The organism is Streptomyces sp. NPDC088732 (assembly GCF_044751205.1).
Lineage (GTDB): Bacteria > Actinomycetota > Actinomycetes > Streptomycetales > Streptomycetaceae > Actinacidiphila.
In genome coordinates this window covers 114,473-168,875 of the sequence record NZ_JBIVLI010000011.1, presented here as the reverse complement: position 1 = coordinate 168,875, position 54,403 = coordinate 114,473, and the positions used below count along the sequence as shown (strand labels likewise).

General features: G+C 74.0%; 54 protein-coding genes, 2 tRNA genes and 1 pseudogene (2 of these 57 cut by a window edge). 23 read left to right on the top strand and 34 right to left on the bottom strand.

All coding sequences use genetic code 11. The annotated features are described in order from the left end of the window. The 4 genes from ACIP9H_RS20240 to ACIP9H_RS20225 form a co-directional block, all read left to right on the top strand. Window positions 1-1,112: the 3' portion of an AMP-binding protein gene (locus ACIP9H_RS20240; RefSeq protein WP_401959988.1), read on the top strand. Its footprint begins 544 nt before the window's first position; the window shows 1,112 of its 1,656 coding nt (coding positions 545-1,656); its start codon lies beyond the left edge, outside the window; it ends in the stop codon at window positions 1,110-1,112. A gap of 54 nt (window positions 1,113-1,166) precedes the next feature. Continuing rightward, entirely contained in the window at window positions 1,167-1,772 is a 606-nt protein-coding gene (locus tag ACIP9H_RS20235) for a TetR/AcrR family transcriptional regulator (protein WP_360906264.1), read from the top strand. 22 nt (window positions 1,773-1,794) lie between these two features. Continuing rightward, a complete protein-coding gene (locus ACIP9H_RS20230) occupies window positions 1,795-2,781 on the top strand; it encodes an NADPH:quinone oxidoreductase family protein (protein WP_401589238.1) in 987 nt (328 codons plus the stop codon). Window positions 2,782-2,861: 80 nt separating this feature from the next. Continuing rightward, window positions 2,862-4,112: a glycosyltransferase 87 family protein gene (locus ACIP9H_RS20225; protein WP_401589235.1), complete on the top strand. Its 1,251-nt coding sequence runs from the start codon at window positions 2,862-2,864 to the stop codon at window positions 4,110-4,112. Window positions 4,113-4,593: 481 nt separating this feature from the next. On the opposite strand, the gene ACIP9H_RS20220 is transcribed toward ACIP9H_RS20225, so the two are convergent. The 3 genes from ACIP9H_RS20220 to ACIP9H_RS20210 all read right to left on the bottom strand — a co-directional run bounded on the left by ACIP9H_RS20220 (window position 4,594) and on the right by ACIP9H_RS20210 (window position 7,818). Further along, on the bottom strand, window positions 4,594-5,403 hold the full coding sequence (locus ACIP9H_RS20220) for an SDR family oxidoreductase (RefSeq protein WP_401959984.1): 810 nt from the start codon (window positions 5,401-5,403) through the stop codon (window positions 4,594-4,596). A gap of 160 nt (window positions 5,404-5,563) precedes the next feature. Then, window positions 5,564-6,790, bottom strand: coding sequence for an acyl-CoA dehydrogenase family protein (locus ACIP9H_RS20215; protein ID WP_401959981.1), 1,227 nt, complete (start codon window positions 6,788-6,790; stop codon window positions 5,564-5,566). Between the two features lie 2 nt (window positions 6,791-6,792). Next, window positions 6,793-7,818, bottom strand: coding sequence for a phosphotransferase family protein (locus ACIP9H_RS20210; protein ID WP_401589226.1), 1,026 nt, complete (start codon window positions 7,816-7,818; stop codon window positions 6,793-6,795). Between the two features lie 286 nt (window positions 7,819-8,104). Here ACIP9H_RS20210 and ACIP9H_RS20205 point away from each other — a divergent pair, with 286 nt between their 5' ends. After that, window positions 8,105-9,403, top strand: coding sequence for a glucarate dehydratase family protein (locus ACIP9H_RS20205; protein ID WP_401589223.1), 1,299 nt, complete (start codon window positions 8,105-8,107; stop codon window positions 9,401-9,403). A 9-nt stretch (window positions 9,404-9,412) separates the two neighbouring features. On the opposite strand, the gene ACIP9H_RS20200 is transcribed toward ACIP9H_RS20205, so the two are convergent. After that, complete coding sequence (locus tag ACIP9H_RS20200; RefSeq protein WP_401589220.1) at window positions 9,413-10,354, bottom strand: MBL fold metallo-hydrolase; 942 nt, start codon at window positions 10,352-10,354, stop codon at window positions 9,413-9,415. Window positions 10,355-10,473: 119 nt separating this feature from the next. After that, window positions 10,474-10,986 carry a gluconokinase gene (locus tag ACIP9H_RS20195; protein ID WP_401589218.1) on the bottom strand — a complete coding sequence of 171 codons (513 nt, stop codon included), beginning with the start codon at window positions 10,984-10,986 and terminating at the stop codon, window positions 10,474-10,476. 113 nt (window positions 10,987-11,099) lie between these two features. Between ACIP9H_RS20195 and ACIP9H_RS20190 the strand changes: the two genes are divergently transcribed. Beyond that, entirely contained in the window at window positions 11,100-11,807 is a 708-nt protein-coding gene (locus ACIP9H_RS20190) for a FadR/GntR family transcriptional regulator (RefSeq protein ID WP_401589215.1), read from the top strand. Between the two features lie 22 nt (window positions 11,808-11,829). Here the strand turns inward: ACIP9H_RS20190 and ACIP9H_RS20185 are convergent, their stop codons facing one another. Further along, window positions 11,830-12,363: an AAA family ATPase gene (locus ACIP9H_RS20185; protein WP_401959977.1), complete on the bottom strand. Its 534-nt coding sequence runs from the start codon at window positions 12,361-12,363 to the stop codon at window positions 11,830-11,832. A 202-nt stretch (window positions 12,364-12,565) separates the two neighbouring features. Between ACIP9H_RS20185 and ACIP9H_RS20180 the strand changes: the two genes are divergently transcribed. Beyond that, window positions 12,566-13,510 (top strand): hypothetical protein, encoded by a 945-nt coding sequence (locus ACIP9H_RS20180; protein WP_401589210.1) that lies wholly within the window; start codon window positions 12,566-12,568, stop codon window positions 13,508-13,510. On the opposite strand, the gene ACIP9H_RS20175 is transcribed toward ACIP9H_RS20180, so the two are convergent. The 3 genes from ACIP9H_RS20175 to ACIP9H_RS20165 form a co-directional block, all read right to left on the bottom strand. Then, on the bottom strand, window positions 13,456-13,947 hold the full coding sequence (locus ACIP9H_RS20175; protein WP_401589208.1) for a MarR family winged helix-turn-helix transcriptional regulator: 492 nt from the start codon (window positions 13,945-13,947) through the stop codon (window positions 13,456-13,458). The genes ACIP9H_RS20180 and ACIP9H_RS20175 overlap by 55 nt on opposite strands. Before the next feature lie 69 nt (window positions 13,948-14,016). Continuing rightward, window positions 14,017-14,340 carry a DUF202 domain-containing protein gene (locus ACIP9H_RS20170; protein WP_401589205.1) on the bottom strand — a complete coding sequence of 108 codons (324 nt, stop codon included), beginning with the start codon at window positions 14,338-14,340 and terminating at the stop codon, window positions 14,017-14,019. Beyond that, a complete protein-coding gene (locus ACIP9H_RS20165) occupies window positions 14,340-14,744 on the bottom strand; it encodes a YidH family protein (protein WP_401589203.1) in 405 nt (134 codons plus the stop codon). The genes ACIP9H_RS20170 and ACIP9H_RS20165 overlap by 1 nt, the downstream gene beginning before the upstream one ends. A gap of 129 nt (window positions 14,745-14,873) precedes the next feature. On the opposite strand from ACIP9H_RS20165, the gene ACIP9H_RS20160 reads away from it, so the two are divergent. The 4 genes and pseudogenes from ACIP9H_RS20160 to ACIP9H_RS20145 all read left to right on the top strand — a co-directional run bounded on the left by ACIP9H_RS20160 (window position 14,874) and on the right by ACIP9H_RS20145 (window position 19,820). Further along, window positions 14,874-15,449, top strand: coding sequence for an NUDIX hydrolase (locus ACIP9H_RS20160; RefSeq protein WP_401959973.1), 576 nt, complete (start codon window positions 14,874-14,876; stop codon window positions 15,447-15,449). A 184-nt stretch (window positions 15,450-15,633) separates the two neighbouring features. Continuing rightward, window positions 15,634-16,995 carry an NAD(P)/FAD-dependent oxidoreductase gene (locus tag ACIP9H_RS20155; RefSeq protein ID WP_401589197.1) on the top strand — a complete coding sequence of 454 codons (1,362 nt, stop codon included), beginning with the start codon at window positions 15,634-15,636 and terminating at the stop codon, window positions 16,993-16,995. Window positions 16,996-17,073: 78 nt separating this feature from the next. Then, window positions 17,074-18,834, top strand: a complete 1,761-nt coding sequence (locus ACIP9H_RS20150) for an acyclic terpene utilization AtuA family protein (RefSeq protein WP_401959971.1) — start codon at window positions 17,074-17,076, stop codon at window positions 18,832-18,834. 7 nt (window positions 18,835-18,841) lie between these two features. After that, window positions 18,842-19,820: pseudogene (locus ACIP9H_RS20145) on the top strand (pirin family protein). Window positions 19,821-20,153: 333 nt separating this feature from the next. Here ACIP9H_RS20145 and ACIP9H_RS20140 read toward each other — a convergent pair. The 3 genes from ACIP9H_RS20140 to fahA all read right to left on the bottom strand — a co-directional run bounded on the left by ACIP9H_RS20140 (window position 20,154) and on the right by fahA (window position 24,411). Beyond that, window positions 20,154-21,632, bottom strand: a complete 1,479-nt coding sequence (locus tag ACIP9H_RS20140) for a pyridoxal phosphate-dependent decarboxylase family protein (RefSeq protein ID WP_401589192.1) — start codon at window positions 21,630-21,632, stop codon at window positions 20,154-20,156. Next, window positions 21,622-23,043: an MFS transporter gene (locus tag ACIP9H_RS20135; RefSeq protein WP_401959969.1), complete on the bottom strand. Its 1,422-nt coding sequence runs from the start codon at window positions 23,041-23,043 to the stop codon at window positions 21,622-21,624. Before ACIP9H_RS20135 ends, ACIP9H_RS20140 begins: the two co-directional genes overlap by 11 nt. A 114-nt stretch (window positions 23,044-23,157) precedes the next feature. Then, a complete protein-coding gene (gene fahA / locus ACIP9H_RS20130; protein ID WP_401589187.1) occupies window positions 23,158-24,411 on the bottom strand; it encodes a fumarylacetoacetase in 1,254 nt (417 codons plus the stop codon). Window positions 24,412-24,610: 199 nt separating this feature from the next. On the opposite strand from fahA, the gene ACIP9H_RS20125 reads away from it, so the two are divergent. Further along, the gene (locus tag ACIP9H_RS20125; protein ID WP_401589486.1) at window positions 24,611-25,882 is read left to right on the top strand and encodes a chloride channel protein; all 1,272 of its coding nucleotides are present in this window, start codon (window positions 24,611-24,613) and stop codon (window positions 25,880-25,882) included. A gap of 143 nt (window positions 25,883-26,025) precedes the next feature. Here the strand turns inward: ACIP9H_RS20125 and ACIP9H_RS20120 are convergent, their stop codons facing one another. The 6 genes from ACIP9H_RS20120 to ACIP9H_RS20095 form a co-directional block, all read right to left on the bottom strand. Then, window positions 26,026-26,238, bottom strand: coding sequence for a hypothetical protein (locus ACIP9H_RS20120; protein ID WP_401589185.1), 213 nt, complete (start codon window positions 26,236-26,238; stop codon window positions 26,026-26,028). Window positions 26,239-26,358: 120 nt separating this feature from the next. Continuing rightward, window positions 26,359-26,610, bottom strand: coding sequence for a hypothetical protein (locus ACIP9H_RS20115; RefSeq protein ID WP_401589183.1), 252 nt, complete (start codon window positions 26,608-26,610; stop codon window positions 26,359-26,361). 167 nt (window positions 26,611-26,777) lie between these two features. After that, on the bottom strand, window positions 26,778-28,205 hold the full coding sequence (locus ACIP9H_RS20110) for a DUF2252 domain-containing protein (protein ID WP_401589180.1): 1,428 nt from the start codon (window positions 28,203-28,205) through the stop codon (window positions 26,778-26,780). 17 nt (window positions 28,206-28,222) lie between these two features. Continuing rightward, entirely contained in the window at window positions 28,223-28,576 is a 354-nt protein-coding gene (locus ACIP9H_RS20105) for a hypothetical protein (RefSeq protein WP_401589178.1), read from the bottom strand. A 107-nt stretch (window positions 28,577-28,683) separates the two neighbouring features. Further along, complete coding sequence (locus ACIP9H_RS20100) at window positions 28,684-29,088, bottom strand: hypothetical protein (RefSeq protein WP_401589176.1); 405 nt, start codon at window positions 29,086-29,088, stop codon at window positions 28,684-28,686. Between the two features lie 154 nt (window positions 29,089-29,242). Then, window positions 29,243-29,330: transfer RNA gene (locus ACIP9H_RS20095), tRNA-Leu, on the bottom strand. Window positions 29,331-29,492: 162 nt separating this feature from the next. Between ACIP9H_RS20095 and ACIP9H_RS20090 the strand changes: the two genes are divergently transcribed. From ACIP9H_RS20090 to ACIP9H_RS20075, 4 genes are all read left to right on the top strand, one after another. Then, on the top strand, window positions 29,493-30,851 hold the full coding sequence (locus tag ACIP9H_RS20090; protein WP_401959966.1) for a M20/M25/M40 family metallo-hydrolase: 1,359 nt from the start codon (window positions 29,493-29,495) through the stop codon (window positions 30,849-30,851). 141 nt (window positions 30,852-30,992) lie between these two features. Next, complete coding sequence (locus ACIP9H_RS20085; protein WP_401589170.1) at window positions 30,993-31,226, top strand: chaplin; 234 nt, start codon at window positions 30,993-30,995, stop codon at window positions 31,224-31,226. Window positions 31,227-31,401: 175 nt separating this feature from the next. Then, window positions 31,402-31,746, top strand: coding sequence for a chaplin (locus ACIP9H_RS20080; protein WP_401589167.1), 345 nt, complete (start codon window positions 31,402-31,404; stop codon window positions 31,744-31,746). Between the two features lie 179 nt (window positions 31,747-31,925). Further along, window positions 31,926-32,801 (top strand): chaplin, encoded by an 876-nt coding sequence (locus tag ACIP9H_RS20075; RefSeq protein ID WP_401589165.1) that lies wholly within the window; start codon window positions 31,926-31,928, stop codon window positions 32,799-32,801. Between the two features lie 81 nt (window positions 32,802-32,882). Here the strand turns inward: ACIP9H_RS20075 and ACIP9H_RS20070 are convergent, their stop codons facing one another. Then, a complete protein-coding gene (locus ACIP9H_RS20070) occupies window positions 32,883-33,071 on the bottom strand; it encodes a DUF5703 family protein (RefSeq protein WP_319661956.1) in 189 nt (62 codons plus the stop codon). Between the two features lie 47 nt (window positions 33,072-33,118). Here ACIP9H_RS20070 and ACIP9H_RS20065 point away from each other — a divergent pair, with 47 nt between their 5' ends. Then, complete coding sequence (locus ACIP9H_RS20065; RefSeq protein ID WP_401589161.1) at window positions 33,119-33,736, top strand: hypothetical protein; 618 nt, start codon at window positions 33,119-33,121, stop codon at window positions 33,734-33,736. Window positions 33,737-33,781: 45 nt separating this feature from the next. Here ACIP9H_RS20065 and ACIP9H_RS20060 read toward each other — a convergent pair whose 3' ends face one another. Both ACIP9H_RS20060 and ACIP9H_RS20055 read right to left on the bottom strand, forming a co-directional pair. Next, on the bottom strand, window positions 33,782-35,866 hold the full coding sequence (locus ACIP9H_RS20060; protein WP_401589158.1) for a helix-hairpin-helix domain-containing protein: 2,085 nt from the start codon (window positions 35,864-35,866) through the stop codon (window positions 33,782-33,784). 40 nt (window positions 35,867-35,906) lie between these two features. Continuing rightward, complete coding sequence (locus ACIP9H_RS20055; RefSeq protein ID WP_360906295.1) at window positions 35,907-36,887, bottom strand: aldo/keto reductase; 981 nt, start codon at window positions 36,885-36,887, stop codon at window positions 35,907-35,909. A 126-nt stretch (window positions 36,888-37,013) separates the two neighbouring features. Here ACIP9H_RS20055 and ACIP9H_RS20050 point away from each other — a divergent pair, with 126 nt between their 5' ends. Beyond that, window positions 37,014-38,066, top strand: a complete 1,053-nt coding sequence (locus tag ACIP9H_RS20050) for an LLM class F420-dependent oxidoreductase (RefSeq protein ID WP_401589155.1) — start codon at window positions 37,014-37,016, stop codon at window positions 38,064-38,066. Between the two features lie 37 nt (window positions 38,067-38,103). Here the strand turns inward: ACIP9H_RS20050 and ACIP9H_RS20045 are convergent, their stop codons facing one another. Continuing rightward, window positions 38,104-38,709: a hypothetical protein gene (locus ACIP9H_RS20045; protein ID WP_401589153.1), complete on the bottom strand. Its 606-nt coding sequence runs from the start codon at window positions 38,707-38,709 to the stop codon at window positions 38,104-38,106. A 304-nt stretch (window positions 38,710-39,013) separates the two neighbouring features. Between ACIP9H_RS20045 and ACIP9H_RS20040 the strand changes: the two genes are divergently transcribed. Continuing rightward, on the top strand, window positions 39,014-39,802 hold the full coding sequence (locus ACIP9H_RS20040) for a ferritin-like domain-containing protein (RefSeq protein ID WP_401589150.1): 789 nt from the start codon (window positions 39,014-39,016) through the stop codon (window positions 39,800-39,802). Between the two features lie 40 nt (window positions 39,803-39,842). Here ACIP9H_RS20040 and ACIP9H_RS20035 read toward each other — a convergent pair whose 3' ends face one another. Beyond that, entirely contained in the window at window positions 39,843-40,844 is a 1,002-nt protein-coding gene (locus tag ACIP9H_RS20035) for a magnesium and cobalt transport protein CorA (protein WP_401589148.1), read from the bottom strand. A gap of 64 nt (window positions 40,845-40,908) precedes the next feature. On the opposite strand from ACIP9H_RS20035, the gene ACIP9H_RS20030 reads away from it, so the two are divergent. From ACIP9H_RS20030 to mshC, 4 genes are all read left to right on the top strand, one after another. Further along, entirely contained in the window at window positions 40,909-41,607 is a 699-nt protein-coding gene (locus tag ACIP9H_RS20030) for a histidine phosphatase family protein (protein WP_360906300.1), read from the top strand. A gap of 58 nt (window positions 41,608-41,665) precedes the next feature. Next, a complete protein-coding gene (locus tag ACIP9H_RS20025) occupies window positions 41,666-42,262 on the top strand; it encodes a DUF3090 domain-containing protein (RefSeq protein WP_401589145.1) in 597 nt (198 codons plus the stop codon). Further along, window positions 42,220-43,080: an SCO1664 family protein gene (locus tag ACIP9H_RS20020; protein ID WP_401589142.1), complete on the top strand. Its 861-nt coding sequence runs from the start codon at window positions 42,220-42,222 to the stop codon at window positions 43,078-43,080. Before ACIP9H_RS20025 ends, ACIP9H_RS20020 begins: the two co-directional genes overlap by 43 nt. Before the next feature lie 246 nt (window positions 43,081-43,326). Next, window positions 43,327-44,556 (top strand): cysteine--1-D-myo-inosityl 2-amino-2-deoxy-alpha-D-glucopyranoside ligase, encoded by a 1,230-nt coding sequence (mshC, locus tag ACIP9H_RS20015; protein WP_401589140.1) that lies wholly within the window; start codon window positions 43,327-43,329, stop codon window positions 44,554-44,556. A gap of 94 nt (window positions 44,557-44,650) precedes the next feature. On the opposite strand, the gene ACIP9H_RS20010 is transcribed toward mshC, so the two are convergent. The 11 genes from ACIP9H_RS20010 to glpK all read right to left on the bottom strand — a co-directional run. Then, on the bottom strand, window positions 44,651-45,688 hold the full coding sequence (locus ACIP9H_RS20010) for a PAC2 family protein (protein ID WP_401589138.1): 1,038 nt from the start codon (window positions 45,686-45,688) through the stop codon (window positions 44,651-44,653). Between the two features lie 83 nt (window positions 45,689-45,771). Beyond that, complete coding sequence (locus ACIP9H_RS20005; protein WP_401589135.1) at window positions 45,772-46,947, bottom strand: hypothetical protein; 1,176 nt, start codon at window positions 46,945-46,947, stop codon at window positions 45,772-45,774. A 78-nt stretch (window positions 46,948-47,025) separates the two neighbouring features. Continuing rightward, complete coding sequence (locus ACIP9H_RS20000; RefSeq protein ID WP_401589133.1) at window positions 47,026-47,697, bottom strand: FadR/GntR family transcriptional regulator; 672 nt, start codon at window positions 47,695-47,697, stop codon at window positions 47,026-47,028. A gap of 432 nt (window positions 47,698-48,129) precedes the next feature. After that, window positions 48,130-48,203: transfer RNA gene (locus ACIP9H_RS19995), tRNA-Pro, on the bottom strand. 66 nt (window positions 48,204-48,269) lie between these two features. After that, entirely contained in the window at window positions 48,270-49,019 is a 750-nt protein-coding gene (locus ACIP9H_RS19990; RefSeq protein ID WP_401589130.1) for a ferredoxin reductase, read from the bottom strand. Then, window positions 49,012-49,623, bottom strand: a complete 612-nt coding sequence (locus tag ACIP9H_RS19985) for a sulfite oxidase-like oxidoreductase (protein WP_401589484.1) — start codon at window positions 49,621-49,623, stop codon at window positions 49,012-49,014. The genes ACIP9H_RS19990 and ACIP9H_RS19985 overlap by 8 nt, the downstream gene beginning before the upstream one ends. An 8-nt stretch (window positions 49,624-49,631) precedes the next feature. Continuing rightward, on the bottom strand, window positions 49,632-50,951 hold the full coding sequence (locus tag ACIP9H_RS19980) for an amidohydrolase (RefSeq protein ID WP_401589127.1): 1,320 nt from the start codon (window positions 50,949-50,951) through the stop codon (window positions 49,632-49,634). Then, the gene (locus ACIP9H_RS19975; protein ID WP_401589124.1) at window positions 50,948-51,715 is read right to left on the bottom strand and encodes a nucleoside phosphorylase; all 768 of its coding nucleotides are present in this window, start codon (window positions 51,713-51,715) and stop codon (window positions 50,948-50,950) included. Before ACIP9H_RS19975 ends, ACIP9H_RS19980 begins: the two co-directional genes overlap by 4 nt. Before the next feature lie 78 nt (window positions 51,716-51,793). After that, the gene (locus ACIP9H_RS19970) at window positions 51,794-52,177 is read right to left on the bottom strand and encodes a GntR family transcriptional regulator (RefSeq protein ID WP_401589122.1); all 384 of its coding nucleotides are present in this window, start codon (window positions 52,175-52,177) and stop codon (window positions 51,794-51,796) included. Between the two features lie 163 nt (window positions 52,178-52,340). After that, window positions 52,341-53,951: an FAD-dependent oxidoreductase gene (locus tag ACIP9H_RS19965; protein ID WP_401589119.1), complete on the bottom strand. Its 1,611-nt coding sequence runs from the start codon at window positions 53,949-53,951 to the stop codon at window positions 52,341-52,343. A gap of 7 nt (window positions 53,952-53,958) precedes the next feature. Beyond that, window positions 53,959-54,403, bottom strand: partial view of a glycerol kinase GlpK gene (gene glpK, locus ACIP9H_RS19960; protein WP_401589116.1) — the final stretch only. Its footprint extends 1,082 nt past the window's final position; only the last 445 of its 1,527 coding nucleotides appear in the window; its start codon lies beyond the right edge, outside the window; the stop codon is at window positions 53,959-53,961.

Here is a 54,403-nt window from a genome sequence, read left to right as displayed (position 1 = left end):
CCGCCCACGCCGGCACCGTCGGACCCGCCCTGCCCGATCCCGGGCTCACCGGCGAGGACGTCGCGCTGATCAGCTACACCTCGGGCACCAGCGGCGTGCCCAAGGGCGCGATGAACACGCACGGCAACATCAGCTTCAACGCCGACCGGCAGCGCGCCCACAGCGTGCTGCCCGACGGTGCGACGATCTTCGCGCTGGCACCGCTGTTCCACATCACCGGCATGGTCTGCCAGCTCGCCGCCGGCATCGCCGCGGGCGCGACGGTCGCCCTCGCGTACCGCTTCGAGGCGGGCGTCGTCCTCGACGCGCTCCGCGAGCACCGGCCCGCCTACATGGTCGGGCCGTCCACCGCCTACATGGCGCTGATGGCCCACCCGGACGCCGTGCCCGAGGACTTCGCCTCCTTCCAGCTGCTGTACTCCGGCGGCGCGCCGCTGCCGCCGGCCCTGGTGGAGGCCTTCCGGGCGCGCTTCGGCCACTACCTGCGCAACGGCTACGGCCTCACCGAGTGCACCGCCCCGGCCACCAGCACCCCGCCCGGCCTGGAGGCGCCGGTCGACCCGGTCTCCGGCACGCTCTCGGTCGGCGTCCCCGGTCCCGACACCCTCGTGCGGATCGTCGACGACCAGGGCGCGGACGTGCCGTTCGGCGAGCACGGCGAGATCGCGGTGCGCGGCCCGATGGTCGTCCCCGGCTACTGGCGGCTCCCCGAGGCCTCCGCCGCGGCCCTGCCCGGCGGCGAACTGCGTACCGGCGACATCGGCTTCATGGACGAGGACGGCTGGGTCTACGTCGTCGACCGCAAGAAGGACATGATCAACGCCTCCGGCTTCAAGGTGTGGCCGCGCGAGGTCGAGGACGCGCTCTACACGCACCCCGCGGTGCGCGAGGCCGCCGTCGTGGGCGTCCCCGACACCTACCGCGGCGAGTCGGTGAAGGCGTACGTCAGCCTGCGCCCGGACGTCGCCGCCTCGGCGGAGGAGCTGATCGCCCACTGCAAGGACCGCCTCGCGGCCTACAAGTACCCCCGCGCCGTCGAAATCCTCCCCGAGCTGCCCAAGACCGCCACGGGCAAGATCCTGCGCCGGGAGTTGCGGGCACGCGCGGACTGACGACATACCGCTCGGTACGCTGTCCCGCGCACCGGAACGGAGAAAGGGCAGGCCATGGCACGGAGTACGACACCACCCAAGGCGGCCGCCACCGCTGTCCCGCAGCGGCTGCTCGCCGAGGCCACCCGGCTCTTCGCCGAGCGCGGCTACGACCGGACGTCCGTGCAGGAGATCGTCGAGGCCGCCGGGGTGACCAAGGGCGCGCTCTACCACTACTTCGGCAGCAAGGACGACCTCCTGCACGAGATCTACGGCCGGGTGCTGCGGCTGCAGATGGAGCGCCTGGAGTCGATCGCCGACCGGGACGAGCCGGTGCAGCGGCGCCTGGTCGAGGCCGCCGCCGACGTCGTCGTCACCAGCATCCAGAACCTCGACGACACCAAGATCTTCTTCCGGTCCATCCACCAGCTGAGCCCGGAGAAGCAGAAGGCGGTGCGCGCCGACCGCCGCCGCTACCACGAGAAGTTCCGCGCCCTGGTGGAGGAGGGACAGCGCGAGGGGGTGTTCCGGGCGGAGGCCCGGCCCGACCTCGTCGTCGACTTCTTCTTCGGCGCGGTGCACCACCTCGGCACCTGGTACCGCGAGGACGGACCGCTGTCCGCCGACCAGGTCGCCGCCGATTTCGCCGACATGCTGCTGCACTCCGTGCGGCAGCCCTGAACAGGAGCCGGGAGCCGACCGCATGAAGGCATGGCGAGTGCACGAGAACGGGGAGCCGCGCGAGGCGATGCGCCTCGAGGACGTCCCCGACCCGCAGCCCGGCCCCGGCCAGCTGCTGCTCACGGTGCGCGCGGCCGCCGTCAACTTCCCCGACGCGCTGCTGTGCCGCGGCCACTACCAGGTGCGCCCGCCGCTGCCGTTCACCCCCGGCGTCGAGTTCTGCGGCGAGATAGCCGCCGTCGGCGAGGGCGTGGAAGGACACCGCCCCGGCGACCGTGTCATCACCCCCGCCGCGCTGCCCGGCGGAGCCTTCGCCGAGCGGGCCGTCGTCCCCGCGGCCGGCGTGCTGCCCGCGCCGGAGGCGCTGGACGACGCGGAGGCCGCCGCCCTCCACATCGGCTACCAGACCGGCTGGTTCGGCCTGCACCGGCGCGCCGCGCTCCGGGCCGGCGAGACCCTGCTCGTGCACGCCGCGGCGGGCGGGGTGGGCAGCGCCGCCGTCCAGCTCGGCAAGGCCGCGGGAGCCACCGTGATCGGTGTCGTCGGCGGCCCGGAGAAGGCCAAGACCGCCCGGGAACTCGGCGCCGACGTCGTCGTCGACCGGCACAGCGAGGACTTCGTGGCCGTCGTCAAGGAGGCCACCGGCGGCCGCGGCGCCGACGTGGTGTACGACCCGGTCGGCGGCGACGCGTACACCCGCTCCACCAAGTGCATCGCCTTCGAGGGCCGCATCGTCGTCGTCGGCTTCACCAGCGGCACCATCCCCAGCCCCGGGCTCAACCACGCCCTGGTGAAGAACTACTCTGTCGTCGGCCTCCATTGGGGCCTGTACAACACCCACGACCCGGCCGCCGTCCGGTGCTGCCACGAGGAACTGACCCGGCTGGCCGCCGAGGGCGCGATCAGACCCCTGGTGAGCGAGCGCGTCCCGCTGACCGGCGCCGCCGACGCCGTCCAGCGCGTCGCGGACGGGACGACCACGGGACGACTGGTGGTCGTCAACAACTGATTACCGCCGAGCAACCTCTGCGCCGTTTCCATCGTCTCTTCTCCAGAGGCCGGACCGCCGAACAGGGGAGAAACGAAACGATGCGGTGGTGCCTTGACGCACGCGGGCAGTGGACGGCCTGGGCGGTGACCCGGCTGCTGCTCGTGGGGGCGTCGCTGCGCCTCGGCCCGTTCAGCGGCCTCGGAGACCTCGACCCGTCGGTCTCGCAGGTCTACACGGGGTGGTACGCGGTGCTGCGCACCGGAGTCTTCCCCGTCGCCGACGTCACCTGGCAGTACCCGCCCGGCGCCGCGCTCCCGCTGCTCGCCCCGAGCCTGGTGCCAGTGCTGGACTACGGCCACGCGTTCATCGTGTGCTGCGCCCTGTGCGACGCCGCCGTGACCGCCGTGCTGCTCCGCAAGGGACCGGGCACGGCGGCCGCATGGCTGTGGATCGGCGGCCTGCCCCTGCTGATCACCCTGCCCTGGAGCCGCTTCGACGTCTTCGTGACCGCCATGGCCATGGGCGCGCTGATAGCCGCGGGCACCCGGCGCCGCTGGGCCGACCTCGCCTTCGGCGTGCTCGTCGGGCTCGGCGCCATGGTCAAGGCCTGGCCGCTGCTGCTGCTCAGCGGCTTGCGGGCCGGCCCGCGCGCCCGCACCGCGCTGCTCACGGCGGCCGCCACCGCCGCGGCCGTCGCGCTCGGCTTCGCCGTCGCCATGCCCGGGGCCTTCGACTTCCTGGCCGCGCAGCGCGAACGCGGCATCGAGGTCGAGGCGACGGCGGCGCTGCCGTTCCACATCGCGCGGCACTTCGGCTGGTCGGGCCAGTGGACGCTGCGCGACGGCTCCATGGAGTTCGTCGGCCCGTGGATCCGCGAGGCGGTCTGGGTCAGCGAGGCCTGCTCGGTCCTCGCCTTCTGCTGGCTGCTGTGGTGGTGGCGGCGGGCCGACCGCAGGGCGCCCTGGGTGCTGCCCGACGCCGCGCTGACGGCGGTCCTGCTCTTCGTCGTCACCAGCCGCGTCCTGAGCCCGCAGTACCTGATCTGGCTGATCGGGCTGGCCTCCGTCTGCCTGCTGCACCGCGGGACCTCGCAGCGTCCGGTCGCGGTCCTCCTGGTCGCCGCGACCGTGCTGACCACCCTGGACTTCCCGCTGCTCTTCCGCGACCTGCTCGACGGCTCCGTCCTGGCGATCGCGGTGCTGACGGCGCGCAACCTGCTGCTGGTGGCCGCCACCGTGCTCTCCGCGACCCGCCTGCTGCGCGCCACCCGCCGCGCCGGCCCCGGCGCCGGAGAGGTCCGCCTGATCCCGGAGGCCGAGACGGTCGGCGCGGGCAGCCGAGCCGCGTAGCCCGGCCCGGCCTCACCGCAGGCGCGGCGGGTCCCTGTGTGTGGGGGAGGAGGACGCCGAACACGGTCGGGCGCGGGTGCCCGGGCCGCGTGGCCCGGCTGCCCCGCCGGGGGCTCGGCGTCCAGTCCCCGACGGTGTGCCGTCCGCACTCCGCGCGAGCGCGTTCCAACTTGCCGACCCGCGGCCGCCACGGCCGCCCGGAACCCGGGGCCCGGCCCGCTCGGGACAGGAACGCCTCGGTCGGCCCACCCCCGACGCGGTGGCGGGAGAGCATGGCCGGCGAGCGGACAGCCCGACGCCCACCACGATCTCGCCGCCGGACGTGGGCTGCCGCTCCACCTCCGCGGCCGGGATCCCGAGTGCCCGGCACACGGCCCCGGCCGAAGCCGTACGTTCGCCGGTCCCCACCGGGGGACCGGCGAACGCGTCGACCGGGGTGCGTCCGGCCGTCGGCGGCGGACCGCCGGGGGAACCCCGGACCTCACTGCCCGGGGATGATCGGCCCGAGCCACAGCCCGCCGCAGACGTCGATGCGCTGGCCGGTGACGTACGCGCCGTCGGGGCCGGCCAGGAAGGCCACCGTGCGGGCCACGTCCTCGGGTTCGCCGAGCCGGCCGAGCGCGGTGATGGCGGCGAGCTGGGCGGCGGCCTCCGGGACGGCGGTGTGCCCCGCGGTCATGTCGGTGCGGATCACGCCGGGCGCGACGGTGTTCACGGTGATGCCGCGGCCGCCCAGTTCGTTCGCCAGCGACGGGGTCATGCTCTCCAGCGCCGCCTTGGCCATGGTGTACGCGATCTGCGTGGAGACCGCGACGCGGGTGGCGGTGGAGGCGATGGTGACGATGCGGCCGCCGTCGTTGAGCAGGGGGATCGCCCGCCGGGTCACCAGGAACGGGGTGCGGACGTTGATCGTGAAGAGGCGGTCGAACTCCTCCTCGGTGACGGCGGCGATCGGGCTGGTGGACGCGATGCCCGCGTTGCCGACCAGGATGTCGAGCCCGCGCTCGCCCAGCCCCGCGGCCAGTTGGCCGAAGAGGCGGTCCGCCGCGTCGGCGGCGGCGAAGTCGGCGCCGACCGGGAACGCCCGGCCCCCGGCCTCGTTGATCAGGGCCACCGTCTCGTCGGCGGCCTCCTTGCCGCTGCCGTAGTGGACGGCGACCAGGGCGCCCTCGGCGGCCAGGCGGCGTGCCACGGCGCGGCCGATGCCGCGCGAACCACCGGTCACCAGCGCCGTCCTGCCGCTCAGCGCGGTGGATGCGATGGACGCGGTGGGTGCGATGGATGCGGTCATATCGGGCTCCTCGGTCCGCGGTGCCGGGCCCCTGCGGCCCGTCCGTGAGAACACCGTCGCGCTCCGCGCTGACCGGCCGCGCACCGGCGGCGCACCGCTCCCGCACAAGGGGGCGCCCCCGGGTACGGGACCCGGGGGCGCCCTGCCGTGGGCGTGCCGCTCAGCCCTCCTGGGGGGCGTACCGCTTGAGTTCGCGCCGCGCGAGCGACCGCTTGTGCACCTCGTCGGGCCCGTCGGCCAGGCGCAGCGTGCGGGCCGCCGCGTACAGTTCGGCCAGCGGGAAGTCCTGGCTGACGCCGCCCGCGCCGTGCACCTGGATGGCGCGGTCGAGGATCAGGCCCACCTTCGCCGGGGTGGCGATCTTGATGGACTGGATCTCGGTGTGCGCCCCGCGGTTGCCGACGGTGTCCATCAGCCAGGCGGTCTTGAGCACCAGGAGCCGCAGTTGCTCGATCTCCACGCGGGCTTCGGCGATCCACTCCTGGACGACGCCCTGCGCGGCCAGCGGCTTGCCGAACGCGACGCGCCCGGTGGCCCGCCGGCACATCAGCTCCACCGCGCGCTCGGCCATGCCGATCAGCCGCATGCAGTGGTGGATCCGGCCCGGTCCGAGCCGCGCCTGCGCGATGGCGAAGCCGCCGCCCTCCTCGCCGACCAGGTTCTCCGCGGGCACCCGCACGTCGTGGAAGACCACCTCGGCATGGCCGCCGTGGTCCCCGTCGTCGTAGCCGAACACCCGCATGCCGCGCCGTACTTCGAGGCCGGGCGTGTCGCGCGGCACGAGGATCATGCTCTGCTGGCGGTGCCGGTCGGCGGTGGGATCGGTCTTGCCCATGACGATGAAGATCGCGCAGAGCGGGTTCATCGCGCCGGAGATGTACCACTTGCGGCCGTTGATGACGTAGTCGGCGCCGTCGCGCACGATCCGGGTCTCGATGTTCGTCGCGTCCGAGGAGGCCACGTCCGGCTCGGTCATCGCGAAGGCCGAGCGGATCTCCCCGGCGAGCAGCGGTTCCAGCCAGGTCTTGCGCTGCTCCTCGGTGCCGAACTCGCTGAGCACCTCCATGTTCCCGGTGTCCGGCGCGGCGCAGTTGAGGGCGGGCGGGGCCAGGTGCGGGCTGCGGCCGGTGATCTCGGCCAGCGGCGCGTACTGGAGGTTGGTCAGTCCCGCGCCGCGCTCACCGGGCAGGAAGAGGTTCCACAGGCCCAGCTCCCGCGCCTTCGCCTTGAGTTCCCCGACGACCGGCGGCGCCGACCAGACCGCGTCGCCCTCGGCCTCCTCGCGCTGGCGGCGGAAGACCGGCTCGGCCGGGTACACGTGCTCGTCCATGAAGGCGAGCAGCCGCTCGCGCAGTTCCTCGGTCCTGGCGTCGTACGCGAAGTCCATGGTCAGCCTTCCTGAAGGGTGCGCAGGCCGTTGTCGATGAAGGCCGGGACGATGGCGCCGATCCGGTCGAAGCCGGCGCCGACGGTCCGGCCGAGGGTGTAGCGGTAGTGGATGCCCTCCAGGATCACGGCGAGCTTGAAGTACGCGAAGGCCGTGTACCAGGCCACCGAGGACACGTCGCGCCCCGATCCGGCGGCGTAGCGCTCCAGCAGCTCGGCGGCGGAGGGGTGGCCCGGGGCGCCGCCGGTGACGGACACCGGCGTGCCGGGGGTGGGGCGCAGCTCGCCGTACATCAGCAGCAGGCCGAGGTCGGTGAGCGGGTCGCCGAGGGTGGACATCTCCCAGTCGAGGACGGCCCTGACGGTGTCGTCGGAGCCGACCAGCACGTTGTCGAGCCGGTAGTCGCCGTGGACGACCGCGGGCGGCCCGGAGGCGGGCAGCCGCGCGCCCAGGGCGGCCGCGAGCTCGTCGATGCGGGGCAGGTCGCGGCTGCGCGAGGCGTCGAGCTGCTTGCCCCAGCGGCGCAGCTGGCGCTCCAGGAATCCGTCGGGGCGGCCGAAGTCCCCGAGCCCGGCCGCACCGGGGTCGACGGCGTGCAGGGCGACGAGGGTGTCCACCAGGGCGAGCACGATGGCGCGGGTGCGGTCGGGGCCGAGCGCGGTGAGCTGCTTCTCGGTGCGGTACGGCGTGCCCTCCACGAAGTCCATGACGTAGAAGGGCGCCCCCAGGACCTCCGGGTCCTCGCAGAGGATCACGGTGCCTGGGACGGGCACGGGGGTGTCGCGCAGGGCGCTGATCACGCGGTGCTCGCGGCCCATGTCGTGCGCGGTCGCCAGCACATGGCCCAGCGGGGGCCGCCGGACCACCCAGCGCGCGGTGCCGTCGCTGACGGCGTACGTCAGGTTGGACCGCCCGCCCTCGATCAGCTCGCCGTCGAGCGGGCCGCGCAGCAGGCCGGGCCGCTGCGCGTCCAGGTACCGCCGCAGCCGGTCCAGGTCGAGCCCCGGTGGGTTCTCCGTACCGCTCATCATGCTCCTCGCCACTGCCGTCCCTGTCCCCGACATCATGCCGACCAGTCGGTATGTCGTCCAGTCCGCCGCCGGAACCGGCGGGCGCGCGCCTGGGCGCCCGCACGCGGTGCCGCCGCGGTGCCCGCAGCCATGATCCCGCCCGCCGTGCCCGGCCGCCCCGCGGGCCCGCCCCGCGAACCGTGTCCGGACCTGTGCGTTCTTGACGACTTTGGGGAGGGGACCTAGGGTCCGATTCTGGTAGACGCATCTCAAACATGTATGTGAACGACGAGGGTGGGCGTTGATGACACACCGCAGGGACCTGACGATCACGGACGTAAGACTCACCCCTGTCCTGGTCTCCGACCCGCCGATCCTCAACACCCAAGGCGTTCACCAGCCGTTCACGCCCCGGTTGATCATCGAGGTCACCACCGAGAGCGGCGTCACCGGCATCGGCGAGACCTACGGCGACGCCCGCTACCTGGAGCCCGCCCGCCAGCTCGCCGACGCGCTGCCCGGATGCGAGGTCAGCGACCTGAACAACCTGTCGCCGCTCGCCGGACTGGTGTGCGCGCCGCCCCAGGACACCTCGGACGCCGTGGACGCCGGCGGACTGCGCGGCGTGCTGACCGCCGACAAGGTGCTGCTGTCGGTGGTGTCCGGCTTCGAGGTGGCCTGCCTGGACGCACTCGGCAAGGTGCTCGGGCTCCCCGTGCACGCGCTGCTCGGCGGCAAGGTGCGCGACACCGTCGACTACAGCGCCTACCTCTTCTACCGCTGGGCCGAGCACCCGGACGGGCAGGGCCTCAAGGACGACTGGGGCGCGGCGCTCGACCCGGCCGGCATCGTGGCGCAGGCCCGGCGCTTCGTCCGCGAGTACGGCTTCACGTCGTTCAAGCTCAAGGGCGGCGTCTTCCCGCCCGACGAGGAGATCGCCGCGATCCGGGCGCTGGCCGCGGCCTTCCCCGGCATGCCGCTGCGCCTGGACCCCAACGGCGCGTGGTCGGTGGAGACCTCGCTGCGCGTCGCCGACGAGCTCGGGGACGTCCTGGAGTACCTGGAGGACCCCACCTCCACCACCGCCCGCATGGCCGAGGTCGCCGCCGGCACCGATCTGCCGCTGGCCACCAACATGTGCGTCACCACCTTCGGGGAGATCCCCGACGCCTTCGCCCAGGACGCCGTCCAGGTCGTGCTCTCCGACCACCACTACTGGGGCGGGCTGCGCAACACCCGTGAACTCGCCGCGATCTGCCGCACGTTCGGGGTGGGCGTGTCGATGCACTCCAACACCCACCTCGGCATCAGCCTCGCCGCGATGACGCATGTCGCGGCCACGGTGCCCAATCTGCACCACGCCTGCGACTCGCACTACCCGTGGCAGACCGAAGACGTCATCACCCTGCGCCACGAGTTCCGCGGCGGCCGGCTGGCCGTGTCCGACGCCCCCGGCCTCGGCGTGGAACTCGACCGGACGGCCCTGGAGACCCTGCACCGCCGCTGGCTCGACGACGACGGCGGCCTGCGCGACCGCGACGACGCCAAGGCCATGCGCCGTGCCGAGCCCGGCTGGGTCACCCCCGCCATTCCGCGCTGGTGAGCCAGGGCCTCAGGCCAGGCACTCCGGGACCCGGCCGCCGTTCAGCACCGCCATGTCGGTGATGATCCGCACCAGGTCCAGCGGCGAGCCGGGCGGCAGCCCGTCCAGCTCCGCGTACGCGCGGTGCAGATTGGCGACCAGCCGCTCCGGCTCGCGCAACGACGCGAACTCGCCGGGATCGGCGGCCCGCGCGACCTCCAGCGGTTCCCGGCCGGCCTTGTGGCCGTCCGCCGCGAGCTCCGTCACGAAGCGCAGATAGCCCTCGGTCGTGTCGTACACCGACGGGTCGCAGACCTGCCCGTGGCCCGGCACGACGATCTCGGCGTCCAGCGACCGCAGCAGTTCGAGCCCGCGCAGCGAGCCCGCGAGCGAGCCCATCGGGACGAAGGGCGCCCCGCCGTTGAAGACCAGGTCGCCGGTGAAGACCACCCGCGGGCCGGGCAGCCACACCACGGTGTCGCCGAGCGTGTGGGCGACCCCGGGGTGCAGCAGCCGTACCTCCTCGTCGCCGACGTGCAGGGTCAGCTCGTCGTCGTAGGTGACCGTGGCGGGGGTGACGGGCACCTCGCCGTAGTCCACGTCCGGCCAGATGGCGTGCAGCTGGAGCCCGGCGGCCAGCTGCTCCTTGACGCACGCCGTGTGGCCGACGATCCGGGCGCCCGGGGTGAAGACGCTGTTGCCGTAGGTGTGGTCGCCGTGGTGGTGGGTGTTGACCACGTGGTCGGGCTGCGGCACACCCGCCGCGGTCAGCGCGTCGCGGAGCAGCAGGGCGCGCCGCTCGGTGGCGGCGGTGTCCACCAGCAGCGTCGTGCGGCCGTCGCTGATGAACCCGGCGTTGTTCAGGCACCACCCGCCGTCCGGCTGGACGTAGGCGTGCACGCCCGGCGCGAGCCGGGAGGTGTACGGGGCGTCGGTCTGCGACGGCGACGACGACGGTGACGGAGATGACATGGTTGTGCCCTTTCCTGGTGGTCCGCGAGGAACCTAACAGGGGAGGGCGCAGGCCGGACGGGGTGGGGCCGCCCCCGGCGGAGCGGCTGCGGGACCAGCGGCAGCAGCGGGGGAACGGCTCAGTGGGGGAGGGCCGCCAGGGCGCGCTCGCTGATCTGCCGCGGGCCGCCGTCGATCGCCACGACCGCCCCGGCCTCGTCGGGTTCGAGCGGTTCCAGCGCCTCGAACTGCGAGCGCAGCAGCCCGGCCGGCATGAAGTGCTGCATCCGCGCGGCCAGGCGGGCGGCGATCAGCTCCTCGGAGCCGTCGAGGTGGAGGAAGAACAGGCCGGGCGTATCCCGGCGGAGCCGGTCACGGTAGCGGCGGCGCAGGGCGGAGCAGCTGACGACGCCGCCGTGGCCGCCGCGCCCGGTGATCCAGGCCGCTATGGCGTCCAGCCAGGGGGCGCGGTCCTCGTCGTCCAGCGGATGCCCGGCCGACATCTTGGCGATGTTGGCCGGCGGGTGGAAGTCGTCGGCCTCGGCGTACGGGACGCCGAGCCGCTCGGCGAGCAGCCCGCCGACGGTGGACTTGCCCGATCCGGAGACCCCCATGACCACCACCAGGGGGAGACGCGGGCCGTCCTCGGTCATCACTGCTACCTCCTCGTGCGGGTGACGGCCTTCAGGAAACGCCATAGGTACTACTTATTCAAGAGGCCGACATAAAATCGTCATACGAATCGATGCCGCATAGGCTGTCGGCCATGGATCGGCAGGGAGAGAACGGCGGCCTGCACGCCCGGGTCCTGGCGGAACTCGGCCCCGCCATCGCGTCCGGCGTCCACCCGCCCGGCACCGTGCTGCGCATCGACGCGCTCGAGCGCGACTTCGGCGTCTCCCGCACCGTCGTGCGCGAGGCGGTCAGGGTGCTGGAGGCCATGCACCTGGTCGAGTCCCGGCGCCGGGTCGGCATCACGGTGCGCCCCACCGAGGAGTGGAACGTCTTCGACCCCGCCGTCATCCGCTGGCGCCTGGCGGGTGCCGACCGGCCCCGCCAGTTGCGCTCGCTGACCACGCTGCGCACCGCCGTGGAGCCGGTCGCCGCCGGGCTCGCGGCAGCCGCCGCCGACCCGGCCCAGTGCCGCGAACTCACCGTCCTCGCCGCCGAGATGGCCGCGGCCGGCCGCGCGGCCGACCTGGACGCGTACCTCGTCCACGACATCGCGTTCCACCGCACGATGCTCCGGGCCTCGGGCAACGAGATGTTCGCCCGGCTCGGCGACGTGGTCGCCGAGGTCCTGACCGGCCGCACCGAGCACCACCTGATGTTCAGCGCCCCCGACCCCGAGGCGGTCACCCTCCACGTGCGGGTCGCCGAGGCCGTCCGCTCCCGGGACGCCGGGGCCGCCGAGCGGCTGATGCGGGAGATCTGCGTGGGCGCCCTGCGCGAACTGGACATCCTCGCGCCCTGAAGCCACCCCGCCGCCGCAGGGCTCAGCCCGTGGGCCCGGCATGGCGCAGGATCGTGTCGACCGTCTGCTCCGGGGTCTGCTCGCCGGTGTCCAGCCACAGGCCGATCCGGGGCGTGCCCGAGCGCAGCGCGCGGTCCAGCCGGGCGGGGGTGACGACGTCGTCGTAGACCCGCTTGGCACGTGCGGCCTCCCGCGCGGCGACCGCGCCCGGAGGCGGGACGAGGACGACGACGTGCAGCGGCCTGGTGCGCAGCAGCGCGATCGTGCGCGGCAGTTCGTCGCCGAGAATCACGTCCTGGAGCACGGGCGTGAAGCCGGCGGCGGCGTAGGCGTCGGCGCTCGCGGCGGCCAGGGAGTGCCGCAGCCGCAGTTGCCGCAGCGTCTCCTCGCCGGGGCCCTCGTCGTCGTGGTCCGCGGGGACCGGTTCCGCGCGGCCGCCCACGATCATCCGCCGGAACGCGCCCCCGCGGATGTGCGCCGACCTCGGCAGCCGCTCGGCCAGTGCCTGCGCCACGGTGGACTTGCCCGACGCCGGGATGCCGGTGATCAAGAACATGCCCCGCACCGCCGCCGCCCCCGGCAGCCGGCCGGCCACCCGTCGCTCATGTGATGACGGATCGTCATCAGGCTTTCCTCCCCAGGACATTGAAGTGTCGGGAGTGAATCTACGGTCGTGTGCGCCGGCAGCGGAATCCCCGGTACCGGACGAAGGGAAAACCGGATGACCGGCCGGGACGGGACATGGTCGACTGGCCGGCATGACCTCACCGCCGGGCGCGCGTCCCGCACCGCCGCAGCCCTACCGCTGGACGCTGTCGCGGGCCCGCGACGGACGCCGCCCGGACCGCCTGGGCGCGCTGACCGACGGGGCCGAGCCGCCCCGGCTGTGGTTCCTGCCCCAGCTCACGGACTGCGCCGGCAAGGTGCTGGCCCGCTCCGGCGGGGCCGACCTGTGCTTCGTCGGGCGCTCCCTGGACAGCATGTACGACCTGCTCAGCGGCGCCTTCGAGGGCTCCTCCTGGGACGGGCGGCTGCTGCGCCTCCCGCTGTCGCTGCGGCTGTCCCGGGCCGGTTGGGGCCCGGCGCACACCCGCCGGCTGCGCGAGCACCTGGCGGCCGCCGGACTCGCCCCGTACGACCTGGCCCGCCGCACACGGCCGGTGGCGCTGGTCGACGTCGTGCACGGGGGCACGACGTACGACGTGCTGCACGGCGCGCTCGCCGCCTGGGCGGCCGCGAGCCGCGAGCCCTGGCCGGTGATCCGCCGCAAGCTGCGCTTCGTCGGCGTGACGATCCGCGAGCGGACCAGCCCGAAGACCTGGCGCTGGCAGCAGCACAGCGAAGGCGGCTGGGCCCGCGCCCTGCCCGCCGGGCACGCCGCGAGCGTGTCACTGGACGGCTGGGTCTGGGACTACCTCGGCAACGACCAGGACAAGCTGCAGCCCTGCTTCCCACCGCGGCGGTGGTTCGACGAGTGGGCCGCCGAGCCCTGGCACCGCCCGGGACTGCCGGCGGCGCTGGCCGAGTCGCTCGCGCTCGTCGAGGCGGGCCGCGGCCGTGCGGTGCGCGAGCGCCTGGTCCGCGTCATCGGCGCGGAGCCAGGCTTCGCCGACCGCGAAGTGCGGGCGCTGGTCGCGCCGCTGCGCCGTCAGCCGCGGGCGCGGTCCTCCATGACGGGGCGCAGCCGCTCCAGCAGGCCGTAGAGCGCCTCCCGCTCCCCGGCGTCGAGGACGTCGAGGGCCCCGTGGGTGGCCTGCATCTCGTCGCGCACCCGGCGCATCGTCTCGCGGCCCAGATCGGTGGCGACCACGTTCTTCACCCGGCGGTCGGCCGGGCTCACCTCGCGGCGCACGAACCCGTGGGCCTCGAGGCGGTCGACGATGCCGGTGATGTTGGACGCGTCGCACACCAGCCGCTCGGCGAGACCGCGCATCGGGACCGGGCCGTGCAACTGGGAGAGCACCTTCGCCTGCATGGACGTCAGCCCGTGCCGTGCCGCCGCCGCGGCGAAGTCCTGCCACTGGGCGGTGCCGATGACCGCGAGCAGTTCCAGCAGCTGGATCTTGGAGGGCGGATGCGCAGTCGGCGCAGTCGGCGCGGTCGGCGAATTCGGGGCGGTCGGGGCGTTCCGGGCGCTCATGCGGCGAGTCTACTCAGGTACTTGACATTGTGAACCATTTGCTTGATGTGCCCAAGCTTCCGCGCCACCTCACAGGAACAGCGTCGCCGACCCGAAGAGGGCCAGGGCCACGACGCACAGCACGGCCCCGGCCGCCCACGGCCCGGTCAGCACCGGCGGCCGGGCGTCGTCCAGCACGGCGATCCGGCGCTGCGCGACCGCCGTGAAGGCCAGCCACACCAGCGCGCACAGCGCCAACCCGCCGATCACGACCGCCGAGACGCCGTGCAGCAGCGCCTGGCGCCCGGCCAGCAGCGCCGCCACGGCGAAGGAGAGGGTCGTCCGCCGCCACGCCAGCCGGGTCCGTTCCGGCTGCAGCCCGGGATCGCGCTCCGGGGTGTCGCCGGCGTCCATCAGCCGGCCCGCCCCAGCACGGCGGTGAGCAGCAGCGCCACCGCCATCGCGGCGACCACCACCGCCAGCAGCGCCGGGAACCGCGAGACCGGCAGGTCGTCCCCGCGCCGCATCGCCCGCTCGCAGCGCACCCAGTGGTTGACCGCGCGCACCGCGCACATCGCCCCGCCCACGACCAGCACGACAGCCAGCGTCACCCGGACGGGACGCTGCAGGTTCCGCAGGAACTGGTCCACGGCGAAGCCGCCGCCCACCAGCGCCAGGGCCGTGCGCAGCCAGGCCAGGAACGTCCGCTCGTTCGCCAGCGAGAAGCGGTAGTCGGGCGTCGTGCCCTCCGCTCGCACCCGCTCCGGGGCGAACCACAGGCCGATCGCCCGCGCGGTGTTCCGGACAGCGTCGATCACACCGCTCACCCTACCCACGCCGGGACAACCGCCGGCGTCCACGGGCTTCCGCCCGGGCGAGGGGTGCGTGACGCCCGCGGTCGTGGCACCGTACGGGGATCAGCGGGGACGGCACGGCGGAGGCGCTCCATGGGCGACACGGACGACACGGGCGACACCGGCAGCAGGGACACCCCGCCGCGCCCGGCGGACGAACTGCTGGACATCGTGGACGAGCGGGACCACGTGGTCGGCCGGGCCACCCGCGGCGAGGCGACCGCCCGCGGACTGCGCCACCGCTGCGTGTTCATCCTGGCCCGGGACGCCGAGGAGCGGATCTTCGTGCACCGCAGGACGGCGCAGAAGCTGGTGTTCCCCTCCCTGTACGACATGTTCGTCGGCGGTGTCGTCGGCGCGGGCGAGGCGTACGACGACGCCGCCCTGCGCGAGGCCGAGGAGGAACTCGGCGTCAGCGGGCTGCCGCGCCCGACCCCGTTGTTCGGCTTCCTCTACGAGGGGACCGGCGCGGCCGCCGGCCACACCTGGTGGTCGCGGGTCTACGAGGTGCGCTGCGACCTGCCGGTCGCCCCGCAGGTGGAGGAGGTGGCCTGGCACGCCTTCCTCACCGAGGGAGAGCTGGAGGACCGGCTGCCCCGCCTCGCGTGGGTCCCCGACGGCCTGGAGGCCTACCACCGGCTGCTCGCGTGGCGCCGCACCGCGGGCTGACCACCGCGCCGGGCGGGTGCCGCCGGGCTCTTCTGGTCCACCGGTCGCGGCCGGTAGCGTGCCGCTGGCCCGCCCCGGTGTTCCGTTCGCGCCGCGACGGGGCCTGTGCGAGCGTGGCCGAAGGCGTATCCGCACACGCCGCGGGTAGGGAATCGGGCCCGAACGGTCCCACGGGAGGCGAGTGATGAACCGACCCAGGATCCTGGTCGTCGGCGGTGGCTTCGCGGGCATGGAGTGCGCGCACCGTCTGGAGCGCCGGCTGTCGCCGGACGAGGCCGACATCAGCCTGGTGACGCCCTGGAGCCACCAGCTCTATCTGCCCCTGCTGCCGCACGTCGCCGCGGGCGTCCTCACCCCGCAGGCGGTCGCGGTCCCGCTGCGCCGCATGCTGCACCGGACCGCCGTGATCCCCGGGCGGGCGATCGGCGTGGACCCGGCGGCCAAGGCGGTGGTCATCAAGAAGATCACCGACGAGGAGCTCGTGGAGGAGTACGACTACCTCGTCCTGGCCCCCGGCAGCGTCACCCGCACCTTCGACATCCCCGGCCTCACCGAGTACGGCCGGGGCATGAAGACCCTCGCCGAGGCGGCGTACATCCGCGACCACGTCATCGCCCAGCTGGACCTGGCCTCCGCCACCACCGACCGGGCCGAGCGCGAGTCGCGGCTCCAGTTCGTGGTGGTCGGCGGCGGCTACGCCGGCACCGAGACCGCCGCCGTCCTGCAGCGGCTCACCACCGCCGCCGCCAAGCGCTACCCGCGCCTGGACCCGACGCTCATCAAGTGGCACCTGATCGACATCGCCCCCCGGCTGATGCCCGAGCTCGGTGAGAAGCTCGGCCTGAAGGCGCTCCAGATCATGCGCGAGCGCGGGGTCGACGTGTCGCTGGGCGTGTCCGTCGCCGAGGTCACCCCCGACACCGTCACCTTCACCGACGGCCGCAAGCTGCCCTGCCGCACCCTGATCTGGACCGCGGGCGTCGTCTCCAGCCCGCTGGTGACGACGCTCGGCACGGAGACCGTCAAGGGCCGGCTCGTCACCGACGCCGAGATGCGCATCCCCGGCGCCGACGGGGTGTTCGCGCTCGGCGACTCCGCGGCGGTGCCGGACCTCGTGACCGGCGGCGGCGCCGTGTGCCCGCCCACCGCCCAGCACGCCATGCGGCAGGGCAAGGCCGTCGCCGAGAACGTGGTCGCGTCCCTGCGCGGCCGCCCGCTGGAGGAGTACCGGCACAAGGACCTGGGGCTGGTCGTCGACCTCGGCGGCATCGAGGCGGTCTCCAAGCCGCTGGGCGTGCCGCTCAGCGGGCTGCCCGCGCAGGTCGTGGCCCGCGGCTACCACCTCGGCGCGCTGCGCACCTTCCCGGCCCGCTTCCGGGCCGCGGCGGGCTGGTTCCTCAACGCCGTCGCCGGCGACGACTTCGTGCGCACCGGCTTCCAGGCGCGCAGGCCGGCCGCCCTGAAGGACTTCGAGGTCACCGACATCTACCTCTCGCCGGAGGAGATCCGCCGCCACGTGGACTCCCTGCGCGCGACGGCCGCCTGACCCCGGCGGCCCCGCCCCAACACCACCGCGTCACCGCGTCACCACATCTGAAGACAGACACCGCCGACGGCGAGGGACATGACCCAGCGACGAGACACCCTGCGGATCGCCAACTGCTCCGGCTTCTACGGGGACCGCCTCGCGGCCGCCCGCGAGATGGTCGAGGGCGGCCCCATCGACGTGCTGACCGGCGACTACCTCGCCGAGCTCACGATGCTGCTGCTGTGGAAGGCCCGGCAGCGGGACCCGGCGGGCGGGTACGCGGTCTCGTTCCTCGCCCAGATGGGGGACGTCCTCGGCACCTGCCTGGAGCGCGGCATCAAGGTCGTCGTCAACGCGGGCGGCCTCAACCCGGCCGGCCTGACCGCCAAGCTCGGCGAACTGGCCGCCCTCGCCGGGCTGAGCCCGTCGGTGGCGTACGTCGAGGGCGACGACCTCATCGGGCGCCTGCCCGAACTCCAGGCGCAGGGACACCGGTTCGCGCACCTCGCCACCGGCCGCAGTCTCGCCGACGCCGGCGTGCGGCCCGTCACCGCCAACGCCTACCTCGGCGCGTGGGGCATCACGCAGGCGCTGCGCGCCGGCGCCGACGTGGTGATCTGCGGACGCGTCACGGACGCCTCGCTGGTGGTCGGCCCCGCGGCCTGGGCCTTCGACTGGGCGCACGACGACTGGGACCGCCTGGCGGGGGCCGTCACCGCGGGGCACATCATCGAGTGCGGCGCCCAGGCGACCGGCGGCAACTACTCCTTCTTCACCGAGATCGAGCGCCCCGTGCACCCCGGCTTCCCCATCGCCGAGATGCGCCCCGACGGCTCCGCCGTCATCACCAAGCACGAGGGCACCGCCGGCGCCGTCACCGTCGAGACGGTCACCGCCCAGCTGCTGTACGAGATCGACCGCCCCGCCTACCTCAACCCGGACGTCGTCACCCGCTTCGACACCGTCGCCCTCGAACAACTCGGCCCCGACCGGGTCCTGGTGAGCGGCGCCCGCGGCGAGCCCGCTCCCGACACCCTCAAGGTGTGCGTCAACCACCACGGCGGCTACCGCAACACGGCGACCTTCGTGCTGACCGGTCCCGACATCGAGGCCAAGGCCCGGTTCGCGGAGGCGTCCCTGCTGGACGCCACCGGCGGGCCCGAGCGGTTCGGCACGTACGACGTCCACCTGGAGCCGACCGCGTCCGGCGCCCGGCTCACCCTCACCGTCAAGGACGCCGACAGGGACAAGGCCGGCCGCGCCCTGTTCTCCGCCGTGGTCGGCACCGGCCTGTCGACCGCACCCGGCCTGCACATGGAGCACTTCTCGCCCAAGGCCACCGAGTACGGCGTGCACTGGCCCGCCCTGGTCCCGGCCGAGGCGGTCCGGCACGAGGTGGTGCTCCACGACGGCACGCGCGTGCCCGTGCCGCGCCCGCCGTCGTCCGATGCCGCGCCGGTACCCGTCGCCGTTCCCGGGCCTGCCGTCACCGCGCCGGGCGGGCCCACCGTACGCGCCCCCCTGGGCCTGCTCGTCGGGGCGCGCTCCGGTGACAAGGGCGGCGACGCCAACGTCGGTCTGTGGGCCCGCAGCGACGCCGCGTACGCCTGGCTGCGGGACTGGCTCGACGTCGAACGGCTCCGCGCGCTCGTGCCGGAGGCCGCCGGGCTCCGCGTGAGCCGCTGGGAGCTGGCCAATCTCCGCGCGCTCAACTTCGTCGTCCACGGCCTGCTCGGGGAGGGCGTCGCCGCGTCCACCCGTCCCGACCCGCAGGCCAAGGGGCTGGGGGAGCACCTGCGCGCCCTGGAGGCCGACATCCCCGCCGCGCTGCTCCCGGCGCCCCGCCGGGAGGAGTGATCACCCCATGAGCAATCTCGACACGCGCCCCCTGCCCACCGCCTGCGGCGGACGCCAGGACATCTCCGCCGCCCCCGTGCGCGACCTGCTCACCGGCCGTGTCGTCCCCCTCGGCGAGAGCACCGAGGTGCGCCGGCTGCTGCCGAACCTGGGCCGCCGCATGGTCGGCGCCTGGTGCTTCGTCGACCACTACGGTCCCGACGACATCGCCGGGGCGAGCCGGGCATGCAGGTGCCGCCGCACCCGCACATCGGCCTGCAGACGGTCAGCCGGCTGCACGAGGGCGAGGTGCTGCACCGCGACAGCCTGGGCAGTCTGTGCACCGTACGGCCGCGCGAACTCGGCCTGATGACCTCCGGCCGCGCGATCGCGCACTCCGAGGAGTCCCCGCAGGCGAGCACGCCCGCCTGCTGCACGGCGCGCAGTTGTGGGGGGCGCTCCCCGACGCGCAGCGGCACCGCGAGCCGTCCTTCGAGCACCACGCCGACCTCCCGCTCGTCACCGGCGGGCGCGGCGGGCTGCGCGCCACCGTCCTGCTGGGCGGGCTCGACACCGCCGTCTCGCCCGGCTCCGTCTTCACGCCCCTGGTCGGCGCGGACCTGGCCCTCACCGAGGGCACGGACGTCGCGCTGCCGCTGGAGCGCGACTTCGAGTACGCGGTGCTGGCGACGGCCGGCCGCATCGACATCGAAGGGGTGCCCGTCGAACCGGGCTCGATGCTCTGTCTGGGCTGCGGCCGCGCCGAGTTGCCGCTGCGCGCGGACAGCGACGGCTCGGTGATGCTGCTGGGCGGCGAGCCGTTCGAGGAGCGGCTCGTCATGTGGTGGAACTTCGTGGCCCGTTCGGGCGAGGAGATCGCCCGGGCCCGTGACGAGTGGAACACCGGCACCGCCGCCTTCGGCACGGTCCACGGCTACGCCGGCGACCGGCTCCTGGCACCGCGACTGCCCGACACCCCGCTCAGGCCCCGGGGCCGCGAACGCTGACCACTGGGGGCTCGTCGGCCGCGCCTCCCGTCGTACGCGGCGGAAGTCGGCGCCGCCGCCACCCGTGACACGGCGCCCGCGCCGACGCCCGGTCGGTCCACCGGGGTGACCACCGCGCACCCGTCGAGCACCGCCCGCCCGTGGACATCGTCGGCCGCCGCTCCCAGCACGATGCGCACCGGTCGGCAACCGCCCTCGCTCAGGGCTCCCGCGGGCAGGCTCCGCCCAGGGGCGGCCGGGCGGCCCCTGGCCGGCGGCGTCACCGTCGAACGGGTTCCGACCGGGCCGCTGCGACCGACGGACCCGGTACGCGTCCGCTCCCCCTCGGGGGCCTCACACCCGGAAGACCGAGCCGACGAACTCCGTCAGCAGCCGCTCCTTGAGCCGGCCCGGCAGGGCGTCGAGCAGCATCAGTACCGGCGCCATACGGCGCGGCAGGCCCGTTCCGCCGCCGAGGCCCGCGAAGGCCAGGACCCCCGCGATCTCCTCCGGCCCCAGGGCGTCCGGGTCGAGTCCGGCCGCGAACTGCGCGAGCGCCGGGTCCACGGTCACCGGGGCCAGGGCCCGCGCCGCCTTCAGGGCCGCGTCCAGGTCGGCGAGCAGGGCGTCGACCTGCCCGGCCGACGCGGGGGTCAGGGTGAGGTGCAGATTCGGCGGGAGCCCGTCGAAGGACAGCTGGGGCTGGAGGTACCAGCCGCGGTCGCGCATCTCGTCGGCCAGGTGCAGCAGCAGGCTCAGGTCGGGCGTGCCGTCCGCCCCGAGCAGGGTGAACGCGACCAGTGCGGCCCGCGGTTCGCCCAGCACCCGTACGCCCTCCACGGCGCGCAGCCCCGGCAGCAGCCGGTCGGCCGCCTCGGCGGTCCGCTCGGCGAGCTCCCGGTAGCCGTCCTCGCCGATGTGCCGCTGCACGGCCCACGCCTGCGCCAGCAGGCCGGCCGACTTGGTGCCCTGCACCGTCGGGTTGACCACGGGGTAGCCCGGCCAGCCCGCGTGCGCGAAGTACTGGTGGCGGCGCAGCTCCGCGTCCCGGTACAGCACCACGGAGGCGCCCTTGTCGGCGTAGCCGTACTTGTGGAGGTCCACCGACAGCGAGGTCACCCCGGGCACCGACAGGTCGAACGGCGGCACGTCCCGTCCCGCCCGCCGCAGATGGGGCAGCAGCCAGCCGCCGATGCAGGCGTCCACGTGGCAGAGCACCCCGTGTTCGGCCGCCGCGGCGGCGATCTCCGGCACCGGGTCGACCACCCCGTGCGCGTACGAGGGCGCCGAGGCGACGACGAGTGCGGTGCGGCCGGTGACCGCGGCGGCCATGGCGGCAGCGTCGGCCCGCAGGGTCTCCCGGTCCACGGGAACGGTCACCGTCTCCAGGCCCAGGTAGGAGGCGGCCTTGTGGAACGCGGCGTGCGCGGTCGAGGGCAGCAGGAGCTGGGGCTCCGTCACCTGGCGCACGGCGCGGGCGTGGTCGCGGGCGGTCTTCACCGCCAGCAGGATCGACTCGGTGCCCCCGCTGGTGAAGCTGCCCTGCGCACCGGGTGCGCCCAGCAGTGCCACGGCCGCGCCGACGACGTCGTTCTCCAGCCGGGCCACGCTGGGGAAGACGGTCATGTCCAGGCCGTTGACGGTGGCGAACTCCGCGTACGCGGCCGCGGCGAGCCCGTCGACCCCGGCCAGCCCGGAGTCGTAGACATAGGCGAACGTGCGCCCGCCGCGGGTCGGGGCGTCCTGGGCGCGCAGGGCCCGCAGCGCGGACAGCACCTCACCGGCGGGCCGGCCGGACGGGAGCGCGGGGGAGGGAACGGGCTCAGTGGGCATGGTCGTTCGTGTCCTCTGACAGCTCGGCGGAACGGTCGGATTCGGGCGCGGCCACCGCCGGGGCGTCCTCGCGGTAGCCGCGCAGGAGCCGCAGGCTCGCCGCGGCGAGCAGGGCGGGCAGCAGGCTCATGCCCCACGTGATGCCGGTCAGGGCGGCGGCGGGCTGGTCGACGTGGTGCGCGGCGTCCGAGGAACGGAACCCGGTCACCGCCAGGACCAGGGCGAAGACCCCGGCCCCCAGGGCGAGCGCCAGGGTCTCGGCGGCGGTCCACAGGCCCGTGAAGGTCGCCGCCCGGCGCCGCCCGGTCCGTACCGCGTCGGCGGCAAGGGTGTCGGCGAGCATCGTCAGCGGAAGCAACTGGAGCCCCGCGTAGGCGATCCCCACGGCCGCCACCGCCGGATAACCCAGCGCCGGGCCCGCCAACGGGGTCAGCGCGAGCAGCGCCGCCGCGCCGGCGAACAGCGCCGAGGCGCACGCTTGCGCGTACTTCGGGCCGCGCGCCCGGGCCAGCCGGTTCCACAGCGGCATCACCAGCACCAACGGGCCGATCATGCAGGCGAACAGCGGGGTGACGGCGCCCGCCGCGCCGAGGGTGTACGTGGCGAAGTACTGCACCCCCGCCAGCATGGTCCCGACGGCGAGCGCCTGCAGCGCCCACATGCCCACCAGGAAGCCGAACGCCGGGTTCTCCCGGGCGACCGCCAACTGCGCCCGCAGGGACGGCTCCGCGGTGCTGCGGGCGACCGAAGGGGCCTGCCGCGTGAAGTGCCAGGCGCCGAGCGTCCCGGCCAGGAGGAGCAGCGCCACCACGACCCCCATCAGCCGGTAGCTCCCGGGGGTGTCGCCCCTCTCGTGCGCGATCGCGGGGGCCAGAGCGCCCGACAGCAGGATCGCCACGCCCAGGAACCCCACCCGCCAGCCCAGCACGCGGGCCCGTTCACCGGTGTCCTCGGTCATCTCGGCGGGCATGGTCACGTACGGCACCTGGAAGACCGCGTAGGCGGTCGCGGCCAGCAGGAAGAACACCGCCACGTACCCGGCCGCGGCCGCGCCCCGCAGCGGCGGTGCCGCGAAGACCAGCGCGAACAGCGGCGGCAGGGTCAGCGCCCCGGCCAGCAGGAACGGCCGCCGTGAACCCCCTTGCAGCCGGCTGCGGTCGGCGGCCGCCCCCACCAGCGGGTTGATCAGCACGTCCCACGCCTTGGGCAGGAAGACCGCCGCGCCCGCCACCGCCGCCGGCACGGCCAGCACGTTCGTCAGGTAGTACAGCAGGATCAGCCCCGGTACCGTGCCGAACGCGCCCGTGCCCAGGGAGCCGAGGCCGTAGCCGATCCGCACCGCGCGCGGCAGCGGCGCGGCGGGCGCGCGACCGGTGTCCCCCAAGGGGGCGGAGGGCGGTGTCTCGGGCATGGGTTCCCTGCGGGGCCGGGGTGCGGACGGCGGAGCGACAGGGTCAGGAGATCACAGCGGCCCGGCGCACCGACAGATCCCGGAACGGCCCGATTCCCGCCCGCCGCCGCGTCCTTACCGCGCCGCCGGAGCGGCCGCCACCCGGCCCGTCACCTCGCCGAAGCCGATCCGTGTGCCGTCCGGCCCGGGAGCGGTCGCCGTGATTACGACCTCGTCGCCGTCCTCCAGGAAGCTCCGCCGCGTCCCGTCGGCGAGCACCAGCGGCTCCTCGCCGTTCCACGACAGCTCGATCAGCGCGCCGCGCTGCGCCCGCTCGGGCCCGCTGACCGTGCCCGAGGCGAACAGGTCCCCGGCCCGCAGGGAGGCGCCGTTCACCGTCATGTGGGCGAGCATCTGCGCGTACGTCCAGTACATCGTGGCGAACGGCGGCCGCGAGACCACCTCCCCGCGCAGCCGCACCTCCAGCGCGATGTCCAGGCCGCGCGGCGGAGCGGAGCCGTCCTGGTCGTCGAGGTAGGGCAGCAGCGCCGCGTCACGGGCCGGCGGGGCGACACGCGCTGCGGCCAGGGCGTCGAGGGGGACGACCCAGGGCGAGACGGAGGTCGCGAAGGACTTGCCGAGGAACGGGCCGAGCGGCACGTACTCCCACGCCTGGATGTCGCGCGCGGACCAGTCGTTGACCAGGCAGACGCCGAAGACGTGCTCCTCCGCGTCGGCGAGCGGCACGGGCGAGCCCTGCGCGGTCGGGCCCCCGACGACGAAGCCGATCTCGGCCTCCACGTCCAGCCGCCGCGTCGGACCGAAGTCCGGCACCGCCTCGCCCGGCGCCCGCCGCTGGCCGCTCGGCCGCACGACGGGCGTGCCGGAGACCACCACGGTGCCGCTGCGGCCGTGGTAACCGATCGGCAGGTGTTTCCAGTTGGGCGGCAGCGCCGCACCGTCGGGCCGGAAGATCCGGCCGACGTTGGTCGCGTGGTGCTCCGAGGCGTAGAAGTCGACGTAGTCCGCCACCTCGAACGGCAGATGCAGCGTCACCTCCGGCCGCGGCAGAAGGTGCGGCTCGACCGCCGGGCGGTGGGCCGGATCGGTCAGCCACGCGGTGAGCAGCGCACGCACCGCCGTCCACGCGGGCCGACCCGCCGCCAGCAGCGCGTTGAGCGACGGCGCCGCCAGGAGCGCCGCCACGCCGTCTCCGGCCCGCGCGGCCTGCCCGGCCGTCACCGCCCCGGCGTCGAGCACGTGGTCGCCGATCGCCACACCGATCCGCCGCTCGCCCGGCCGGTCCCCGGTGGTGAACACCCCGTACGGCAGGTTGTGCACGCCGAAGAGGGAGTCGTCCGGCACGGCGACCCAGGTGGGGGCGGCCATGGCACCTCCATACGCGTCAGCGCCGCGCCTCCTCGCGCGGTCGGCCCACCCTAGCGCCCAGCGTGCCTGAGGCCGCCGGACGGCTCGCGTCGGTAATGTCACGAAAGCCGCATTCAACGCAAACAGCGCACCGCCACGAGAGGGGAAGGCGATCTCCGGGACCGCGAACCAGCCGCAGGAAGCCGACCAGTTGCGGACCCTGCTGCGTCAGCCGCAGTACCGCAGGGCGCTGTTGTCCTCCGCCGTGCTCGGCATCCCCGTGTCCTTCCTCGCCTTCTGGTTCCTCGTCGCCCTCCACGAACTGCAGAAGCTGGTCTGGCAGGACTGGCCGCGGCAGCTCGGCCACGCCCAGCCGCCGTGGTGGTGGCCGATCCCGCTGCTGGCGGTGGCCGGCCTGGTCGTCGGCCTGGTCGTCACGCGTATCCCGGGCGGCGGCGGCCACATCCCCGCGTCCGGCCTGCACTCGGGCGGCGCCACCGCGGCGGCGGTGCCCGGGGTCGTCGTGGCCGCCGTGGCGAGCCTGCCGCTGGGCGCCGTCCTCGGCCCCGAGGCACCGCTGATCGCCTTCGGCGGCGGCATCGCGCTGGTCTTCCGCAACCTGGTCCGCGCGTCCCCCACCCCGACCGGAACCGTGCTGCTGGGCGCCGCCGGGTCCGCCGCGGCGATCGCGACGATCTTCGGCAACCCGCTCGTGGCGGCCGTCCTGCTGATGGAGGTCGCGGGCGTCGGCGGACCGCAGCTGTTCGCCGTCATGCTGCCCGCCCTGCTCGCCGCCGGCGTCGGCGACATCGTCTTCACCGGGTTCGGACGCTGGACCGGCCTCAAGACCGGCAGCCTGGACATCGGACTGCCCCGGCCGCCCGCGCTGGACGTCGGCGACGTCGTCTGGGGCGTCCTCATGGGCCTGGTCGTGGGGATCGCCGTCCACTGGATCGTCGTCGGAGGCCGGCACGCGGCGGTCTTCGTCTCCCGCAGCCCCCTGCGCAACACCGTCGCCTGCGCGGTGGCCGCGGGCGTCTGCGTCGCCGCCTACGCCCTGCTGACCGGCCGTTCACCCGCCGAGGCCGCGCTGTCCGGGCAGAGCACGCTGCCGCAGCTCGCCTCCGACCCCCACGCGTGGCCCGTCACCGCCCTGGTCGCCGTACTGGTCCTCAAGTCCCTCGCGTACGCCCTCTGCTTGGGCAGCCTGCGCGGTGGCCCCATCTTCCCCTCCCTCTTCCTCGGCGGTGCCTGCGGCGCACTCCTGGCCCCCCTGCCGGGCTTCGGCCTCGTGCCCGCCATGGCCGCGGGAATGGCGGCCTCCTGCGCCGCGGCGATGCGGCTGCCCGTCAGCACGGTCGTCCTCGTCGTCCTGCTCCTGGGCAACGCCGAGTCCGTGCCGGTGGTCGTACTGGCCGCCGTCGTCGCCTTCGTCACCACCGAACTGCTCCCGCAGGGCCCGGACATCCCGGCCTTCGGCCGCGTGGACTGAGGGGCCCGGCACGCCGCGCCGTCGCCGTCGCCTTCGGCATCACCGAGTTGCGACCCCGGGGGCCAGGATGTCCGGGCGTGCGCCAGCGTCGACCGAGGGGCCCGCGGGCGGTTCCGGCGGTCCGGCCGGAGCGGCGCCGGGCGTCAGCGGTCGTGCTGGCCGTCGTCGCCTTCGGTATCACCGAATCGGCAGTCGGCGGCGGGGCGCGGCCGGCGGGCGGCGGTGTGAGTGAGCGTCACGGCCACCCGCCAGCCATGGGCGAGGGCGGGCAGCACGAGGCCGTCGCGCAGGGACTCGACGCCGCCGGCGGCCGAGCCGACGACGGCGAGGACTCCACGGACCGGTTGAGGAGGCATGGCCGGGGGCCAGGATGTCCGGGCGTTCGGCCGCGTGGACCGAGGGGCCGGCCGGAACGGCGCCGGGCGTCGATGGTGGTGCCGGCCGTCGTCGCTGTGCCTCGCGGCCACGGCGTTCGGTCAGGTCGACCGAGCGGTCCGGGCGCGGTCCGTACGGTCCGGTGGGAGCGGGGCCGGACGTCGGTGGTCGTTCCGGCTGTTGTTGTGGCCTTGGTCGTCGGCGAGTTGCTGCGGCACGGTCCGGACGTCCGGGCGTTCGGGGGCGCCGACTCCGTGGATGGGGCGGTCCGGTTGGTGCCGTGCCGTGCCGGGCCGGGCGTCGGGCGGCCGGCTGGGCAGTGCGGGGTCGGTACCGGTGGTCGTACGGCCCATGTCGTCGCCTCGTCAGCGCCGAACTGCTTCCGCAGGGCCCAGGCAACCCGCCGTTCGGCCGTGTCCGGCCGGAGCGGTGCCGGGCGTCGGTCGGCGTGCCCCGGGCCCGAACATCCCGGCCTTCGGCCGCGCCGACGGGGCGTGCCGGCACACGGCGCAGCCGGGCCTCAGGCCGACCGCGCGGTGACGCGGCCGGTGCGGACCGCGTCCAGGAGGGACTGGTGGTCGCGCTCGTTCTGGTCGGCGTACAGCTCGGCGAACTCCGCCATCGCCCGGTCGAAGACGTCGCCCCCGCCCAGATAGGCCGCGATCGCGATCCGGTCGCCCGAGCGGGCGTGCGCCCGGGCCAGCGTGGCGCCGCAGACCCGGCCGAAGACGCCCATCACCTGGGGCGACATCGTCTCGGCCACCACGATGCCCTTCCAGTCGCGCAGTTGGCGCACATAGAAGTCCCGCCGGCGGCCGTCGATGCCGTGCACGCGTTCCCAGCCCAGGAAGATGTCGCTCGTGGCCTGCATCAGCCGCTGCCCGGCCACCACGCGCTCGCCCTGCGTCCGCTGGAGGCACGCGCCCACGTGGCGGGCCAGCACCGACTCGTCGGCCTCCTTGGCCTGGAGGAACAGCGGGTCCTCGTCGTCCTTGCCGAGCAGCAGGACGATCCAGCAGCGCGTCCCCACGCTGCCCACTCCCACCACCTTGCGGGCGATGTCGGCGACCCGGTACTGCTCCAGCAGCGCGCGGCGGTCGGACTGCAGGGTGTGGCCGTAGCGCTCCATCAGCCGCGCCAGCTCGCGCTCCACCCCGGCGTCCAGCGCGTCCGGCAGGTCGCGCAGCGGTGTCAGCAGCGGAGGATCGGCCGCGATGCGCCGCCGGCCGTCCACCACGTGCGTGAGCTTCTCGAACGCCTGGAGCGTGTCGTGCGAGCGTGCCCGTTCCTGCGAACGCTCCCAGCGCGCGCGGTCCCGCGCGCCGAGCAGCGGCGCGAACCGCTCCTGGAGCCGGTCCGCCTCGAAGTGGGCGTACCAGACGTCGAGATCGCCCATCCGGGCGAAGCGGCGCATGTACTCGCGGTAGCCCCCGACGGCCGCCAGGACGGTCGCCGCCCGCTCCCCGGTGGAGAAGCCGGCCGCCCGGCCCGCGATCACGAGGCTGGCGGCCAGCCGCTTGACGTCCCACTCCCACGGGCCGGGCAGCGTCTCGTCGAAGTCGTTGATGTCGAACATCAGCCGCCGCTCGGGCGAGGCGAGCAGCCGGAAGTTGAGCATGTGCGCGTCCCCGCAGAGCTGGGCGCGCAGCCCCGTCACCGGCGTGCCCGCGAGATCGGCGGCCATGACGGCCGCCGCGCCGCGGTAGAAGCGGAACGGCGACTCGGACATCCGGCCGTACCGGATCGGGACCAGTTCGGGCACCCGGCGCGCGGACTGCTCCTCGATCACGTCGACCGGGTCGGCCCTCAGCGGCGAGGGCGCCCACTCCGCGTGCCGCGACCGGGGCGTGGTCCGCCGCGCGGCGCGGCCCATGGCGGCCCGCTCCCGCGGTGAGAGGAACTCGCGCCCGCCGGGCACCGCGGCAGGGTCGTCGTTCCCGTCCGTCATGGCGACCGTCCCTGGTGCTAGTGGCTTCCGCCGACCACGGTGAAGCTCTTCCAGGGGGCCTGGCCGGGCACACCCGGGTCGCTGGTCTGCGAGGAGAGGTAGAACTCGCTGGTCCCGGTGAGGTTGTGGCAGTCCTCGCGGGTGTAGAGGATCACGTCGTTGACGGTGTTGTTGTCGACCGACTTCGCGCCAGGGGCCGTCAGCGGGTGGCAGCCGTCGACCGAGGGGCTCTCGATCTGCTGCGGTTTGCCGTCGGTGGTCGTGTAGACCAGGTTGCCCACGGCCTGATGGGTCATACCGGAGCACGCCGCGGTGCCGAGGAGCAGGAGCAGGGCGCCGGCGTGGAGGCCGGGCCGGCGGAGAGCGGCCATGGTGAGCGTCCTCGTCTGTACGGGGGACCGGTACTGAGGGCAACGCTGCCGCCTGCGCCGGCCGCTGTCACCCGCAGTGCGACCAGTCGGCTGAATGGCGGCGGGACTCACACCGCAGCGGGCCTGCGCCCCGGGGCGGTGCACAGCGCCCACAGGGCGACGCCGTCGAGGAGGATCATCGCCAGCGCCCAGAAGGGGATGTACGGCAGCCACATGAAGTTCGCCAGCATCCCGAGCCCGACGAGCGCCACACCCACCTTGCGCGCCCAGAGCGCGCCCCGCAGGAGCAGCAGCCCGACGAGCACGATCAGCACCCCGAGCACGAGATGGATCCAGCCCCAGGCGCTCAGGTCGAACCGGAAGGTGTAGTTGCCGGTCACGACGAAGACGGTGTCCTTGGCGATCGCGGAGGCGCCCTGGAGGATCGCCGAGATGCCACCGAAGATCATCAGAACGGCGGCGAGGACGATCCGTCCGGAAGCCGCGGAGCCGTCCGTTCGCGAAGTGGCCATGGTGGGCTCCTTACTCTTCGGAACCAGCGTGCCACGGTCCGCAGCGGACGGCATGCGGAGCGCCCGGGAGTTCAGGACCCGAACGCGCCACGGACCCGCGAACGCCGATGGGCGGTACCGCCGTACTCCGGCCGTACCGCCCACAGGCTTCACATGGTGTCCGAGGGGGGACTTGAACCCCCACGCCCGATAAAGGGCACTAGCACCTCAAGCTAGCGCGTCTGCCATTCCGCCACCCGGACAAGGTGTCCGCCGCCTGGCGCTCGGGCCCGGCGACGTGGAAAACAATAGCAAACATCCGGGGCCCCTCGATCAACCCGCCCGCCGGGGCGCTCGTGACGCCCGTGACGCCCGTGCGAAGGGGGCCCGGGGGGCCTCGCGGCCCGGTGGGGGTGCGGGGGAGGATGGGGAGATCGACCAACGAAGGAGACAGCGTGAGCGAGTCGAGCTCGGACGCCCGTACGACCACCGGTGAGGACGAGGTCGCCGGCCTCTGCCGCGACCTCATCCGGATCGACACCAGCAACTACGGCGACCACTCGGGTCCCGGTGAGCGGGCCGCCGCGGAGTACATCGCCGAGAAGCTCGCCGAGGTCGGCCTCGAACCACAGATCTTCGAGTCGCACCAGGGCCGGGCCTCCACCGTCGCCCGCATCGCCGGCGAGGACCCGTCGCGGCCCGCCCTGCTCATCCACGGCCACACCGACGTCGTGCCCGCCAACGCCGCCGACTGGACGCACCACCCGTTCTCCGGCGAGATCGCCGACGGCTGCGTGTGGGGCCGCGGCGCGGTCGACATGAAGGACATGGACGCGATGACCCTGGCGGTCGTGCGCGACATGCTCCGCAGCGGGCGCCGCCCGCCGCGCGACATCGTGCTCGCCTTCCTCGCCGACGAGGAGGCCGGCGGCGTGTACGGCGCCCGCTACCTGGTCGACAAGCACCCCGAGCTCTTCGAGGGCGTCACGGAGGCGATCGGCGAGGTCGGCGGCTTCTCGTTCACGGTCAACGAGGACGTGCGGCTCTACCTGATCGAGACCGCCCAGAAGGGCATGCACTGGATGCGGCTCACCGTGGACGGCACCGCCGGCCACGGCTCCATGACCAACACCGACAACGCGATCACCGAGTTGTGCGAGGCGGTCGGCCGGCTCGGGCGGCACCAGTTCCCGGTGCGCGTCACCAAGTCCGTCCGCGGCTTCCTCGACGAACTGGGCGACGCCCTCGGGATCGAACTCGACCCCGAGGACATGGAGACGACGCTGGCCAAGCTGGGCGGCATCGCGAAGCTCATCGGGGCCACGCTGCGCAACACCGCCGCGCCGACCATGCTGGGTGCCGGCTACAAGGTCAACGTGATCCCCGGCCAGGCCACCGCGCACGTCGACGGCCGTTTCCTGCCCGGCTACGAGGAGGAGTTCCTGGCCGACCTCGACCGCATCCTCGGCCCCCGGGTGAAGCGCGAGAACGTGCACGCCGACAAGGCGCTGGAGACGACGTTCGACGGCGCGCTCGTCGAGGCCATGCAGGCGGCGCTGAAGGCCGAGGACCCGATCGCGCGGGCCGTGCCGTACTGCCTGTCCGGCGGGACCGACGCCAAGTCCTTCGACGACCTGGGCATCCGCTGCTTCGGTTTCGCGCCGCTCCAGCTGCCGCCCGACCTCGATTTCGCCGGGATGTTCCACGGTGTCGACGAGCGGGTGCCGGTGGACGGTCTCAAGTTCGGCGTGCGCGTGCTCGACCGCTTCCTCGCGAGCAGTTGAAACGACTCGCCAATTATCGACATTTCCTGCCGCTTAGCCGAAAAGAGTGAATGAATCCCAGCGGCAGTAGCGCGCCTTGTGTCCACTCGTTGGTTCCTGTGCGGTCCGAAGTTGGGGCCGTTTTGCCAACGAGGAGGAAAAATGATCAAGAAGGTCGTCGCTGCTGCCGTGGTCACCGGTGGGCTCGTGGCTGCGGGTGCCGGCGTGGCCGTCGCCGACTCCGGAGCTCAGGGTGCCGCTGTCGGCTCCCCGGGCGTGCTGTCGGGCAACGTGATCCAGGTTCCGGTGAACATCCCGGTCAACCTGTGCGGCAACACGATCAACGTCGTGGGCCTGCTGAACCCCGCCGTCGGCAACGTCTGCTTCAACAGGTGACATCGCGTCGGGCCCTCTCCAGGGCCTGACCCGGCCGGCCCCGCGAAGCTCTGAACGGGCTTCGGGGCCGCCCCGGCTGGGGGAGTGCCGGTTTTCATCTCCGGGGGGCACTCATTCCCCCGGCGGGTACCGCCCGCCGGTTTCCGTATCCGGAAAAGCAAGGCAAGGAAACTCAATGCGACAGGTTGCAAAGAAGGCGCTGATCACTGCGGTCGCGGCCGGCGGTGCGCTCGCCGTCACCGGCGGCATGGCCCACGCGGACTCGCACGCGTCCGGCGTTGCCGCCGGGTCCCCGGGCGTTCTGTCCGGAAACCTGATCCAGGTCCCGGTGAACATCCCGATCAACCTCTGCGGCAACACCATCAACGTGGTGGGCCTCCTCAACCCGGCGGCGGGCAACGTCTGCATCAACGGGTCCTTCGGGCACCGCGAGGTCCGGGTCTACAAGAAGGGTGGCTTCCACAAGGCCATCGGTGGCTACCGCGACAAGGACGGCTACGCCGACAAGGACGGCAAGTGACGTTCTCTCAGGCCTCTTCCGAGGCCTGAAACCGGTCGGCCCCGGAAATGCCTCGTGCGCTTCCGGGGCCGCCCCGGCTAGGGGGAGGCACAAGTTCTGACGTCCGGGGGGGCGACCATTCCCCCGGCGGGCTCTGCCCGCCGGTTTCCGTATCTGGAAAAGCAAGGCAGGGACAATCCATGCGACAAGTCGCGAAAAAGGGGCTGCTCACCGCGGTCGCGACCGGCGGCGTGCTCGCCGTGACCGGCGGTATGGCCGCCTACGCGGACTCCAACGCGTCCGGCGTCGCCGCCGGCTCGCCGGGCATCGCTTCCGGCAACGCGATCCAGGTTCCCGTGAACATCCCGGTGAACGTCTGCGGCAACACGATCAACGTGGTGGGTCTGCTGAACCCGGCGGCCGGCAACACCTGCGTCAACGGCTCCCCCGGCCACCGCGAGGTCAAGGTCTACAAGAAGGGCTTCCGCAAGCCCGTCGGCGGCGGCTACCGCGACAAGGACGGCGGCGGCCGCGGCGGCTCCACCCGCGGTGTCGACTCGGCCTTCGGCAGCCGCGGCAACGACGGCGGCCACGGGTTCGGCGGCAACGACGGGGGCCGCGGCTTCGGCGGCGACCGCGACGGGCGCGGCTACGGGCACGGCGGCGCGTCGGCCCACGGCGCGGCTGTCGGCTCGCCCGGCATCCTCTCCGGGAACGCGATTCAGGCGCCGGTGAACATCCCGGTCAACGCCTGCGGCAACTCCGTCAACGTCATCGGCCTGCTCAACCCGGCCGTCGGCAACACCTGCGTGAACGCCGGCGGCTACGGCGGCGGTCACCACTACGGCGGTGGCGGCAAGGGCCACGGGCACCACCCGCGCCCGCCGCACCGCAGCGTGCCGCGTGACAACTACCCGGAGCACAACAACCCGGAGCCGGCCGGTGTGCCGGGCGGTGGCGGCCCGAGCCTGGCCCAGACCGGTACCGAGGACGTCGGCACCGCGCTGCTCACCAGCGCCGGTCTGCTGCTCGGCGGTGCCGTGCTCTTCCGCCGCGCCCGCGCGGTCCGTCGCTGAACGCCTCTGTCTCCCCCATGGGGCGGCGTATGAGGAAAGGGGCCCCGCCGATGCGGGGCCCCGCTTCATGTGTGGCGTACGTCACCATGTGGCGCGGACCTGGCGGATGATTCTTCGGCGCAGCCGTACCCGGCGGCTGCCGTCCGGGTAGAGGCGGAGACGGTCCAACTCCCAATGCCCGTACTCCGCGTGGTCGGTCAGAAGCCGCTGGGCCTCCTTGCGGGAGACGCCCCGAGGCACGTACACATCTCTGAATTCGTATTCAGGCATCGCATCTATTGTGCGGGGAGAGCCCCAGTACGGATAGCGTCTTCCGCATGTCTGATGCCGCGCAGCCCACTGTTGCCGAGGTACGAGCCGCCGTCGAGGCGGTGAAGGCCGCTCTGGACCGCCACCTGGCCGCCGTCGAGCACCGGACCGGGGAGGACGATCCCGCGGTCTACCAGGCCTTCGAGGCCCTGGCCTCGGCCGCCGAGGCCTACGACGAGCTGCTCTACGACACCTATGACGAGGTCACCCCCTTCGAGGTGCCGCTCGGGGACACGCTGCCCGAGTACGACGGTCCGGAGGAGCCGGAGGCGATCAGCGTCCTGATCCGCCGCGACTACACCGTGGGTGATCCGGAGCGGCTGGTGCAGCAGGCGGAACGCGTCGCCGACGCGGGGCTCGAGGCCGGCACCGATGTCGCGGCCGCGATCGGGGCCCTGTTCGGGGAGTACGAGCCCGACGAGATCGCCGAGCGGCACAAGGAGTTCGGCCTGGAGGAGGGCGACTCCACGGTCTGGGTGACCGCGGTGGAGGCGGCCGAGCCGGGGGAGTGGCTGGCCACCCCCTTCGAGCAGGCCGATCCGCGCCATCTCATCTGCCGGTTCGACGTCAGCGCGGTCTTCGACGACGAGAGCGACGTGCTCGGCGAGGACCGCGAAGAGGCATGACGCCCCGCACGGGGGCCCGGTACGCCCGGGCCCCCGTGCCGTGCGCTACTGCGCCGACGCCGACGCCGCCTGCTCGCGCAGGATGTCGCGCAACCGCGTGGTGCGGTCCCGTGCCGGGACCTCGGCGACGGCGCGCGGCAGTGCCTGGTCGACGCCGTGCACGACGGACAGGTGCCGTTCGCCCCGGCCGAAGGCGGTGTAGACCCAGGCCCGGGTCAGGCTCTGCGCGGCGTCCCCCGGCAGCACGACGACGGCGGCCGGCCAGCGGCGGCCGGCGGCCTGGTGGGCGGTGATCGCCCAGCCGTGGCGCACCTGTGCGGCGACGGCGTCGGGCGCGACGACGACGGCGGTCCCGTCGCAGTCCACGTGCAGGCCCTCGTCACCGCCGCCGGTCACGGTGCCCGGCACGGCGCTGCCGGGGCCGGGGACCAGGAGCACCCGGTCGCCGGGGTCGAAACCGCCGAAGCGGCCGGGGCCCGGGTTCAGCCGTTCCTTGAGCGCCGCGTTGAGCACCCGGGTACCGGCGGCGCCGCCGTGGCCCGGGGTGATGACCTGGGTGCTCCCGGCGGGCACCCCGATGACCCGGGGCACGGAGTCCGCGACCAGCTGCACCGTGCGGTGCACCGCCTCGCCGGCGTCGCGCACCGGGACGATCACGACCTCCTTGTCCGGCGCCTCCACCTGCGCGAGCTCACCGATGCCGATCCCGGAGACCAGCTCGCCGATCGGCCCCGGGTCCGGTGTGCGCGAGGCGACCTGCGGGCACACCTTGGCGGCCGCCAGGTCCGCGAACACCCGCCCGGGACCGGCGGACCACAGCGCCATCGGGTCGCCGGAGAGGACCAGCCGCGCGCCGTCGGGCACGGCCTCGACGAGAGTGGCGGCCGTCTCCACGTCCAGCAGGGGCGCGTCCAGGACCGCCAGCAGGTCGAGCGCCAGCGTCCCGTCCTCGTCCCGTCCGGGGCCCTCCTGGCCGGCGAGCAGGCCCGCGACGGTGGCCACCGCGTCCTCGCCCGCGCCCGCCCCGGCCAGCCGCCTGCGGCCGTCCTCGGTGGCCGCGGCGGCGTAGGCGCGCAGGCCGAGTGCCCGGGCGGCCGCCACGAGGGCGGCGGGTTCGGCACGGGCCTCCTCGGCGCCCTGGTGCACCACGAGCCCGCTCTCGGCTGCGGCGCGCACGAGCGCGCCGGCGGACGGCGAGGGCGCCGTGGCTGCCGCGCCTTCCCAGTCCGGCCCCTCGTCGGGGGAGAAGGTGTTGAGCAGCCGCATGAGGCCGTCGGCGAGGCTCTCCTCCGCCATCGCCCACCGGTCCAGGCCGAGCAGCAGCCGCACCGGCTGCTCGGCGTCCTCGTCGGCGTCGGTACCGGCACCCGCGGCGCGGGCCGGTCCGGCGCTGTCGTCGGGGACGTGGAAGAGCAGCGCCACACCGTCGGTGACGGCCGCCTTGAGCGCGTCGTCGGCGGCGGTGACCGCGTGCCGGCCCAGGGCCGCGCCGAGCACGGACCATTCCACCGCCGTGTGGCCCTGCTCGGCCGCCTGCTCCAGCAGCCGGACGACCAGGGCGCGCGCCCGGCGCTCGTCCTCCGGGTCGGCGGCGCCGCCCAGCAGGGCCTTGGCGAAGCCGTCGGCCTGGTCCACCCGCACGCCGGGCACGGACAGCACCTGCCACGGGTCGTCGCGCAGCGCCTCCCCGGCCCGTTCGCCGAGCGCCGCCACGGCGGCCTCCGCCAGCCCCTCCGGCGCGCCGCCCGCGGCGAGCACCGTGCGCGCCGCGGCCACCGCGTCGCCGCTCAGCAGGGCGGGGACGGGCGCCGGCGCCATCGCGGCGGGGGCCGGCGCGGGCGTCACCGGGCGCTCCGGGGCGGGCCGCGCCGGGGAGGTGCGGCCCCGGGGCACGGCCGCCGGACGCTCACCGCGCTCGATGGCCCGCACCGCGGCCGCCAGGTCCGTCAGTTCCTCGGGCAGCTGCGAGCCGACGCCCTCGGTGGACGGGCGCGGGCGCCGGGGCCGCGGCGCGTCCTCGCCGGTGTCGTCCGCGGCACCGGCGGACTGCTCCGGCGCCGCGTCGGCACCGGGCGGCGTCCCCGCTCCGCTGCGGTCCTCGCGGTCGCGGTCGTCGCGGTCCTCGGTCACGGTGGCCTCCGTAGGTGGGCGGACTACCGCCGGAGGACGCTCACAGCGTGCTCCAGTCGTGGTCCGGATAGCGGTGCAGCGGCGCCGAAACGTCGTCCAGCGCCTGGCAGATCTCTTCGGGAAGACTAAGGGCCTCCACTGACAGCGCCGCCGCCAGCTGCTGGGCGTTGCGCGCACCGACGATGGGCGCGGCGACGCCGGGGCGGTCCCGCACCCAGGCCAGGGCCACTTGGAGGGGCGAGGCGGCCAGTCCGTCGGCCGCTATGGCCAGCGCGTCCACGATGAGCCGGGCCGTCTCGTCGAGGTAGGGCGCGACGAAGGGCGCCATGTCCTCCGAGCCGCCCCGCGAGTCCGCCGGGGTGCCGTGCCGGTACTTGCCGGTCAGCACGCCCCGCCCGAGCGGGGAGGAGGGCAGCAGCCCCACCCCGAGGTCCAGCGCGGCGGGCAGCACCTCGCGCTCGATGCCGCGTTGCAGCAGCGAGTACTCCATCTGCGTACTGGACAGCGGCGTCCGGGTCTGCACGGCCCGCTGCCAGGTCGCCGCCTTGGCGAGCTGCCAGCCGCAGAAGTTGGAGACGCCGACGTAGCGGGCGCGGCCCGAGGTGACGGCGAGATCGAGGGCCTGCAGGGTCTCGTCGAGCGGTGTCGTGGGGTCGTACGCGTGCACCTGCCACAGGTCCACGTAGTCCGTCCCGAGCCGCTGCAACGAGGCGTCCAGGGCGGCCAGGAGGTGTCCGCGGGAGGCGTCGAAGCGCCGGTCGGGGTCGGGGACGCTGCCGGCCTTGGTGGCGATCACCAGGTCCGCGCGCGGCACCAGGTCCTCGACCAGCCGGCCGAGCAGGTACTCCGCGCCGCCGTCGCCGTACACGTCGGCCGTGTCGACGAGCGTCCCGCCGGCCTCCCAGAAGGCCTTCAGCTGGTCCGCGGCGTCGAGTTCGCCGGTGTCGCGTCCCCACGTCAGCGTGCCGAGCCCGAGCCGGGACACACGCAGTCCGGTACGGCCGAGGTGCCTTTGCTCCATGAGGGGTGAGATTACTGGTCAACGGCAGTATTTGGGCCCGAGTGACGTACCCGACAGGCGCCGTGCCGCCGTCAGGGCGATATGGTCCGGGGAACAAGGACGTTACTCGTTGGTAAGGGGAGCGCTATGCGGCTTGGGATCAACCTCGGCTACTGGGGCGCCGGGATGGACTCTGACAACCTCGCCGTGGCGCGGGAGGCGGACCGCCTCGGGTACTCGGTGTGCTGGGCGGCCGAGGCCTACGGCTCGGACGCGCCCACCGTCCTGGCCTGGGTGGCCGCCCAGACCGAGCGCATCGACGTCGGTTCGGCCATCTTCCAGATCCCGGCCCGCACCCCCGCGATGACGGCCATGACCGCGGCCACCCTCGACTCGCTGTCGGGCGGCCGCTTCCGCCTCGGCCTCGGCGTCTCCGGGCCGCAGGTGTCCGAGGGCTGGTACGGCGTCAGGTTCGACAAGCCGCTGGCGCGCACCCGCGAGTACGTGGAGATCATCCGCAAGGCGATGTCCCGCGAGCGGCTGACCCACGAGGGCGAGCACTGGACGCTGCCGCTGCCCGACGGCCCCGGCAAGGCGCTCAAGCTGACCGTGCACCCCGTCCGCGAGCACATCCCGCTGTACATCGCGGCCATCGGCCCGAAGAACCTGGAGCAGACCGGCGAACTGGCCGACGGCGCCCTGCTGATCTTCCCCTCGGCCGAGCACCTGGAGGAGACGGCCCTCCGCCCCATCCGTGCGGGCCGCGAGAAGGCCGGGAAGACGATGGAGGGCTTCGACGTCTGCCCGACCGTCCCGGTCGCCCTCGGTGAGGACGTCGACGCGCTGGCCGACATCTTCCGCCCCTACACGGCGCTGTACGTCGGCGGCATGGGCAGCCGCAAGCAGAACTTCTACAACAAGCTGGCGCAGCGCATGGGGTACGAGAAGGAGGCCGCCGAGATCCAGGACAAGTACCTGGCCGGCGACAAGGACGGCGCCGCGGCCGCGATCCCCCGCGAGCTGATCGACTCCACCACCCTGCTCGGATCCGTGGAGCGCATCGCCGACCGCATGCAGGCGTACGCGGCGGCCGGCGTGACCACGCTGACCCTCGCGCCGGCGGGCTTCACCCTGGACGAGCGGATCGCGGCCCTGCGCGCCGGAGTGGACGCCCTGGAGCGCGCCGGGCTGGCCGAGTAGACCCGGCCGGCACCGCGCGGCGGCGGCCGGTCCCGGCTCAGCCCGGGACCAGCCGCCCCAGCAGCCGTCCGAAGGCGGTCAGGCGCGCTATCTGCCCCGGGCCGCCGTCCTCCAGGGACTTGCTGAAGCGGAAGGCCTCCGGCCGGAACCGGGCCGAGGCGATGGCCCCGTCGGCGTCCCCGCGGACCGCGCTCAGCTCGTGCGGCATGGCGGTCGCCAGCACCACGTACACGCCGCGGTCGACGCGCCGCCCCTCCTCGTCGTGGCCCACCAGGGTGCGCATCCCGACATGGCCGATGGTCTCCAGGGGGAGCACCTGCACGGAGGAATCCAGGACCCGGCCGCCGGGGGCGTCCTCGTCGGCGACCTCCTCGCTGTGCCAGAGGATCAAACGCCGCCCGTCGCAGACCGCGGCCTCCTGCCACACCGAGGTACCGGCCTCCGTGAGGTCCACCACGCGTTCGAGGGTGAAGCCGCGTACCCGGCGCCGGCCCAGGACCCCGCCGATCGCCTCCAGGGCCACGTCGGCATGGAGGAAGTAGGCGTGCGCCGCGTCGTCCAGGCGCGCGTAAGGGGCCCAGTCAGAACCCGCGGGGCCCGCTGGACGCACCGTCGAGCGGCTCCGCGTCGCCTTGCTGAACATGTCTAGGTAGTGACCCCTCCGAGGGGCTATGAAATCACGAGCGCCCGGTCCGGCCGCAGCACCCCTCGGTTTTCGCGGCCGTGGTGGGGGCTCGGGGGTCTTCCCCGCCACGGCCGTCAGCAAACTCAACGCGGGGAAGCGCCAAGGGTTACGCACCCCTCACCCGTTCGTCCTCATCCGTTCGGCCGAGTTGACGCGCGGGGCTGTTGCCACCGGCTTTCCGGGGCATTTGACTCTTCATTTACGCATGGTCGATTTATTGAGTTATCCGGTGGTCCATCCGGTTCGCGCAGGAGGTTCCCGCATGCTCTCCGCCCGGAGTCTGTTCCAGGAGATCCTCGACCACGACGAGTCCTTCCGGCTCTTCTGCTCGATCGCCGCCAGCGGCGAGGCCCAGGGCGGCTGGGAGAACGGCCGCATCGCCGCCCTCGTTCCCGAGCAGGAGCGCGGCCTGGCCCCGAAGATCGCCCGGCACGGCGCCGACGAGGACAAGCACGGGAGGATCTTCAACGCCCTGCTGCGCAGGCGCGGCCTGGACCCCGTCCCCGTGCCCGCGGACACCGACTACACGATGCTGCTGGAGCGCGGCGGCATCGGCCTCGCCCACGACAAGCTCCGCCGCGACGAGCCGCTGACCGTCGGGGACGTCGTCACCTACCTCGCCCACAGCCGCGTCACCGAGCAGCGCGCCTCCGAGCAGATGGCCCTGCTCGCCCGGCACTTCGCCGGCCACCCCGACATCGGCCGCGCCGTCCGCATGATCTCCCAGGACGAGGACAACCACCTCGCCTACTGCCACGAGGAACTGCTGCGCCTCGCCGCCGCCGGGCACGGCCGCGCCATCCGGCACACCCTGCGCGTCTGCGCGCTGGCCGAGATCCGCGTCCACCGCGACGTCAGCCTCGCCGTCATGGCCCACATGGGACGCGCCCTCGGCTGGTCCCGGGGCCGGTCGGCGCTGCTGCGCGCGGGCATCCGCGCCGTGTACGTCTACGAGCGCCTGGGCGGCTGGCGGCGCATGGTGCGGCTGTCCATGCCGCAGCGGCGCGACGCCCTCGGCGGGCCTGCCACCGCGGCCGAGGCCGCCGTCTGAAGGGTGCTGCAGGGCCGGGCGGGGGCGGCGGCGCGTGCCGTCACAGCCAGCCGTGCCGCTTGAACGTCCGGTAGAGCAGGATCTCGGCCACCACGATCACCGCCAGGACCGCCGGATAGCCCCACACCTGGCGCAGTTCCGGCATGTGCTCGAAGTTCATCCCGTACACGCCGGTGATCATGGTCGGCACGGCGGCCATGGCGGCCCAGGACGAGATCTTGCGCATGTCGTCGTTCTGCCGCACGCCGACCTGGGTCAGATGGGCGCCGAGGATGTCGCTGAGCAGCCGGTCGAGGCCGTCCACCAGTTCGTTGGCCCGGGTGAGGTGGTCGGCGACGTCCCGGAAGAACGGCTGCGTGCTGGACGCCACATGCGGCACCGTGCCCGCGGACAGCCGGATCATCGGCTGCGTCAGCGGCGAGGCCGCTCGGCGGAACTCCAGCAACTGGCGCTTGAACCCGTAGATCCGGCTGGCCGTGCTCTCCGCGCCGCGCCGGGCGGCCGTCCGCCGCAGCTCGGGCGCGAACACCTCTGTCTCCAGCTCCTCCAGGTCGGCCTGGAGATCGGCCGCCACCACGATGTAGTCGTCCACCACGGTGTCGCTGATGGCGTACATCACGGCGCCCGGACCGTGCTTGAGCACCTCGTGCTCGGCCTCCAGGCGGTGCCGGATCTCCCCGGGGGCGATGCCCTCGCCATGGCGCACGGTGACGACGAAGTCCTTCCCGACGAACACCATCAGCTCGCTCGCGGTGACCGTGTCCCGCGCGTCGTCGTACGTCACCGGCTTCAGCACCAGGAACAGCGAGCCCTCGTAGACCTCCAGCTTGGGGCGCTGATGGGCGCTGAGGGCGTCCTCCACCGCCAGCGGGTGGAGGGTGAACTCGCGGCTGACGAGATCGAACTCCTTCTCCGTGGGCTCGTACAGGCCGATCCACACGAAGGCGCCGTCCATCGCCCGCGCGGTCTCCAGGGCCTCGGCCACGTCGGTGGGGGTCGCCGCCCGCTCGCCGTCGCGGTACACGGCACAGTCCACGATCACGTATGTCTCTTTCCGCGAATCGCCGCCGACACACCGGTCCCGTGCCGGCCGTATGGTGGCGGTCATGTCCACCGTGATCCTGGTCCGGCACGGCCGGTCCACCGCCAATTCCGAGAACGTGCTGGCCGGCCGGCTCCCCGGAGTCGCCCTCGACGAGACCGGCCGCGACCAGGCGGCGGACCTCGCCGCGCGGCTCGCCGCCCTGCCGCCCGCCGCCGTCGTCACCAGCCCGCTGCAGCGCTGCCGCGAGACGGTCCAGCCGCTGCTGGACGTACTGCCCGACGTGCCCCTGCACGTCGAGGAGCGGGTCTCGGAGTGCGCGTACGGCGACTGGAGCGGCCGCAAGCTCGCCGAACTCGCCGACGAGCCCATGTGGGGCGTCGTGCAGCGCTATCCGTCGGGTGCCGTCTTCCCCGGCGAGGGCGGCGAGTCGATGCGCGCCATGCAGATCCGCGCGGTCGACGCCGTGCGCGAGTGGAACGCCCGCATGGAGGAGGCCCACGGGCCCGACGCGCTGTGGGTGCTGTGCTCGCACGGCGACGTCATCAAGGCGATCGTCGCCGACGCGCTCGGCATGCACCTCGACCTCTTCCAGCGCATCGCCGTCGACCCCTGCTCCGTGACGGCCATCCGCTACACCTCGGAACGGCCCTTCCTGCTCCGCCTCGGGGACACCGGCAGCCTCGACGGGCTCCGGCCGCGCGAGAAGCCCACGGCGGCCCCGGGGGACGCGGAGGTCGGTGGTGGTGCGGGCGCACCGTGATCAGCTTCCGCAGTAGGGTGGACCGGACCTCCACGACACCGAGCAAACGGAGCAGGACGTGCCTCGTCAGGTGTTCCTCTACGACAAGCCCGATCGCTTTGTCGCAGGCACCGTTGGCCAGCCAGGACAACGCACCTTCTTCCTGCAGGCCAGCGCGGCCGGCCGGACCACCAGTGTCGCCCTGGAGAAGACCCAGGTCGAGGCGCTGGCGGAACGCATCGACGAACTCCTGGACGAGGTCGTCCGCCGCACCGGCGGCGCCGCACCCGTGCCCGCCGTGGCCCCCGGCGAGCTGGCGGACAACGCCCCTCTCCAGGCTCCGGTCGAGGAGGAGTTCCGCGTCGGCACCATGGCCCTGGCCTGGGACGGCGCCGAGGAGCGCATGATCCTGGAGGCACAGGCCCTCGTCGAGATCGAGGCGGACGACGAGGACGACCTCGAGGCCGCGGAGGAGATGCTCCTCCAGGACGAGGAGAACGGGCCGCCGCTGCTGCGGGTGCGCCTGACCGGCGCCCAGGCCCGCACCTTCGCCAAGCGCGCCCTGGACGTGGTGGCCGCGGGCCGGCCCCCGTGCCCCCTGTGCAGTCTGCCCCTGGACCCGGAAGGACACGTATGCCCGCGTCAGAACGGGTACCGGCGATCGGCGACGGCCTGAGCGGCGACGCCGTCGGCGGCATAACCGGGGCGGAACTGCTGGCGCACGGCGAACTGACCGTGCTCGGCCGGCTGCGCGACGCCTCCAACGCCGTGCTCTACTGCGAGATCGCCCACGAGGGCGTCACCGCCCACTGCGTCTACAAGCCCGTCGCCGGGGAGCGGCCGCTGTGGGACTTCCCCGACGGCACGCTGGCCCAGCGCGAGGTGGCCGCCTACCTGGTCTCCGAGGCGACCGGCTGGGGCCTGGTGCCGCCCACCGTCCTGCGTGACGGGCCGTACGGCGAGGGCATGTGCCAGCTGTGGATCGACACCCCCGAGGAGGGGGAGGACGGCGGCGACGGCCTGCTCGCACTCGTCGACGCCGAGGAGCCGGAGCCCGGCTGGAAGGCCGTCGGCTTCGCGGAGGTCGGCGAGGGCCGCACCGCGCTGCTGGTGCACGCGGACGACGAGCGGCTGCGGCGGCTCGCGGTCCTCGACGCCGTGATCAACAACGCGGACCGCAAGGGCGGCCACCTGCTGCCGACGGCACGGGGCGGGCTCTACGCCATCGACCACGGTGTGACGTTCAACGCGGAGAACAAGCTGCGGACCCTGCTGTGGGGATGGGCGGGGGAGCCGCTGACCGAGGAGGCCGTGGAGGTTCTCGGCAAGCTGACGACCGAGCTCGGCGACGGCGGCCTCGGGGCTCGGCTGGCCGGGCTGATCACCGCCGCGGAACTCGCCGCACTGCGCGAGCGCGTGGCGGACCTGCTGCGCACGGGACGGCACCCGGAGCCCTCCGGGGAGTGGCCGGCCATCCCGTGGCCCCCGATCTGACGCGGGCGAGAGGGCCGCGGCCGCGCGGAATGCTCCGACGTCCCCGCTCTCCCGGGCGGGGGGACGCGATCTTCGTCTCCACGACACCGCGACGGGCAGCCCCTTTCCCCGGGGGCCCGGTCCGGCCGCCCGCATCTCCGTCCGAGGGGCCCGGCGGGTCCGCCGGGGCGCCGCAGTGGGCGACGGCACAGTCCCGGGGGACCCCAGCGGTCGTTTGCCGATCACGCGGGCGGTTAATCTCATGACATGCATGCCTGGCCCGCTTCCGACGTCCCCGCCCTCCCGGGCACAGGACGCGATCTTCGTCTCCACGACACCGCGACCGGTGGCCCGGTAACCCTGGACCCCGGTCCGGTCGCCCGCATCTACGTCTGCGGGATCACCCCCTACGACGCCACCCACATGGGGCACGCGGCCACCTACAACGCGTTCGACCTCGTGCAGCGCGTGTGGCTCGACACGAAGCGCCAGGTCCACTACGTCCAGAACGTCACCGACGTCGACGACCCGCTGCTGGAGCGGGCCGAGGCCACCGGGCAGGACTGGACGGCCCTCGCCGAGCGCGAGACCACCCTGTTCCGCGAGGACATGACCGCCCTGCGGATGCTCCCGCCCGCCCACTACATCGGCGCGGTCGAGGCCATCCCCGGGATCGTCCCGCTGGTCGAGCGGCTGCGCGAGGCGGGTGCCGCCTACGAGGTCGACGGGGACATCTACTTCCACGTCGACGCCGACCCGCACTTCGGCAGCGTCTCCCACCTCGACGCCGCCGCCATGCGCGCGCTGTCCGCGGAGCGCGGCGGCGACCCGGACCGCCCCGGCAAGAAGAACCCCCTCGACCCGGTCCTGTGGCTCTCCGCCCGCGAGGGCGAGCCCAGCTGGGACGGCGGCAGCCTCGGCCGGGGACGGCCCGGATGGCACATCGAGTGCGTCGCCATCGCGCTGGACCACCTCGGCATGGGCTTCGACGTCCAGGGCGGCGGCTCCGACCTCGCCTTCCCGCACCACGAGATGGGCGCCTCGCACGCCCAGGTGCTCACCGGCGAGTTCCCGATGGCCAAGGCCTACGTGCACGCCGGCATGGTCGCGCTCCACGGCGAGAAGATGTCCAAGTCCAAGGGCAACCTGGTCTTCGTCTCCCAGCTGCGGCGGGACGGCGTCGACCCGGCCGCCATACGCCTCAGCCTGCTGGCGCACCACTACCGCGCGGACTGGGAGTGGACCGATGCGGTCCTCGCCGACGCGGTGGAGCGGCTGGGCGCCTGGCGCGCGGCCGTGTCGCGGCCCGACGGGCCGTCCGCCGACGCGCTGGTCGAGGAGATCCGCGAAGCGCTGGCCGACGACCTCGACGCGCCCGCCACGCTCGCCGCGGTGGACCGCTGGGCGGCGCTCCAGGCCGCCGAGGGCGGCACCGACATCGGAGCCCCGGGGCTGGTGTCGCGCGCCGTGAACGCCCTGCTCGGCGTGGCGCTGTGAGCCCGCACCGGCTTCGCCTGGGCTGACCCCGGCAACGCCGAAGGCCGTTGCCCCCGCGGGGGCAACGGCCTTCGGCGTTCGTGCGGCGCCCGGCTCACTCGTCGTTGTCGGTGTTCCCGGTGTTCCCGGTGTCCCCGGAGTTCTCGCCGTCGGTGTCGGCCGTGCGGTCCTTCCCCGCCTCGTCCCGGTCGGCCCTCGGCAGGCCGCTGCCGCCGCCGCTGCCGGCGGTGCCGGTGTCCGGCTTCGGCGAGGTGTCGCGCAGGTACGGGCCCGCGTCCTGGTCGCCCGCCTGCGGGTCGCGGCGCCGCAGGTAGCGCTCGAACTCGCGGGCGATGGCCTCGCCGGAGGCCTCCGGCAGTTCGGCCGTGTCGCGGGCCTCCTCCAGGGTCTGCACGTACTCGGAGACCTCGCTGTCCTCGGCCGCGAGCTCGTCCACCCCGACCTGCCAGGCGCGGGCGTCCTCGGGCAGCTCGCCCAGCGGGATGCGCAGGTCGAGCAGGTCCTCCAGGCGGTTGAGCAGCGCCAGCGTGGCCTTGGGGTTGGGCGGCTGCGAGACGTAGTGCGGCACGGCGGCCCACAGGCTCACCGCCGGGATGCCCGCGTGCGTGCAGGCCTCCTGGAGGATGCCGACGATGCCGGTCGGGCCCTCGTAGCGGGACTCCTCCAGGCTGAGCGCGGTCGCCAGGTCCGGGTCCGAGGTCACCGCGGTGACCGGGACCGGACGCGTGTGCGGCGTGTCGCCGAGCAGGGCGCCCATCACCACGACCATCTCGACACCGAGCTCGTGGGCGAAGCCCAGGATCTCGTTGCAGAACGAACGCCAGCGCATGCTGGGCTCGATGCCCCGGATCAGGACCAGGTCGCGCGGCTTGGGGGTCTCGATGCGGACGACGGACAGCCGGGTCGTGGGCCAGGTGATCTGGCGTACGCCGCCGTCCATCCACACCGTGGGACGGTTGACCTGGAAGTCGTAGTAGTCCTCGGCGTCCAGCGCCGCGAACACCTCACCCTTGAACTCCCGGTCCAGATGCCCGACCGCGGCGGAGGCGGCGTCCCCGGCGTCGTTCCAGCCCTCGAACGCGGCCACCATGACCGGGTCGATCAGCTCGGGAACTCCCTCGAGCTCGATCACCCAGCGCCTCCTTCCGGCCGGAAGGGAGATGGTGTCACCCCCGCCGGCTGCCGTTCCTTCGCGTGCTGCACCAGCCTACGGCTTCACGGGACAGGTGCCGCCGCCTTCGTAGGGGGATGATCCCCACCGTCACCGGTCGTACGCGTCCCGTCGTCCTCCGGCCCCCACGCGGACCGGAACGCGGCCCAGTCGTCCGCGGTGGCGTGGAAGTCGACGTACAGGGCCAGCCCGAAGCGCTCGCGGGCCGGATCGTGCCGGGCCAGGCCCAGCCGCGCGCCGCGGGCGGCCGCCGCGACGGTCTCCGCCCACGCGTGGTGGCCCAGGTTGTTCGTGTGGTAGCCGGGCAGCCCGATCAGCAGGTCGGTGGACGGCGGCGTCACCTCCAGGGCCAGCGCGGTCTGCTGGGCCACGTAGCCGCCGAAGAGGCTCTCCAGCGGCAGGGAGGTGTCGTAGGCCATGACCGCGACCTGGTCCACCCTGCGGGCGACCGCCCCGAAGTAGGCCTGCGACCACCACTTGGGGTGGTGGAACAGCGCGCCGGCCGGGACGTGCAGGGACGGCAGCGGGTCGATCTGATGGGTCGCGACGGACAGGACGGCGCCCCGCCGGGCCGTCAGCGCGCGCACGGAGTCCAGGACGTCGAGGAAGCCGCGGTCGCCGGAGTACATCGGCTCCAGGTCCAGGTGCACCCCGTCGAAGCCCGCCGCCAGCGCCTGCCCGGCGCTCGCCCCGATCCGGGCCCGCGTCGCCGGGTCGTCCAGGTGCAGCCCCTGTTCGCCGTGGTGCGAGACCACCTGACCCAGCCACGCCTGCACTCGCACGCCGGGCAGCGCGCGGTGTACCTCCCGCACCAGCGACGCGGCCCCCGGGTACAGCGCCGGATCCAGACCGCCGTCGAACTCCAGCGGGCCGGTGTGCACATACAGGTCACGGGTGCCGCTGCCGCGCAGCTGCCGCCCGAGCGCGGCCAGGTCGGCCGCGTCCCGGCGGCCGTCGACCCAGGCGTGGCCGAGCCAGACCGCGTTGCGGCCGCGGTCGGGGCCCGCCCCGGAGGGGTCGCCGGCGAACTCCAGGCGCAGCGCGACGCCGGCGGCCAGCACCGGCAGCAGCACGGCGAGCGCGACCACGAGGGCGCCGCGCCGCAGCGCACGGCGGGAGGGGCGGCGGAGCCGGAGGCGCGGACGGGGCCCCGGGGTCGTGCGGGCAGGGCGGCCCGTGCGGGCAGCCGGGCGGGAGAGCAGGCGTGGGCGTGAATTCATCCGATCCCTTTACTCGATCACTTCTTCGAGAGATCGGACGCGCGTGAGGCCGTTCCCGGTTCGCGGCCGGACGGCCGCTCAGAGTGTCGAGCGCAGCCACTGCTCCACGCTGGCGACGTGCACCGTCGCCCACGACCGGGCAGCCTCCGCGTCGCGGTCGCGCAGCGCGCCGAGGATCGCCCGGTGCTCGTGCAGGGTGCGGCTGACCGCGTCCTCCTGGGTCAGCCCGCGCCAGATCCGCGCCCGCGTGGTGGGCCCGGACAGCCCGTCGAGCAGCGAGCACAGCACCGAGTTGCCGGCCGCCTGCACGATGCCGCGGTGGAACTCCAGGTCGCAGGCGACCAGTTCCTCGACCGACGGGCTCGTGCCCAGCGCCGCCAACTGGTCCTCCAGGGCGTCCAGCTGGGACTCGGGGATGATCGCGGCCGCCATGGCCGTCGCCGCGGGCTCCAGTATGCGGCGCACGGCCAGGAACTCCAGCACGGTGTCGTCGCGGTGGAAGTCCACCACGAAGCTCATGGCCTCCAGCAGGAGTTGGGGGTCCAGGCTGGTGACGTACGTGCCGTCGCCCTGCCGCACGTCCAGGATGCGGATCAGTGAGAGCGCGCGCACCGCCTCGCGCAGCGAGTTGCGGGACAGGCCGAGGTCCGCCGCCAGTTCGCTCTCCTTGGGGAGCCGGTCGCCGGGGCGCAGCGCACCGGAGACGATCATCCCCTTGATCTTCTCGATCGCCTCGTCGGTGACTGCCATGACCGCCCTCGCCTCCAGAACATCCGATGTATCGGGCCATTATGCCCGCACCGCCGGGAGCGGGAGCCGCTCTCGCAAGGTCCGGTCCTCCGGCATCCCTGAGCAATCGGCGGACCACTGGGCGCACTGTCCTTGGCACGCGGGCAGTTCGGTCCGAGGGGGTGCGGTGCGCGACGTCCCGTCACCGCCCGCGACCGGCTGCAGGGAGGGGAGACGCATGGCCGCGGGAGGCCACGTCCATCGCTCGGGCGACCCGCGGTCGCGCTACGGCCGCGACATCGCGGCGCTCCGGGCGCTCGCGCCGCCGGCGTTCCGCCCGTCCTCCAGATCGTCCTCCGCTGACCCGCGGAATCCGCTGGGCCCGACGCACGAAGGCCTTGCCCCACCGGAGTGGGGCAAGGCCTTCAACTGCGGACACGTTCACAAGCACCGTCGGGACGACAGGATTTGAACCTGCGACCCCTTGACCCCCAGTCAAGTGCGCTACCAAGCTGCGCCACGTCCCGGTGCGGACCGGCCGGGGCGGTGCCCCGGAAGATCACGTAAAGAGGAGAATACCCGAAGGTCGCTGATCAGCCGAATCGCTCGATGCGGATCCGCCCGGGCGGCTGCCCGCCGTCCACCAGGAGCCGGGAGGCGTGCTCCGCGAAGCCGTTGCCCCCGCACACGTACGCCTCCCAGCCGCCCGGCGGCGGATCGGCCAGGTACGGGGCCAGATGCGCGGCGCCCAGCCGGCCCTGGGAGCGGGTGAGGACGACGGTGGTCTCCGCCCCGTACTCGCCGGCGTAGATCAGGTCCTCGCGCGTACGGGCCGAGACGATCAGCCGCAACGGCACGTCCGGCCCGCGCAGCCGGTGGTGGCGGATCATCGACATCAGCGGCACGACCCCGGAGCCGGCGCCGAGCAGCAGCGCGGGCCGGTCGCCCGACCAGGCGAAGAAGCCGCTGTGCGGGCCGCGGACCTCGACGGTGTCGCCGGGGCGGGCGACGGTGTGCAGATGGCCGGAGACCTCGCCGTCCGGGACGTGGTCGAGGGTGAGCTCGATGTGGCCCGAGCCGTCCGGCGCGGAGGCGAGGGAGTAGTTGCGCTGGGCCGTGTAGCCGTCGGCCGCCGTCAGGCGCAGCGTGAGGTACTGGCCCGGCAGATGCCCCGCCCAGCCGGGCACCGCGAAGCGGAACGTCGCGGCGCGCGGGGTCTCGCGGCGGACCTCGGTGAGCGTGGCGCGCCGCCACACCGCGGCGGCGGCCGCACCGACCGCGACGCGGCCGGGCACGGCGAAGCGCGTCGGCGGGACGAAGGCGGGTACGGCGAGGTCAGTCATGGGCGTAGCGCTGCTCCTGCCACGGATTGCCGCGGGCGTGGTAGCCGTTCTGCTCCCAGAAGCCCGCCTCGTCGTGGTCGATCAGGCGGATGCCGGCGATCCACTTGGCGCTCTTCCAGAAGTACAGGTGCGGCACGACCAGCCGGGCCGGGCCGCCGTGCTCGGGGGCGAGCGGCGCGCCGCCGTACTCGAAGGCGATCCAGGCCCGGCCGCCGGTGACGTCGGCCAGCGGCAGGCCGGCGGCGTAGCCGGTGTGCGCGTACGCCACGACGTGCGTGGCCTCGGGGGAGGGGCGCACCGCCGCCAGGAAGGCGTCCAGCGACACCCCTCCGAAGTGCACGCCGAACTTCGACCACCCGGTCACGCAGTGGATGTCGCCGCGGTAGGAGGACCGCGGCAGGGCCTGCGCCTCGTCCCAGCTCCAGGTGCGCGGCGCCGCCACCAGGCCGTCGACGCGCAGCGTCCACTCCGCCGCCGCGATACGCGGGGTGACCTCGGCCGACAGCACCGGCCAGTCGTCGTGCGCGTCGTACTGGCCGGGCGGCAGCCGCGGGTCGCGGTCGGCGGCCCGGGCGCGGCCGGTGAAGCCGCGGGTGGGTTCCAGGGCGGAGGTCATGCCGGGTGCTCCTGCTCCAGCGCCTCCAGTGCGCGCAGCGCGGCCGGTTCGTCCAGGGTGAGCAGTGCGCGGTCGCGCATCAGGACGCGGCCGTCCACGACGGTGTCGCGGACGTCGGCGGCCGCGGCGGCGTACGCGAGCATCGACCACGGGTCGTGGCGCGGCGCCAGGTGCGGCCCGCTCAGGTCGAGGACAACGAGGTCGGCGCGCTTGCCGGGCTCCAGGGAGCCGAGGTGGGCGTCCAGGCCGAGCGCGCGGGCGGACTCGATCGTCGCCATCCGCACCGCCTGCTCGGCGCCCACGGCGGTGGGGTCGCCGCCGGCCTTGTGGACCAGCGCGGCGGCCCGTACCGCGCCGAGCACGTCGAGGGTGTTGGAGCTGACGACGCCGTCGGTGCCGAGTCCGACGGTGACACCGGCGGCGAGCAGGTCCGGGACGCGGGCGATGCCGCAGCCCAGCTTCAGGTTGGACACCGGGCAGTGCGCGACGGCCGTGCCGGTCCTGGCCAGCGCGGCGATCTCGCCGTCCGTGAGGTCCACCGCGTGCGCGAGGAGCACGTCGGGGCCGAGCACGCCGAGGGAGTCCAGCAGCTCCACCGGGCGCTTGCCGTGGCGTTCGACGACCATGGCGACCTCGGCGGCGTTCTCCGCCGCGTGGACGTGCAGCAGCGCGCCGTGCTCGCGGGCCAGCGTGCTGACCGCCACCAGCTGGTCGGGGTCCAGGGTGTACGCGCTGTGCGCGAAGACCACCGGGCGGGTGCCCGGCGCGTGCGCGACGCGTCCCGCGAGGTCGGCCGCGGCCCAGGCCATGCGGTCGCCGTAGGGACGGCCGTCCGGCGGGCCGGGGACGTCCATGAACGTCGGGCCGGCCAGCAGCCGCCAGCCCGCCTGCCGGGCGGCCTCCTCGGCGGACTCGTGGAACCAGTACATGTCCAGGCCGGTGGTGACGCCCGCGCGCACGCTCTCCGCCACCGCGACCCGCACCCCGGCCGCCACCGCGCCCGGCGAGAGCAGTTCGGCCTCGCGGGGGATCACGCGGGCCAGGAACTCCTGGAGGTCCACGTCGTCGGCGCAGCCCCGCAGCAGGGTCATCGCCAGATGGGTGTGGGTGTTGATCAGGCCCGGCAGCACCAGGCAGCCCGTCGCGTCGATCTCCTCGGCGGCCCGGTACGCGGCGCGCACCTCCGCCGCCGGGCCGACGGCCACGATCGCGCCGTCGCGCACCGCGACGGCCCCGTCCGGCACGACGGTGCCCGCCGCGTCGACGGTCAGCACATCGCCGCCGTGCACCAGCAGATCGGCGTCCTGAACGCTCACTTCATGTCGCTTCCGTACTCGGTGGCCAGCAGATGCAAGGCGTCCAACGTTACCCGGCTGCCGCGGGCCACCCCCTCGGCGACCACGCTCCGGTCCGGGTCGTAGCCGCCGGTCGCCTCGACGTCCACGAGGTCGTCCGCGTTCGCCCCGTCCACGACCAGCGCGCCGCCCGCCACCAGGCCACGCGTGGAGGCGAGCACCAGCAGCGCCGACAGCTCCATCTCGATGGCCGCGATCCCGGCGGCCGTGTACGCCTCGCCCGGCAGCGGCAGGAAGCCCGGCTGGAACGCCGCCCGCGTCCAGACCACGCCGCGGTGGTGCGGCGCGTCCAGGGCCCGCGCCGCACGCTCCAGGGCCAGCACCGCCTCCGGCGTCGCGAACGCCGGGTACTCCGGCGGCAGCAGCTGCTGCGTGACCCCGTCGTCGCGCACGGCCGCCTCGGCGATCACCAGGTCGCCGTCCCGGATGCCGGCCCTGATCGCCCCGGCGGTGCCCAGCCGCAGGATGGTGCGGACCCCGGCCCCCACCAGCTCCTGGAACAGCAGCATCGCCCCCGGGGCGCCCACCCCGTGCGAGGCGACCACCACGGCCGTGCCCTTCCACGTGCCGGTGAAGGTGCGGTACTCGCGGTGGTGCGCCACCTCCCGAGCCTCCGCCAGCATCCCGGCGACGTCCGCCGCCCGCGCCGGGTCGCCCACGACGACCGCATGGGCGGGCAGCCCCGAGCGGGGGATGCGGGTGATGGGCTGCGGATCGGCGGTCATCGGTCCTCCAGGCGCGGTCGGCGGTGCTCCCGGACGGTACACGGAGGGGGAGTCCGGCCGGTTCGACCGGCCGCTCGTTCACTGCTCGCCGGAGAACTCCCGGTCCAGCACGGAGTGGAACAGCGCAGACGCGTCCTCGCGGTCGAGTCCGCTCTCGCGCGCCCGGCGCATCCAGCCGGCCAGTTCCGCGGCGAGCGGCGAGTCGGCGGGTGCGGCGCCGAGCGACTTCTGCACGAAGGTGCCCAGGCCGCGTCGCGCGACCACCAGCCCCTCGCGTTCCAGTTCGCGATAGGCCTTCAGCACGGTGTTCGGGTTGACGACGGTCGTCTCGACCACCTCGCGGGCGGTGGGCAACTGGTCGCCGGGCCGGAGCAGCCCGAGCCGCAGGGCCTGTTTGGTCTGATGCACGATTTGCAGGTACGTGGCGACCCCGCTGCGCCGGTCGATGCGGAACTCGACCATGCGTCAACCCCCCTTTAACTAATCAAGTAGTTAAAGAGTGTTTCAGGAACGCCCCGATGTCAACCCGGCGCCAAACCCTTCTGCCGCGAAGGCGGGTGGGAACGCGAAAGGCCCGGGTGGGCTGTGCCGGTCGCACAGCCCACCCGGGCCCGGGGCGCGGGCGTCAGCCGCGCCGGGCGGCCAGGACGGCCTCCACGCGGGCGCGGACGTCCGCGGTGTCCAGTCCCCGCACCGTCACGGTGGTGCGGCGCCGCAGCACGTCGTCCGCGGTCTGCGCCCACTCGTGGTCGCGGGCGTAGACGACCTGGGCCCATATCTCCGGGCCGTCGGGGTGGATACGCTCGCCGAGCGCGGGGTCCTCGTTCACCATCCGGGCGATGTCGAAGGACAACGCGCCGTAGTGGGTCGCCAGGTGACGGGCCGTCAGCGGGTCGATGCGGTGGCCCGGGTCGCGGTCGACCAGCAGCCGGTGGGCGACCGCGTTCGGGTTGGCGACCCCCGGCAGGGGCACCCGGCGCGGCAGGTGGTCCAGCGGCTCCATGTCCTCGTTCAGCGGGCCGCCGGGCAGCTTGGCGAGCTTGCCCATGACCGTGCGCCCGATGTGCCGGTACGTCGTCCACTTGCCGCCCGCGACCGACAGCATGCCGCCGCTGCCCTCGGTCACGACCGTCTCGCGCTTGGCCTTCTCCACCCCGCCGGGGCCGCCCGGCAGCACCCGCAGACCCGCGAAGGCATAGGTGATCAGGTCGGGGGACAGGTGCTCGTCCCGCACGGAGTGGGCCGCCTCGTCCAGGATCTGCCGGACGTCGGCCTCGGTCGCCCGTACGTCGGCCGGGTCGCCGGTGTACTCCTCGTCCGTGGTGCCCAGCAGCAGCTGGTCCTCCCACGGCAGCGCGAAGGTGATGCGGTACTTGTCGATCGGCGTCGCCATGGCCGCCCGCCACGGCGCCTTGCGCTTGAGCACGATGTGGGCGCCCTTGGACAGCCGGATGCTGGGCGCGGCGCCCTTGTCCTCCATCCGCCGCAGGTGGTCGACCCAGGGGCCGGTGGCGTTGAGCACCAGCCGTGCGTCGACGCCGAACTCGGTGCCGTCCAGCCGGTCCTTGAGGTCGGCGCCGGTGACGCGGCCGTGCGTGAAGCGCAGTCCGGTCACCTCGGCGTGGTTGAGGACGACGGCGCCCGCGTCGACGGCGGCGCGCACCGTCATCACGGCCATGCGCGAGTCGTTCATCTGGTGGTCGTAGTAGACGGCCACCGCCTTCAGGTCGTCCGTGCGCAGCGCCGGGTTGGCGGCCGCCGCCCGGGACGGGGAGATGATCCGGCCCACTCCGTCGCCGAAGGCCGACAGCGCCGAGTAGGCGAAGACGCCGGCGCCGAGCTTGGCGGCCCCGACCGGGCCGCCCTTGTAGACCGGCAGGTAGAAGGTGAGCGGGTTCACCAGGTGCGGGGCCACGTCCCTGGCCAGCACCCGGCGCTCCATGTGGTTCTCCGCCACCAGCTTGACCGCGCCGGTCTGGAGGTAGCGCAGACCGCCGTGGACGAGTTTGGAGGAGGCCGAGCTGGTGGCGCCGGCGAAGTCGCCGGCGTCCACCATCGCCACCCGCAGCCCCGACTGCGCGGCGTGCCAGGCCACGGAGGTGCCCAGGATGCCGCCGCCGATCACCAGCAGGTCGTAGGTGGCGCGGCTCAGCAGTTCCCGGGTCTCGGCGCGGCCCGGGTTCCGGCCGGCGGTCGGATGCGTCCCGAGAGCCGGGACGTGCTGCGTGGTGGTCATGTTCGGTTCAGTGCTCCTCTTCGATCCAGCCCATGGTCCGCTCGACGGCCTTGAGCCAGCTCTTGTACTCGCGGTCGCGGATGTCGGCGTCCATCCGCGGGGTCCATTCGGCGGCCCGGCGCCAGTTGGCGCGCAGCTCGTCGGTGTCCGACCAGAAGCCCACCGCCAGGCCGGCGGCGTAGGCGGCGCCCAGGCAGGTGGTCTCGGCGACCAGGGGGCGCACGACGGGCGCGTCCAGGAAGTCGGCGAGGGTCTGCATCAGCAGGTTGTTGGCGGTCATGCCGCCGTCGACCTTGAGCGCGGTGAGCTCCACGCCCGAGTCCTTGGTCATCGCGTCGACGATCTCGCGGGTCTGCCAGGCGGTCGCCTCCAGCACCGCGCGGGCGATGTGCGCCTTGGTCACGTAGCGGGTGAGGCCGGCGATCACACCGCGGGCGTCGGAGCGCCAGTAC

Coding starts and splice junctions, on each gene's coding strand:
- ACIP9H_RS20195 (WP_401589218.1), bottom strand. CDS start 10,986: ATGACCGAGGACGGCCCGCGTCTCCCCCTGGTGGTGGTCATGGGGGTC.
- ACIP9H_RS20040 (WP_401589150.1), top strand. CDS start 39,014: ATGCTCTCCGCCCGGAGTCTGTTCCAGGAGATCCTCGACCACGACGAG.
- ACIP9H_RS20225 (WP_401589235.1), top strand. CDS start 2,862: ATGCGGTGGTGCCTTGACGCACGCGGGCAGTGGACGGCCTGGGCGGTG.
- ACIP9H_RS20140 (WP_401589192.1), bottom strand. CDS start 21,632: ATGCCCACTGAGCCCGTTCCCTCCCCCGCGCTCCCGTCCGGCCGGCCC.
- ACIP9H_RS19970 (WP_401589122.1), bottom strand. CDS start 52,177: ATGGTCGAGTTCCGCATCGACCGGCGCAGCGGGGTCGCCACGTACCTG.
- ACIP9H_RS20105 (WP_401589178.1), bottom strand. CDS start 28,576: ATGGCCGCTCTCCGCCGGCCCGGCCTCCACGCCGGCGCCCTGCTCCTG.
- ACIP9H_RS19965 (WP_401589119.1), bottom strand. CDS start 53,951: ATGACCACCACGCAGCACGTCCCGGCTCTCGGGACGCATCCGACCGCC.
- ACIP9H_RS20210 (WP_401589226.1), bottom strand. CDS start 7,818: ATGAGCGGTACGGAGAACCCACCGGGGCTCGACCTGGACCGGCTGCGG.
- ACIP9H_RS20235 (WP_360906264.1), top strand. CDS start 1,167: ATGGCACGGAGTACGACACCACCCAAGGCGGCCGCCACCGCTGTCCCG.
- ACIP9H_RS20030 (WP_360906300.1), top strand. CDS start 40,909: ATGTCCACCGTGATCCTGGTCCGGCACGGCCGGTCCACCGCCAATTCC.
- ACIP9H_RS20190 (WP_401589215.1), top strand. CDS start 11,100: ATGGATCGGCAGGGAGAGAACGGCGGCCTGCACGCCCGGGTCCTGGCG.
- mshC (WP_401589140.1), top strand. CDS start 43,327: ATGCATGCCTGGCCCGCTTCCGACGTCCCCGCCCTCCCGGGCACAGGA.
- ACIP9H_RS20065 (WP_401589161.1), top strand. CDS start 33,119: ATGTCTGATGCCGCGCAGCCCACTGTTGCCGAGGTACGAGCCGCCGTC.
- fahA (WP_401589187.1), bottom strand. CDS start 24,411: ATGGCCGCCCCCACCTGGGTCGCCGTGCCGGACGACTCCCTCTTCGGC.
- ACIP9H_RS20085 (WP_401589170.1), top strand. CDS start 30,993: ATGATCAAGAAGGTCGTCGCTGCTGCCGTGGTCACCGGTGGGCTCGTG.
- ACIP9H_RS20055 (WP_360906295.1), bottom strand. CDS start 36,887: ATGGAGCAAAGGCACCTCGGCCGTACCGGACTGCGTGTGTCCCGGCTC.
- ACIP9H_RS20160 (WP_401959973.1), top strand. CDS start 14,874: ATGGGCGACACGGACGACACGGGCGACACCGGCAGCAGGGACACCCCG.
- ACIP9H_RS20155 (WP_401589197.1), top strand. CDS start 15,634: ATGAACCGACCCAGGATCCTGGTCGTCGGCGGTGGCTTCGCGGGCATG.
- ACIP9H_RS20050 (WP_401589155.1), top strand. CDS start 37,014: ATGCGGCTTGGGATCAACCTCGGCTACTGGGGCGCCGGGATGGACTCT.
- ACIP9H_RS19990 (WP_401589130.1), bottom strand. CDS start 49,019: ATGACTGACCTCGCCGTACCCGCCTTCGTCCCGCCGACGCGCTTCGCC.
- ACIP9H_RS20205 (WP_401589223.1), top strand. CDS start 8,105: ATGACACACCGCAGGGACCTGACGATCACGGACGTAAGACTCACCCCT.
- ACIP9H_RS20170 (WP_401589205.1), bottom strand. CDS start 14,340: ATGGACGCCGGCGACACCCCGGAGCGCGATCCCGGGCTGCAGCCGGAA.
- ACIP9H_RS20120 (WP_401589185.1), bottom strand. CDS start 26,238: ATGCCTCCTCAACCGGTCCGTGGAGTCCTCGCCGTCGTCGGCTCGGCC.
- ACIP9H_RS20220 (WP_401959984.1), bottom strand. CDS start 5,403: ATGACCGCATCCATCGCACCCACCGCGTCCATCGCATCCACCGCGCTG.
- ACIP9H_RS20080 (WP_401589167.1), top strand. CDS start 31,402: ATGCGACAGGTTGCAAAGAAGGCGCTGATCACTGCGGTCGCGGCCGGC.
- ACIP9H_RS20045 (WP_401589153.1), bottom strand. CDS start 38,709: ATGTTCAGCAAGGCGACGCGGAGCCGCTCGACGGTGCGTCCAGCGGGC.
- ACIP9H_RS20230 (WP_401589238.1), top strand. CDS start 1,795: ATGAAGGCATGGCGAGTGCACGAGAACGGGGAGCCGCGCGAGGCGATG.
- ACIP9H_RS20175 (WP_401589208.1), bottom strand. CDS start 13,947: ATGAGCGCCCGGAACGCCCCGACCGCCCCGAATTCGCCGACCGCGCCG.
- ACIP9H_RS20070 (WP_319661956.1), bottom strand. CDS start 33,071: ATGCCTGAATACGAATTCAGAGATGTGTACGTGCCTCGGGGCGTCTCC.
- ACIP9H_RS20100 (WP_401589176.1), bottom strand. CDS start 29,088: ATGGCCACTTCGCGAACGGACGGCTCCGCGGCTTCCGGACGGATCGTC.
- ACIP9H_RS20115 (WP_401589183.1), bottom strand. CDS start 26,610: ATGGGCCGTACGACCACCGGTACCGACCCCGCACTGCCCAGCCGGCCG.
- ACIP9H_RS20110 (WP_401589180.1), bottom strand. CDS start 28,205: ATGACGGACGGGAACGACGACCCTGCCGCGGTGCCCGGCGGGCGCGAG.
- ACIP9H_RS20000 (WP_401589133.1), bottom strand. CDS start 47,697: ATGGCAGTCACCGACGAGGCGATCGAGAAGATCAAGGGGATGATCGTC.
- ACIP9H_RS20150 (WP_401959971.1), top strand. CDS start 17,074: ATGACCCAGCGACGAGACACCCTGCGGATCGCCAACTGCTCCGGCTTC.
- ACIP9H_RS20180 (WP_401589210.1), top strand. CDS start 12,566: ATGACCTCACCGCCGGGCGCGCGTCCCGCACCGCCGCAGCCCTACCGC.
- ACIP9H_RS20020 (WP_401589142.1), top strand. CDS start 42,220: ATGCCCGCGTCAGAACGGGTACCGGCGATCGGCGACGGCCTGAGCGGC.
- ACIP9H_RS20075 (WP_401589165.1), top strand. CDS start 31,926: ATGCGACAAGTCGCGAAAAAGGGGCTGCTCACCGCGGTCGCGACCGGC.
- ACIP9H_RS20135 (WP_401959969.1), bottom strand. CDS start 23,043: ATGCCCGAGACACCGCCCTCCGCCCCCTTGGGGGACACCGGTCGCGCG.
- ACIP9H_RS20005 (WP_401589135.1), bottom strand. CDS start 46,947: ATGAATTCACGCCCACGCCTGCTCTCCCGCCCGGCTGCCCGCACGGGC.
- ACIP9H_RS19975 (WP_401589124.1), bottom strand. CDS start 51,715: ATGACCGCCGATCCGCAGCCCATCACCCGCATCCCCCGCTCGGGGCTG.
- ACIP9H_RS20185 (WP_401959977.1), bottom strand. CDS start 12,363: ATGTTCTTGATCACCGGCATCCCGGCGTCGGGCAAGTCCACCGTGGCG.
- ACIP9H_RS20215 (WP_401959981.1), bottom strand. CDS start 6,790: ATGGACTTCGCGTACGACGCCAGGACCGAGGAACTGCGCGAGCGGCTG.
- ACIP9H_RS20200 (WP_401589220.1), bottom strand. CDS start 10,354: ATGTCATCTCCGTCACCGTCGTCGTCGCCGTCGCAGACCGACGCCCCG.
- ACIP9H_RS20090 (WP_401959966.1), top strand. CDS start 29,493: ATGGGGAGATCGACCAACGAAGGAGACAGCGTGAGCGAGTCGAGCTCG.